Origin of the sequence: Streptomyces sp. NPDC091292 (genome assembly GCF_044757265.1) — a bacterium.
Classification (GTDB): Bacteria; Actinomycetota; Actinomycetes; order Streptomycetales; family Streptomycetaceae; genus Streptomyces.
Genome location: NZ_JBIVUQ010000016.1, coordinates 1 through 57671 on the forward strand (window position 1 = coordinate 1; position 57671 = coordinate 57671).

General features: G+C 70.4%; 36 protein-coding genes and 2 pseudogenes (1 of these 38 running past the window's edge). 15 read left to right on the forward strand and 23 right to left on the reverse strand.

Annotated elements, in window-relative coordinates; all coding sequences use genetic code 11:
* Positions 1-106 (forward strand): annotated as a pseudogene (locus ACIQNU_RS32280) (IS5/IS1182 family transposase); the annotation flags it as partial.
* Positions 107-204: 98 nt separating this feature from the next.
* Here the strand turns inward: ACIQNU_RS32280 and ACIQNU_RS32285 are convergent.
* The 4 genes from ACIQNU_RS32285 to ACIQNU_RS32300 all read right to left on the reverse strand — a co-directional run bounded on the left by ACIQNU_RS32285 (position 205) and on the right by ACIQNU_RS32300 (position 4542).
* Positions 205-1182, reverse strand: coding sequence for an endonuclease/exonuclease/phosphatase family protein (locus ACIQNU_RS32285; RefSeq protein ID WP_401373419.1), 978 nt, complete (start codon positions 1180-1182; stop codon positions 205-207).
* A gap of 275 nt (positions 1183-1457) precedes the next feature.
* Positions 1458-1970, reverse strand: a complete 513-nt coding sequence (locus tag ACIQNU_RS32290; protein ID WP_401373171.1) for a GNAT family N-acetyltransferase — start codon at positions 1968-1970, stop codon at positions 1458-1460.
* Positions 1971-2410: 440 nt separating this feature from the next.
* Complete coding sequence (locus tag ACIQNU_RS32295; RefSeq protein ID WP_401373173.1) at positions 2411-3937, reverse strand: MFS transporter; 1527 nt, start codon at positions 3935-3937, stop codon at positions 2411-2413.
* Positions 3934-4542, reverse strand: coding sequence for an ArsR/SmtB family transcription factor (locus ACIQNU_RS32300; protein WP_401373175.1), 609 nt, complete (start codon positions 4540-4542; stop codon positions 3934-3936). Before ACIQNU_RS32300 ends, ACIQNU_RS32295 begins: the two co-directional genes overlap by 4 nt.
* A 229-nt stretch (positions 4543-4771) precedes the next feature.
* Between ACIQNU_RS32300 and ACIQNU_RS32305 the strand changes: the two genes are divergently transcribed.
* The 7 genes from ACIQNU_RS32305 to ACIQNU_RS32335 all read left to right on the forward strand — a co-directional run bounded on the left by ACIQNU_RS32305 (position 4772) and on the right by ACIQNU_RS32335 (position 10024).
* Positions 4772-5008: a hypothetical protein gene (locus ACIQNU_RS32305; RefSeq protein WP_401373177.1), complete on the forward strand. Its 237-nt coding sequence runs from the start codon at positions 4772-4774 to the stop codon at positions 5006-5008.
* A gap of 300 nt (positions 5009-5308) precedes the next feature.
* Positions 5309-6025 (forward strand): GntR family transcriptional regulator, encoded by a 717-nt coding sequence (locus ACIQNU_RS32310; RefSeq protein WP_401373179.1) that lies wholly within the window; start codon positions 5309-5311, stop codon positions 6023-6025.
* A gap of 91 nt (positions 6026-6116) precedes the next feature.
* Positions 6117-7124 carry an ADP-ribosylglycohydrolase family protein gene (locus tag ACIQNU_RS32315; protein WP_401373181.1) on the forward strand — a complete coding sequence of 336 codons (1008 nt, stop codon included), beginning with the start codon at positions 6117-6119 and terminating at the stop codon, positions 7122-7124.
* Between the two features lie 74 nt (positions 7125-7198).
* A complete protein-coding gene (locus ACIQNU_RS32320; protein WP_401373183.1) occupies positions 7199-8692 on the forward strand; it encodes a purine-cytosine permease family protein in 1494 nt (497 codons plus the stop codon).
* Complete coding sequence (locus ACIQNU_RS32325; protein ID WP_401373185.1) at positions 8689-9690, forward strand: PfkB family carbohydrate kinase; 1002 nt, start codon at positions 8689-8691, stop codon at positions 9688-9690. Before ACIQNU_RS32320 ends, ACIQNU_RS32325 begins: the two co-directional genes overlap by 4 nt.
* Before the next feature lie 5 nt (positions 9691-9695).
* Positions 9696-9890 carry a hypothetical protein gene (locus ACIQNU_RS32330; protein ID WP_401373186.1) on the forward strand — a complete coding sequence of 65 codons (195 nt, stop codon included), beginning with the start codon at positions 9696-9698 and terminating at the stop codon, positions 9888-9890.
* Entirely contained in the window at positions 9887-10024 is a 138-nt protein-coding gene (locus ACIQNU_RS32335; protein ID WP_401373188.1) for a hypothetical protein, read from the forward strand. Before ACIQNU_RS32330 ends, ACIQNU_RS32335 begins: the two co-directional genes overlap by 4 nt.
* Positions 10025-10717: 693 nt before the next feature.
* On the opposite strand, the gene ACIQNU_RS32340 is transcribed toward ACIQNU_RS32335, so the two are convergent.
* Together ACIQNU_RS32340 and ACIQNU_RS32345 are read right to left on the reverse strand one after the other, a co-directional pair.
* A complete protein-coding gene (locus tag ACIQNU_RS32340) occupies positions 10718-11026 on the reverse strand; it encodes a CbrC family protein (RefSeq protein WP_401373421.1) in 309 nt (102 codons plus the stop codon).
* 19 nt (positions 11027-11045) lie between these two features.
* Positions 11046-11522, reverse strand: a complete 477-nt coding sequence (locus ACIQNU_RS32345; RefSeq protein ID WP_401373429.1) for a hypothetical protein — start codon at positions 11520-11522, stop codon at positions 11046-11048.
* A gap of 331 nt (positions 11523-11853) precedes the next feature.
* On the opposite strand from ACIQNU_RS32345, the gene ACIQNU_RS32350 reads away from it, so the two are divergent.
* The gene (locus ACIQNU_RS32350) at positions 11854-12654 is read left to right on the forward strand and encodes an endonuclease I family protein (RefSeq protein WP_401373189.1); all 801 of its coding nucleotides are present in this window, start codon (positions 11854-11856) and stop codon (positions 12652-12654) included.
* 138 nt (positions 12655-12792) lie between these two features.
* On the opposite strand, the gene ACIQNU_RS32355 is transcribed toward ACIQNU_RS32350, so the two are convergent.
* The 6 genes from ACIQNU_RS32355 to ACIQNU_RS32380 all read right to left on the reverse strand — a co-directional run bounded on the left by ACIQNU_RS32355 (position 12793) and on the right by ACIQNU_RS32380 (position 33747).
* Positions 12793-14460 (reverse strand): hypothetical protein, encoded by a 1668-nt coding sequence (locus ACIQNU_RS32355; protein ID WP_401373190.1) that lies wholly within the window; start codon positions 14458-14460, stop codon positions 12793-12795.
* A 5-nt stretch (positions 14461-14465) separates the two neighbouring features.
* Positions 14466-19070 carry a hypothetical protein gene (locus ACIQNU_RS32360; protein ID WP_401373191.1) on the reverse strand — a complete coding sequence of 1535 codons (4605 nt, stop codon included), beginning with the start codon at positions 19068-19070 and terminating at the stop codon, positions 14466-14468.
* Positions 19071-19241: 171 nt separating this feature from the next.
* A complete protein-coding gene (locus tag ACIQNU_RS32365) occupies positions 19242-24458 on the reverse strand; it encodes a hypothetical protein (RefSeq protein WP_401373193.1) in 5217 nt (1738 codons plus the stop codon).
* The gene (locus ACIQNU_RS32370) at positions 24455-28162 is read right to left on the reverse strand and encodes a DUF6603 domain-containing protein (RefSeq protein WP_401373194.1); all 3708 of its coding nucleotides are present in this window, start codon (positions 28160-28162) and stop codon (positions 24455-24457) included. The genes ACIQNU_RS32365 and ACIQNU_RS32370 overlap by 4 nt, the downstream gene beginning before the upstream one ends.
* Entirely contained in the window at positions 28159-32748 is a 4590-nt protein-coding gene (locus tag ACIQNU_RS32375; protein WP_401373196.1) for a hypothetical protein, read from the reverse strand. The genes ACIQNU_RS32370 and ACIQNU_RS32375 overlap by 4 nt, the downstream gene beginning before the upstream one ends.
* A gap of 138 nt (positions 32749-32886) precedes the next feature.
* Positions 32887-33747 carry an N-acetylmuramoyl-L-alanine amidase gene (locus tag ACIQNU_RS32380; RefSeq protein ID WP_401373198.1) on the reverse strand — a complete coding sequence of 287 codons (861 nt, stop codon included), beginning with the start codon at positions 33745-33747 and terminating at the stop codon, positions 32887-32889.
* A gap of 410 nt (positions 33748-34157) precedes the next feature.
* Here ACIQNU_RS32380 and ACIQNU_RS32385 point away from each other — a divergent pair, with 410 nt between their 5' ends.
* Positions 34158-35330, forward strand: coding sequence for a helix-turn-helix transcriptional regulator (locus tag ACIQNU_RS32385; protein WP_401373200.1), 1173 nt, complete (start codon positions 34158-34160; stop codon positions 35328-35330).
* Positions 35331-36039: 709 nt separating this feature from the next.
* Positions 36040-36162: pseudogene (locus ACIQNU_RS32390) on the forward strand (type I restriction endonuclease subunit M); the annotation flags it as partial.
* Between the two features lie 613 nt (positions 36163-36775).
* On the opposite strand, the gene ACIQNU_RS32395 reads toward ACIQNU_RS32390, so the two are convergent.
* Positions 36776-37135 (reverse strand): hypothetical protein, encoded by a 360-nt coding sequence (locus ACIQNU_RS32395; RefSeq protein WP_401373202.1) that lies wholly within the window; start codon positions 37133-37135, stop codon positions 36776-36778.
* A 647-nt stretch (positions 37136-37782) separates the two neighbouring features.
* On the opposite strand from ACIQNU_RS32395, the gene ACIQNU_RS32400 reads away from it, so the two are divergent.
* Positions 37783-46305, forward strand: a complete 8523-nt coding sequence (locus ACIQNU_RS32400; protein WP_401373204.1) for a DNRLRE domain-containing protein — start codon at positions 37783-37785, stop codon at positions 46303-46305.
* Positions 46302-46829 (forward strand): hypothetical protein, encoded by a 528-nt coding sequence (locus tag ACIQNU_RS32405; RefSeq protein ID WP_401373206.1) that lies wholly within the window; start codon positions 46302-46304, stop codon positions 46827-46829. Before ACIQNU_RS32400 ends, ACIQNU_RS32405 begins: the two co-directional genes overlap by 4 nt.
* A gap of 278 nt (positions 46830-47107) precedes the next feature.
* Here the strand turns inward: ACIQNU_RS32405 and ACIQNU_RS32410 are convergent, their stop codons facing one another.
* Positions 47108-47254, reverse strand: a complete 147-nt coding sequence (locus tag ACIQNU_RS32410; RefSeq protein ID WP_401373208.1) for a hypothetical protein — start codon at positions 47252-47254, stop codon at positions 47108-47110.
* Positions 47255-47543: 289 nt separating this feature from the next.
* Between ACIQNU_RS32410 and ACIQNU_RS32415 the strand changes: the two genes are divergently transcribed.
* On the forward strand, positions 47544-48107 hold the full coding sequence (locus ACIQNU_RS32415) for an SMI1/KNR4 family protein (protein ID WP_401373210.1): 564 nt from the start codon (positions 47544-47546) through the stop codon (positions 48105-48107).
* A 79-nt stretch (positions 48108-48186) separates the two neighbouring features.
* Here the strand turns inward: ACIQNU_RS32415 and ACIQNU_RS32420 are convergent, their stop codons facing one another.
* Together ACIQNU_RS32420 and ACIQNU_RS32425 are read right to left on the reverse strand one after the other, a co-directional pair.
* Entirely contained in the window at positions 48187-49074 is an 888-nt protein-coding gene (locus ACIQNU_RS32420) for an LLM class F420-dependent oxidoreductase (protein WP_401373212.1), read from the reverse strand.
* A gap of 126 nt (positions 49075-49200) precedes the next feature.
* Positions 49201-49800, reverse strand: coding sequence for a hypothetical protein (locus ACIQNU_RS32425; RefSeq protein ID WP_401373214.1), 600 nt, complete (start codon positions 49798-49800; stop codon positions 49201-49203).
* 112 nt (positions 49801-49912) lie between these two features.
* Between ACIQNU_RS32425 and ACIQNU_RS32430 the strand changes: the two genes are divergently transcribed.
* Complete coding sequence (locus tag ACIQNU_RS32430; RefSeq protein ID WP_401373215.1) at positions 49913-50356, forward strand: Lrp/AsnC family transcriptional regulator; 444 nt, start codon at positions 49913-49915, stop codon at positions 50354-50356.
* Between the two features lie 43 nt (positions 50357-50399).
* Here ACIQNU_RS32430 and ACIQNU_RS32435 read toward each other — a convergent pair whose 3' ends face one another.
* The 7 genes from ACIQNU_RS32435 to ACIQNU_RS32465 form a co-directional block, all read right to left on the reverse strand.
* Positions 50400-51221, reverse strand: coding sequence for a PhzF family phenazine biosynthesis protein (locus tag ACIQNU_RS32435; protein WP_401373217.1), 822 nt, complete (start codon positions 51219-51221; stop codon positions 50400-50402).
* Between the two features lie 337 nt (positions 51222-51558).
* Positions 51559-52647 carry a hypothetical protein gene (locus ACIQNU_RS32440; RefSeq protein WP_401373219.1) on the reverse strand — a complete coding sequence of 363 codons (1089 nt, stop codon included), beginning with the start codon at positions 52645-52647 and terminating at the stop codon, positions 51559-51561.
* A gap of 118 nt (positions 52648-52765) precedes the next feature.
* Positions 52766-53608 carry a carbohydrate ABC transporter permease gene (locus ACIQNU_RS32445; protein WP_401373221.1) on the reverse strand — a complete coding sequence of 281 codons (843 nt, stop codon included), beginning with the start codon at positions 53606-53608 and terminating at the stop codon, positions 52766-52768.
* On the reverse strand, positions 53598-54551 hold the full coding sequence (locus tag ACIQNU_RS32450) for a carbohydrate ABC transporter permease (protein ID WP_401373423.1): 954 nt from the start codon (positions 54549-54551) through the stop codon (positions 53598-53600). Before ACIQNU_RS32450 ends, ACIQNU_RS32445 begins: the two co-directional genes overlap by 11 nt.
* A gap of 2 nt (positions 54552-54553) precedes the next feature.
* A complete protein-coding gene (locus ACIQNU_RS32455; RefSeq protein ID WP_401373223.1) occupies positions 54554-55825 on the reverse strand; it encodes an ABC transporter substrate-binding protein in 1272 nt (423 codons plus the stop codon).
* Positions 55826-55869: 44 nt separating this feature from the next.
* A complete protein-coding gene (locus ACIQNU_RS32460) occupies positions 55870-57468 on the reverse strand; it encodes an FAD-dependent oxidoreductase (protein WP_401373225.1) in 1599 nt (532 codons plus the stop codon).
* Positions 57465-57671 carry the 3' portion of a LacI family DNA-binding transcriptional regulator gene (locus ACIQNU_RS32465; RefSeq protein ID WP_401373227.1) on the reverse strand. The gene runs 843 nt beyond the window's last position, so only the last 207 of its 1050 coding nucleotides appear in the window; its start codon lies beyond the right edge, outside the window; it ends in the stop codon at positions 57465-57467. The genes ACIQNU_RS32460 and ACIQNU_RS32465 overlap by 4 nt, the downstream gene beginning before the upstream one ends.

The window sequence follows — 57671 nt, forward strand, 5'->3', positions numbered from 1 at the left end:
CATGAAGACCTGGAAGATCCTCCGCGACTGCCGCCTCAGAGGCAACGGCGTCCACCACGCCATGCTCGGCATCGCACGGATGCACAACCTCGCCCTCGCCGGATAGGCCGGTAGCCCCGTACAACGGCCGACCTCACCCGAAACCGATTGAAGATCATTTACGGGACAGCCCTTAGGCAGACTCGTTGTCGCCAGGACCTTCCTTCAGCGCAGTGTGACCCGGGCGGCGACCGGTAGATGGTCGCTGCCGGTGGCGGGCAAGGTGCGGATGTCGTCGACGGTTGCCGAGCGGGCCATGATCTGGTCGATGCGGGCCACGGGGAAGGCTTCAGGGAAGCTGAAGGCGAAGCCCCGCTCCGCCACGTTCATCCGTGAGGTCAGCGGGGCCAGACCACGGTCGTCGACCGTGCCGTTGAGGTCGCCCAGAAGGATCACCGTTCTCAGCTTCTCGGCGGCGACGGCCTTGCCCAGCAGGTCAGCGCTTTCGTCGCGCCAGGAGGATTCGAGACCGTGGGCCCGGACACGGATCGAAGGCAGGTGCGCGACGTACGCCGCCATGTCGCCGTGCGGTGTGTGGACCACTGCCCGCAGACCGCGACTCCAAGTCTCTGTGATCACAAGGGGTTTGATGTCGACCGGGCGAGCACCCGTCAGCGGATGCCTCGACCAGAGTCCGACGGTGCCCTGGACCGTGTGGTACAGGTAGTCCGGGGCGAGAGCCTTCTGGTAGACCGACAATGCCGGGGGCACCAGTTCCTGGAGCGCGATGAGATCCGGCTCGACCTCGGCCAGGGCGCGGGCCGTACCCGCCGGGTCTCTGTTCTCGTCGCTGACATTGTGCTGCACCACGACCATGGTGTGCGGGCCGGAATCCGCCCTGGGCAGGAACAGTCCACCGAAGAGGCACACCCATGCCGCCGTCGGCAACACCACAGCTACCAGAGCAATGGCTGAACGCCGCAGCAGAGCCAGGCCGAACAGCGCCACCACCACCAGGCCCAACCAGGGCAGGAACAACTCCAGCAAACTACCCAGCCGCGCAATGGAGTTGGGCAGTTCCCGATGGAACGCCAGAAGCCCGGCCACCAACACCGCCAACACAGCGAGCACCCGCCCCCGCGCCCAGACCGACCTTCCCCTCTCCTCCCCCTTCCCACCTCTGCGCGCAACCCACTGCCCCATCCCGCTCTGGTCCCACCAACGCACCGCCGCCCTCACCCTCGGCCTCAAACCGCCGTCCGCCTTCTCCACCCGACATCGCACGCACTTGACTCTCGCTCCTCAAGACGAGTGACCAGGCGAATCAGTTTCCGCTTCCGAGACGAACGGAGCTACTGAGCCTGCGAGGCGCGCGTCAGCGACGGGGTGTCCCATCACCGACGCGCACACGTGATCCGGGCTGTCGTAGAACTGCCGCAGTGGGTCGGGGCAGCGGCCAAGCGGTGCGCCCACGGCAGTCATACGCCCCCGGGCCGCGCAGGGGTACTGAACGAGATCCAAACGTCAGGAGACAGGTCCGGCCGACCTGGTACCCGTCTACGCTCCTCCGTCCACGCGTCGCCGGAGACCTCCGTGCCAACACGACGCCAGAACTGCACCGCGGCCATGTTGGCGTCCTGAAACGCGACCTCCCACGAACCCGGGTGCAACGCCACAACCGCCTGAACGGCACGCAGCCCCACGCCCGTCCGGCGTGCACCGCGCACCACGAAGAAGCTGTTCAGCACGCGCGTCGGGCCGGTCAAACCGCGGACAAAGGCGAGACCCGCGGGGCTGCTGCCGCTCGTCAGGAAATAGGGCGCCCAGTCGGGATCGGAGAAAGCCATCTGGAGCCGATCACTGCGGAATGTTCCGTCAGCGCTGGGCAACAGACCGTGGTACTCCGACATGTCATGACGGAACATCAACCACAGCCGCTCCACTACAGGACGATCGGCAACGCCCGCCAGGCGAACGGATACGTCTGACACGAGACTCCTTCACAGAGGTGATTCAGGGGCGAGATCCGCATTCCCGGATCGGGAGGTACCGGGCCCGGCCCGCACGATCAGTGCCGGACCCCGGCAAACGACCCCCGAACACGAAAAAGCCTCCCTGGTGGATGCTGTGTCCGGGCCAGGAAGGCTCACTGCTGACGGGAACCTTAGCAGGTGGGTACGTGGACTGGCCGTCCGACATGCTCAATCACGTCGCTCGGCGCTTGGGCCGAGGTCGCGTCCGTCCGGAACTTCGATGTCGGTGATGGTGGTGTGGGTGCTATCCAAGCTCAGCCAGATGACGGCCAGCGCACGCAGCACCAGACGGACAACGGATCGACCGGCCGGTCCAGCAGCCGACACTCGTACTCATCGGCCCGGACCAGGTAACCACAGGCCGCCGGACCGACAGATCACTGGGGTAACGCGGCCGTTCAGGCACGGTCGTCATCGGACGGTGCATGGACGGCTCCGGCCACGTCAGCGCATCGGCAACTGGTGCAGAGGCGTCCCCACTCCCCGCACCGCGCCACCCCGCCTCGGGCCTGTCTCCGTGGTCGTACCTTCTGGGGCATGGACGCGAGACACCACAAGGCCCCGACAGCCAACGGCAGTTCACCGCGACGCCGGCCCGCGCCAGCAGCCGCAGCCGCACCCGCACCCGCACCCGCACCCGCACCCGCACCCGCACCCGCAGCACTGTACGAAGTCAGAGATCGGATGCCGGGTATCGGGGACGGAAGTAGCCACAGCAGCGACAGGGCTCCGCCGACAGCGGCGATGAGGAGGGTTGCCCTCAGAGAAATGAGGGTGGCCAGGAGCCCTCCGACGACGGCGCCGACGGGGCGTATGCCGTAGTTGATCGTGCTGTACGCACCGGCCACGCGGCTGCGCATGCCGTCGGGGATCACAGCGGCCTGGAGGGAGTTGAGGTTGACGTCGAACAGCATGACGCCGAAGCCGGAAAGGAACTCGGCTGCGGACAGGGCTCCGGCACGGACCCAGAGCGGGCCGTCCGCGGCAGCGGCGATGGCGATCGGCGCCGGGAAGAGCACCGCGCCCACGACGATGCTGCGTCCCACACCGAACCGTCGCGAGATCCTGGGCGCGATGACCGCACCGAGGAGGGAACCGGTCGCGCCGACCCCGAACGCCAAGCCGATCGCAGCCGCCGACAGTCCGAGGGCGCGGTTGGCGAACAGCACGATCAGCCCGCTGCCGGCGACGAAGGTGAAGAAGTTGACGGTCGCCGCGCATCCTAGGGTCGCGCGCAGCACCGGGTGACGGACGACGAACGACAGTCCCTCCCGGGCGCGTTGGAGCAGGGAGGGCGCCGCCGCGTTGCCGGCAGCGGCAGGCGCTTCGTCAACCGCGACCCGCCCGATCAGGATCGCTGACATCAGGAAGGTCAGGGCATCCAGGAGGACGGTGACAGGTGCCGTGAGCACCTGGACTAGGGCGCCGCCGATGGCCGGGCCGGCGACGTGCGATGCCGACCGGCTGGCGCTGAGCTTGCTGTTCGCGTCGACGTAGGACGCGCGCGGCACGAGGCGCACGAAGAAGGGCGGGTAGGCGGTGTTGAACAGCACTCCGGCAGCGCCCATCAGTAACGCCACCGCGTACAACTGTCCGAGCGTCACCGCCCCTGCCAGCCAGGCCACCGGGACAGTGAGCAGCACGGCGGCGCGGGCGAGGTCGGCGAGGATCATCAGACGGCGCTTGTGGGCCCGCTGGTCAACCCATGCCCCGAGAAGGATCGCGAGCAGGTTCGGGGTCCAGATCAGCGCGGTCAGCCACGCCATTTGGTTGGCCGATGCGTTCAGGGCGCCGATGGCGATCAGTGGCAGCACCAGTTCGGTGATCCGGTCGCCGAACTGTGAGACCGACTGACCGGCCCAGAAGCGGCGGAACCGCCGATCCCGCCACAGCGACCGTGGGGCGGTCCGATCCGGGCCGGTCACTGCGTCTGCCCGGTCTGTGCCTCGGCATCTTCCGGGAGGGTGTAGCGCATCAGCGTGACACCACGGCCGTCGGCGGGCCGCTCGGCCGGGTCACGGGTCACGTACGGCGCGAGGACGCGCTCGATCCCCTCCTCGATGGCGGCGAGTTCCTCGGGAGAGACGACCAGGCGGGTGTGGGCCAGCCCGGCCGCTCTGCGCCACACCGGGTCGAGTTCGGGCTCGACCTCGGCAATCCATTGGCCGGGGAGGTCCGCATAGCGCATGAACATGTGCTGCGACAGCACCCGTGCGGCCGACTGCCCCTCCTCGTCGGCCGGGTCCTGCGGTGCCTTGAACCGGAAGCCGCGTGCCACCGCCTCCCACCGTCGCTGACGTCGGTCCGGGCCGGGCTCGCTGTCCCGGACCAGTCCGAAGCCGGCCAAGTGGCGCAGATGCCAACTGGTCACCGACGGCGTCGCTCCCACGTCGGGCGCGAGCTGCGTCGCGGTCGCCGGCCCGTGCCGCCGGAGGCGGTCAAGGATCGCCAGCCGGACCGGATGCGCCAGCGCCCGCATGGCCTGCGGGTCAGTGATCTCGATGTCACCCAGGCGATTGTTGGAGTCCATGACGTGAGAGATTCCTCTCATAATGTGTGAGAGTCAACTCTCACGCCCATGCGCGACGGCCGGCGGAGGTTGAGAAGCGCAGCCCACTCCCCCACGCTGGAGTCCAACCACCACATCGGCAGTGATGGACGTCTGGCTGCGTGATCCGGGCAGTACCTCGGCCGGCCCGCCGCTGGGACGGCGTCCCCGCTGCACTCTGCGGCGCCTCGACACCGAGGTGATTGATTCGTTGAGACCGACCCGCGCGACTCTCGCCTTGGCCGCCGGCGCCCTCACCCCGGCCCTGCTGCTCTCCACCCTGCCCCTCGCCGCCGCGCCGGCGGCTGCCGCGGCGTCGGCCGCGAACTCCCCCTACGACGACATGGATCCGGATGACCTGCGCATCCCGATCCTCCGCATCCTGGCCGACCCCGACCCCGGCCCCGGCCCTGGCCCTGGCCCCGACCCGACAGCGGAAGTCGTGTGACTCGCGAGGCCGGCCAGCTTCTCGACAACGGCACCATCGACGAGATGCGCGCCTGGCTCGAAAGCGGAGACCGCCTCGCCCAGGCCGAGGACGACCACGTCGCGATCGTTCGCATCCTGGCCGACCCCGGCATCAGCGACGCCCTGCGTGCGCGTGTGCCGGATGCGGTGGGCGACGCGATGCGCCTCGGGGAGGCCGAGCCGGCCCGGAGGTCGGAGATCAAGGTGACGCCCGGCAGCTCGTCATCCGGATTCGCACACGGGGCTAGACAGGACTGGACATGTATGGCAGCGTCCAGCCATGTCCAAACAGGTCCTCAAGCATCAGCGCATCGCCCGTGTACTGGCCCGCGAGATCCGCAGTGGCGCACTGGAACCGGGCAGCAGGCTGCCCGGCGAACACGCGCTCACCCAGCGCTTCGAGGTCAGCCGGACCACCGTCCGCCAGGCGCTGGACGAGCTCAGCAGACAAGGGCTGATCTCCACACACGCGGGTGTCGGCTCGTTCGTCGCGTTCGACGGCGGGCTGTTGGACAACCGTCTCGGGTGGACCAGGGCCCTGGCCGATCAAGGTGCCCGGATCACCACGGAGATTCTCCGGCTTGAGGCGGTGCGCGATGCCCGGCTGGCCACTGAACTCGGCGTGGAGAAAGCCGAGTTCATGGTGCTCGACCGGTTGCGTGTACTGCCGGAGGGAACCCCCGTAGCGCTGGAGCGCAGCCGGGTTCCGCTGGTTTCGGCCCTGGCCGACGTCCCGCTGGGCGGGTTGCTGGACGGCTCGCTGACCAAGACCCTGTCGGCGGCCGGGCTGCGCGCCACCCACGGCGACGAGTGGGCGTCCGTTCATCCCCTGGCCCCCGACGACGCGGCATTGCTCCGTCGCCCCGAGGGCGACGTCTGGCTCCATACCCGCCGGGTCAGCCGCGGAGCGGACGGCCGGGTCGTCGAGCAGGTGAACAGCCTGCTGGACCCGGCACGGTTCCAGCTGCACCTCGGCTTCGGCGAGTCACCGCGATGAGTCGGCTCACACCCCCTGTACCTCAGCACATCCAGCGCAACCAGCACACCTCGCATGCCTCGCATATCTCGCACATCTACAGGAAGCCCGAATGAACCACCAGAATGACCGTGCGCTCGGCGCTCTCTACGGCCTGGCCATGGGAGACGCCCTGGGAATGCCCACCCAGATCATGTCCCGACGGTCGATCGTCGCCCGGTTCGGCGCCGTCACGGACTTCGAGCCCGGGCCGTCGGACAACCCGGTGAGTGCCGGAATGCCCGCCGGGTCGGTCACGGACGACACCGACCAGGCCGTCATCGTGGGCCGGCTGCTCGCGGAGTCCGGCGGACACATCGACCCGCTGCGGCTCGCGCACGAACTCCTGGAGTGGGAGCGGGACATGAAGGCCAAGGGCTCCTTCGACCTGCTCGGCCCCTCCACCAAGGTGGCCCTGGAGGCCGTCTCGCGCGGCGTCCCACCGGAGGAGGCGGGCAAGTCCGGTGCCACCAACGGCGCCGCCATGCGCATCACCCCCGTCGGCGTCGCCTTCTCCCTCACACCACTGGACCGCTTCGTCGACCAGGTCGCGGCGGCCTGCCAGGTCACCCATGACACCACCATCGGCATCGCCTCCGCCGCCGCCGTGGCCGCGGCGGTGAGCTGCGGCATCGACGGCGGCGACCTGGAGGATGCCTTCGCCGCGGCGATCACCGCGGCCGGTGCCGGCGCGGAGCGCGGCCACTGGGTCGCCGGCGCGGATATCGCCGCCCGTATCGGCTGGGCCGTGGACCTGGTCCGTGATCTGCCGGAGCAGCAGGCCCTGGACCGCGTGTGCGATCTGGTCGGTACCAGCGTCGCGAGCCAGGAATCGGTTCCCGCGGCGTTCGCCGTACTCGCTCTCGCCGACGGCGACCCGTGGCGGGCCTGCCTGCTGGCGGCGAATCTCGGCGGTGACTGCGACACCATCGGCGCCATAGCGGGCGCCATCGCGGGCGCCGTCACCGGCGTCTCGGGTCTGCCCCCGCAGGCCCTGAACGTCCTGCGCTCGGTCAACGGTCTCCACCTGGAACCGCTGGCCACCGCCCTGCTCGCACTGCGTGCCGATCCGGCCGAGTGACCGTACGCCTACACACCCACCCGCACCCGGACGTCCCCCGGACGAGGCGCCCGGTGAGAAAGACAGGTACCACCATGGCGGTTACGGAGAACGACCGCGTCGGCACCGTGGAGACCAGAGGCATCGAGCCGGTCCCGAACGCCGAGCGCCACGGCCACGCCGGGCAGATGTTCTGGACATGGTTCGCCGCGAACATCAGCATCCTCGGCCTGCCGCTCGGTGCGGCGCTGGTGAGCTTCCGCGGGCTGAACTTCTGGCAGGCGGCCGTCGTGGCCGTCCTCGGGTCCTTCGGGTCCTTCGCCCTGGTCGGCGCGCTCAGCATCGCGGGCAAACGGGGCGGAGCGCCCGCGCTGACCCTCTCCCGGGCGGTGTTCGGGGTACGCGGCAACGCGGGCCCCACACTGGTCACCTGGCTGAGCCGGCTCGGCTGGGAGACCATCAACACCACCACGGCGGCCTTCGCGTTGCTGGCGCTGCTCGATGTCGCCTTCGGGATCCGGCGCAACACCGTGCTCACCGTGGTGTGTCTCCTGGTCTTCATCGGCTGCACCCTGCTGATCAGCGGCCTCGGACATGCCACCATCATGTGGATCAACAAGTGGGCCACCTACCTCTTCGGCCTGCTCAACCTGGTCGTGATCGTGTTCCTGGCAGCCACGGTGGACTGGGGCAAGGTCGTCCACGCGCCGGTCGGGCCCATCAGTTCCATGGTCGTGGGCGTCGGCATGATCGCCGCGGGCACCGGTATCGGCTGGGCCAACGCGGGCGCCGACTACGCCCGCTACCTGCCCCGCCGGATCCCGGGCGGCCGACTGGTCGCCGCCTCCGCCTTCGGCGCCGGTATTCCGCTGGTCGTGCTGATCTCCCTGGGCTCGCTGCTCGCCGCGGGTGAGCCGAATCTCGCCTCCGCGTCCGACCCGGTCTCGGCGATCAACGCGATGCTGCCGTCGTGGATGTCCATCCCCTACCTCATCGCCGCCTTCGGAGGGCTGCTGCTCTCCAACCACCTCTCGGTCTACTCGGCCGGCCTCACCATGATCACTCTGGGCATACGGGTGCGGCGCACGATCGCCGTGGGTCTGGACGTCGTCGTCACCTTCGCCGGCGGGATCTACTTCATCCTGATCGCGAAGGACTTCTACGGCCCGTTCATCACCTTCCTCACCCTCCTCGCCGTACCCATCAACGCCTGGGTCGGTGTCTTCGCCGTGGACTTCATGAGCCGCCACTCGTACGACAGCGGCGCCCTGATGAACGTCGGACGCTCCAGCCGCTACTGGTTCCGCGGCGGAGTGGCATGGGCGGCGATGGTGTCCTGGGCGACGGCCATCATCGTGGGCCTGCTGTTCACCGAGGCAAGCACCAGCGCGACCGACGTGTGGTTCTCCGGGCCACTCGCCCATAGCTGGATCGGATCCAACGGACTGGGGTGGGTCGTGACCCTGGCGCTCGCGGCCGGCGTCTACACCCTGCTGCGCAGGCTGGACGGGTCCGTCCGTCAGGAGGCGTCCCGACGACGCCACGAGCAGCAGGCCGTTCCCGCTCCGGCCGTACAGGAGACCTCGTGAGCAGCCACAACGGTACCGGTGACGACGCCGGGGGCGGCCGGCTGGTCCTGGCCGGGAACGCCATCGTCGACCTCGTGATGCGGGTCCCCGCACTGCCCGAACGCGGCGGCGACATCATCTCCAGCGACACCGCCCTCACCACCGGCGGCGGTTTCAACGTCCTCACCGCAGCCCGCCGCCTGGGCCTGCCGGCCCTGTACGCGGGCGCCCATGGCACCGGACCCTTCGGCGACCGGGTACGGACAGACCTCGCCCGGGAGGGCGTCGAACTGGTGCTCCCACCCGTCGCGGAGACCGACACCGGATTCTGCGTCGCCTTCGTCGACAGCGGTGGCGAACGCACCTTCGCCACCAGCCTCGGCGCGGAGGCCCGGCTGACCGAGGCCGACACCGCGTCCGTGCGCGCCGCACTGCGCCCCGGGGACATGGTGCAGATCTCCGGGTACGGGCTCGCCTATCCCGTCAACGGCCCGGTACTGGCCTCATTCGTGTCCGCACTGCCCGACCACACCCGGGTCTTCCTCGACCCCGGGCCCCTCGTCGCCGAGATCCCCCGCGACGTGCTGGAAAGCGTCCTCGCGCGCTGCGACTGGATCAGTTGCAACCAGCGCGAGGGACGCCTGCTGACCGGACTGCGCGACGCCGGCGAAGCGGCGGTGGCGCTCGCCGCCCGGCTGGGCCCCCGCACCGGGGTGCTCCTGCGCGCCGATGCCGACGGCTGCCGGCTGATCCCGCCCGGCGGCGAGGCCCGGCACATCCCCGGCCGCCGGGTGACCGCCGTCGACAGCAACGGCGCGGGCGACGCCCATACGGGAGCCTTCCTCGCACTCCTCGGCCACGGCCTGGATCCCGTAACCGCCGCTCAGGGCGCCAACGCAGCGGCTGCCTTCGCGGTCACCCGTCACGGCCCTGCCACCGGACCCACGGTCGCCGAGCTGCTCGACTTCCTCCACGGGGACCCCCTCGCGGCGCGGCTCGCTCCCGTACTCGAACGGTAGGAACGATGCGAGGGTGCCTGCATCGGCTCGGAACTCGCCGACCAGCTGGGCGGTCCGGGATCCACCTGGTCCTGGTCGCCCGCAAACCGGGACCGTTGCGGGAGACCGCCGACCGGGTCGAGAAGGCGCACGACGTCGCAGCCGATGTCGAGGTCGGTACCCAGCACTTCGCGCGCCGTCTCAAGCGGCGGGGCAAGTGAGTTGTCAGGAGGGCACCTCCCTGGACACCGTGGAGGACGAGCGCGCCGTGGCCCGGCTGGTCGCCTCCTACGGTCCGCTCGTGGACAGCGGAAGCGCCGGGCAGGTCGCGGCGCTGCTACTTGGACCGAGGTGACCGATGTAGTACCGGCCCCGGTGAAGTTCTGCGAGGACATCCACGAAGTGATCGCTGCCAGGCCGACGGCCCAAGAAGGCGCGGCGGAATTCCGCCAGAGTGCCCTCGAAGTTCCTGTACTCGGCGTTCCGCACTTCCACCATCCACCGACGGTGTTCGTCCTCTCCCTGGAGACCGGCGACTTCCAGAGCACTGCGATGGCTCTCCGCCGCGAGTTCCAAGGCCCTCCACAGCCTTCCGGTGGTTCGCGTCAACGACCTCCAGTGCGGCCCGATGGCCAGCCTCCGCCACCGCCAACGCGGCCCGGTAGGTCGCCTCGGACTGCGCCAGTGCAGTGCGCATCTGCCAGCGGGCGATCAGCACGCTCGCGGGGATGCTGAGAAGAGCGAGAACCGCGGCAACACCGGAAAGGCTCATGACACTTCATGATGCCCGGTGACCGCGTCACCGCGCCGAAAGACAGCAGTTCGCCGCCGCCTCAGCACGTGGTACATGACCCCGGGATCTACGCCGTGTGTCTTCCCGAAAGTGTCGCGGCGGGCCCTCTGCCGACCCGACCCACAACGCACCACCACCGGAGAAGCACTGCAACCACCTCACGAACAGGCACACCCCAGCCGCCCCACCCCCCCCTCGCCGCCATCTCGATGGGGTACAGCTCCGTTGAAGGGAAAGGACTGTGCCGGACCGTCGCTATGACGCGTCGGCGTAGGCGAGGTGGGTGCCGCAGACGGTGCAGCGGAAGAGCATCGCGCTTGCGCAGTTCCCGAGGTGGGTCAGGAAGTTCTCAAGCTGGGGTGCGTCGTGCCACCCACTGATCCGTAGGTCGGTCCGAAGTTGGTCGAGTGCCTCGGGGTGGGCGACGAGTTCGGTGTATCCGACCTCGCCGATGAAGGCAGCCGCGTCGTTGCAGTGGACGAGCCAGCGCGGGTCCTGCCAGGCGTGGAAGCCCGGGGTGCGGCGGGTGACCCGCTCCAGGGCCTCATCGCTGACGCCGTCCAGACCGTATGAGTCGGTGAAGTCACCTTTGAATGGCTCCGGATCCCGGTACGAACGACGCGCCGACCTCCATCAGGGCCTGCTCGAACTGGACTTCAGCATCACCTGCCTCCGTCGCCTGCGTACGGTGAAACAGGCGGACAAACGCTGAGTCCTTCGCCGTTACGTCCGCGTCCGCCGACACGGCGTTCCGGCTGCGGCCGGCACGGATTCCGGCCAGGACCGCCTCGGTGCTCAGCTCCTCGGCGAAGACCACGGTGTGAGGGATGCCGATCTGCCCCTCCAAGTGAGTGTCGCTGTTACCATCGCCGACCGCCACGAGCCCGTGTGCCATGTCCACTGCGAGGCTCTGCCCCGACTCCGCCAGGGCGGCCTCGCTGTCCGCGTTCCAGGGCCGGTCCGAAGTCCACAGTCCATTCCAGACCTCCATCACGTCGAAGGCGCGTGAGGGGAACATGAAGTCGCCCGACGGATAGAGCGCATGCGAGTGCGCGGCCATGCACAGGCCCCGATTCGATGGGCCTGATGCAGTCATTGCTCGATCCACCCGTCCCAACCGGGTGGTTCCAGTCGACCGAGCGCGAGCCAGTGCCCGGCCTTCGCGGTCGCTTCCTCACCGAGAACGGTCCAGAGGTCGTCGGCAGCCAGATGCCTGCATGCAGCGGGTTCCGCAGGCTGCGGTACCAGGCCGGTCCGCGTCCGACCGCCCGCGCCGGAAGCCTTCACCTACACGCAACCCCCGCGTTCCACAAGACCCTTGCCCCATATTCAATGTCCATGTCAAACTCAACTGCCCTGCGAGTCAACCCGCGTAGAACGGACACCCCCACATGCCCGCCACGCACACCCGTCGCTGGAAGACGGTGGCGCTGACCGCCTCCGCCGTCCTTGTCGGCCTCAGCCTTCCGGCGCTCACCCCCTCGCCCGCCGCCGCGTCGACCGCGTACGACAGCACGTACTACAAGAACGCGATCGGCAAGACCGGAAGCAGCCTCAAGTCCTCGCTGCACACCATCATCAGCAGCCAGACGAAGATCTCGTACTCCGCCGTTTGGGACGGGCTCAAGGCCGCCGACCAGGACCCGAACAACAGCAACAACGTACGTCTGCTGTACAGCGGCACCTCGCGCAGCAAGTCGCTCAACGGTGGCAACGTGGGCGATTGGAACCGTGAGCACGTGTGGGCCAAGTCCCACGGCGACTTCGGCACCTCAACGGGTCCGGGTACCGACCTGCACCACCTGCGCGCTGCCGACGTCCAGGTCAACAGCGTCCGCGACAACAAGGACTTCGACGAGGGCGGCAGCTCGGTCGGCGGCGCCCCTGGCAGTTACACCGACTCCGACTCCTTCGAGCCGCGCGACGCCGACAAGGGCGATGTGGCCCGCATGATCCTCTACATGGCGGTCCGTTACGAGGGCGGGGACGGCTTCGCCGACCTGGAGCCCAATGACAAGGTCAACAACGGCAGCAACCCCTACATGGGCCGCCTTTCGGTACTGAAGAAGTGGAACGACGAGGACCCGCCCGACGCGTTCGAGGAGCGTCGCAACCAGGTCATATACGACAGCTTCCAGCACAACCGCAACCCGTTCATCGACCACCCGGAATGGGTGGAAGCCATCTGGTAGCCCCCCTCCCCCGGCCCTGCCCTTGTGGCCCCGCGCTGTCGGCTCCATGCCTGGGTCTTCGGCCTCACCCCCGAGGAGGCGAAGGGCGGCGTCGGCGGACCCGGCCCGCTCCGTCGTGGGCCGGGTCCAGGGGCCGGGTCAGCCTTCGATCTGGTCGAAGCGCAGTCCGGAGGACGAGCCGCCGCGGCCGGGGCGGGCGCGGCGGGAGGTCCAGGTGACGGTGCGGCCGTCGGACGTACGGGCGTACTGGACGGTGCGGGTCAGGGTGACACCCTCGCGGGGCACCTCCTCGGCGAACAGGTCGTAGGGCAGGGGCGGTCCCGGGTTGAGGAAGCGGCCCAGGGGCAGTACGGGGGTGCCGTCAGGGGTGTCCAGATGGGCCAGACGCAGCCGGTGGGCTCCCGGGCGGATCTCGACGGGCAGGAGCGGCAGCCAGTTCTCGGGGACTTCCGTCATCAGCCGGTAAGTGGGGGTGGCGGGGACGGGGCGCGGGGCGGGCGCGGTACGGGTGCGGTCGAGGGCCGTGCCGATCGGGGTGGGGACGCGGCGTTCGATGGCCCATGCCTGGTTGGCGTCCTCGTCCCGGGCGAGCAGTACCTCTTCGATGGGTTCGCTCTCCAGGGTGCCGACGGTGGCGGGCGGGACGAACAGGCCGGTTCGCCGTCCGCCGTCGGCGGTGCTCAGCTGGTGCACCGACCAGTGGGCGTCGCCGGTTCCGGCGCCGGTGGCCGGAAGCAGGGTGGGGCCGCCGAGTTCGGAGCTGAAGGTATCTGCGACGACGACCGAGGTGAGGGTGGTGAGCGAGCCCACCGGGACGTCCAGGGGCACGAGGTACCAGTCGTTGCCGTAGACCGTGGCGAACTCGGCGACCAGCATGCGGGCCAAGTCGGAGGGCTCCGCCTCGACCCCGCCGAGGGCGACCCGGGCGTCCTCGAACTCCCAGAAGCGCCGGGCGGGCATACCGGGGAAGCTCACCGGTGCGGGGAAGGTGGTGCTCAGCAGTTCCTCGCGGTCCGGCCGGGGGCCGAGACCGGTGGGGCCGGTGGCGGTGAAGTCGGTCCAGTCCAGGGTGCCGCCCTGGTAGGCGGGGGCGGTGAGGGTGGTCTCGCTTCCGTTCACGCTGACGCCGACTGAGAAGCGGTGCTCCAGCCGCTGCGGGTCCCAGGTCTGCGGGCCCTCGGGGGCGGTGAGGTGGCGGGCGTCGTACCAGGCGAGCCATGCCTCCAGGACCGGTCCGGCCTCGGTGGGCAGGCCCCACCCGGGCTCGGCAGGGACAGCGGGTGAGGCGTGCAGGGTGTACGCGATGGCGTGGCCGTCGGGGACCTTGCCGCGCAGCACGGCCAGGTAGCGGTGGGTGGCCGGGTTCCCGGTGGCCTCGTCGGGCAGGCCGAGCGGGTAGTCGTCCAGCAGCAGGGGCAGGGCCTGGGCGACGAGGTCGGCGGGGACGGCGGATGCCTTCAGCAGCCGCAGCAGGTGCTGTCCGGCCTCCGCGCCGGCGCGGAGGCCGGCGGTGGTGGAGCGGGGCCCGCCGGGCTCGGCCTCCACCAGCGCCTCCAGCGGAGTCGAACCGTCGTAGCCGGCGCCGGGGCCGGAGGCGGGCCCTGGGCGGTACTCGGTGATGCGGTCGGCGTGGCCGCGCACGCGGACCCATACGGGGCTGCCGGCGTCGTCGCCGAGGAACTCGCCGAGCTGCCACTGGCGGGCCAGCATCCAGGCGGGGTCGTGGATCTGGCCCTCCAGGGAGGGCCGCAGGTCGCCGGTGCGGGCGCGGGGTTCGAGCCGGGTCCAGCTGGTGATCGAAGACATGATGGCTACCTCGGGAGGCCGCGGGTGAAGTCGGTGGCGACCGCGTCCTCGAAGACGGTGTTCATGGCGAGGAGGGCGGCGGGGGCGAGTTGGCCGATGTCGGCCACGGCGGTGGGGTTGTCGGGATGCAGGGCCTCGTAGTCGACGGCGCGCAGCCGGGCGAGGTCCAGGGCGGCCTCGACGGTGGCGCCGAGCAGGTCGGGCGTCCAGGTCGGCGAGGCGTCGGGCGGGACGGCGAGCAGGACGGCCTGCGGGGGCGCGGCGTCGGGGGCGTCGACATGCAGGGCGACGCCGGTGGTCTGCCGGGACCGGGGGATCACCTCGGTCCACTCGTCGACGACGAGTCCGCGCAGTGTGCCGTCGAGCAGGGCGGCCGGGTCGGCGGGGGCGCCGCCGGGGTGGTGCAGGACCAGGGAGAGCCGTGGTCCCGGGCTGCCGCCGTCGGCGAACTGGAGCGCGGCCCACCGTTCGGTCCTGTCGGATGCGGAGGGGACGGTGTAGGGGGTCTGGGCGACCACCGCGGTCAGTGCGTCGCCGGTCTCCAGGGCCTCGGCGTAGCCGAGGGTGGTGACCAGTCGTTCCACTCCGCGCCGTACCCGGCCCACGCGGGTGAGCCAGCCGGCCGGTGCCTGCGGGTCGCCGTCCAGCAGGGTGTCGGCGTGGGCGAGGGAGTCGGTCAGCGGGCCCGGTCCGGGGGCGGGGAAGGCCGGGAGCAGGACCAGGTCGGTGCCGAGGAGGGCGGTAAGGGACTGCCGGGCCCACTCCTGGTCGCTGAGGCCGCCGGCCGAGCGGGCGGCGTCGAGAGCGTCCGCCGTGTCGAGACGGCGGGTCAGTTCGGGGGCGACGGCGTCGGCGAGGTCGGCGAGCCGTCGGGCGTGCGCCTCGGTCTCGGCGGCGGGGGCACCGGGGCGGGGTGGCAGCGGAGGCGCGGCGGCGGGGACGCCGAGCAGGTTCGCGGCGAGCAGGGCGTGGTGGCGTTGGGGCACGGTGTCCGAGGCCAGGTCCGCGGCGATCCCCTGGACCCGGTGGCGCACGGCGGCGGTGCGCGCGGGCAGTGCGGGGTCGGCCGGTTCGGCGGCCTCGGGGTCGACGCTCTCCGGGAGGGCCAGGTCCTGGGCGCGCAGCGGCCTTGCCGAGCGCAGGAGTTCACGGGCGGCGCGGACCGTTTCGAGGAGGAGGGCGAGGTTCTCGTCGCCGGTGTCGACGGCGGTGGGCCGGGGGCCGGCGGGGCCGAGAACGGTGTCGGCGTGCAGCAGCAGATGGCGTTCGAGGTCGGAGCCGGGCAGCGCCTCGGGGTCGAGTGCCAGGGCGAGCCAGTCCAGGGGCGAGAGGGGGAGGCCGGCGAGCGGGACGGAGCGGGTCGTTCCGTCGTCGGCGCTCACCCGGCAGGTGAGGGTGGCCGGGTCGGGGAGCAGGGCGGTGAGCCAGGCGTCGAGGGCGGGTTCGGCGAGTGCGCGGGCCCCGGTGGGCGGGTCGGCCTCTTCGGTGGTGGGGCCGGTGGGTCCGGTGGGCGGGTCGCCGGTGCCGTCGTCGGCCGGCGGTGTCACGACGATCGGCGGGGTGTCACCGGGTGCGCCGGGCACGGCAAAGGCGGCGGGCCGCGCCGCGCCTGCGGCCGACGGGACGGGCGCGGGCAGCAGTACCACGATCCGGTGGGTGACGGCGTCTCCGCCGCGAGGGGTGCGCAGGGACTCCAGCTCCGGCGGCGGCGCCTCGCCGTTGCCCATGGCGTCGATGGTGGCCCCGGCGCGCAGCGGGTTGCCCTGGGCCGCCTGGTGCACCCCTTCGACCAGCAGGGTGTCGGCCAACGCGTCCACGGTGTCGTCCAGTTCGTCCAGCACGCTCTTCAGGGCGGCGAGTTCACCGGCGGCGGTGGCGGGGACGCCGACGTCCCGCACCAGGTCCAGTCGGCCCGCGGCACGGAGACGCTGCACGCGCAGGCCATCGGTGACCTCGTGGGATACGTCGCTCTCGCTGACCGCGCCGTCGTGGTCGACCTGGGTCGCGGTGGTCGGGGCGAGTTCGCGGAAGCGGTCGGTCCAGGAGGCGAGAGTGCGGATCGGATGGTCCTGGAGGGCTCGTTCGAAGCGGTAGCCGAGGAGCGCGCCGAGCGGCTGGCCCTGGCGGACGCCGTCGAGCAGCCAGGCGGCGCCGCGGGCGCGGGCGGAGTGCAGGTCGACGGCGGTCGGCCCATCGGGCGTATCGCCGTGGGCGCGCTGGGCGGCGCGCAGCACGGCGGCGGTGGTGGCCTGGGCGAGGGAGGGGGCGTGGACGGGTCCCGCGGTGTCGGCGGCGGCGTACAGCTTCCAGGGTTTGGTGCTGTCGGGCGGGGCCAGCGGGTCGGTGCGCTCCCCCTGGGGCCGCCGCTGCGGCGGTACCTCTGCCGGCGCGCTCTGGCGGGGGGTCACGTCCAGGAGCCAGCCGTAGCCGCCGAGGTGGCAGCCCTGCGCGGTGCCGGGGCGGCGCAGCCAGGCCAGCCGCCGGGTGGCCAGTGAGGTGATCCAGGCGTCGAGGCGGTGGGATGTGGCGTCCAGGTGCTGTGCCAGCAGCCGTTCCAGGTCCTCGGCGGGCAGCGGGGACAGTGCCTGGAGGGCGGCCACCGTCTGGTGCAGCGGGCCGGTTTCGGGTCTGGTCCGGGCCTCCGGGCTCCAGATGTACGTGTCCGCACTGACGGTGGTGCCGGGGCGGGGTCGCTTGGCGCGGCGCCACAGGGTTGCCGTGGCTTCCTGGCTGTCGGTGTCGATGACCTCCGCCTCGCGCCGCTCGGCCGGCGCGGTGCCGAGGACCAGATCGATGGCGCGGGCGTACTCGGCGAGCAGGGAGTGGCGGGCGAGGCGGTAGAGCAGCGGGGTGGTGCGGGCGTCGGAGCCGAGGTCGTGCCACCAGCGGGCCCAGGGCAGGTTCTGCCGGACGGCCGGGTCGGGTACGTGGGCCCAGGCGGGCGGGTCCAGTGGGCCGGCGAGGGCGCTGAGGTACTCGGCGGGGGTGCCGCCGGGGGTGTTCTCGGGGGCGTTGACCCAGGGGTGCTCCAGGGGCCACGCCTTCTTGGCGTACAGCACCCGGCCGGGTCCGAACTCCCAGGCGGGCAGGGAGAGCCGGCCGGCCAGTGCGCGTATCTCCGCGGCCAGTCCGGTGCGCCACTCGTCGTTGAGTTCCAGCGGGCCGAAGCGCCACAGGGCGGCCACGTAGTCGGTGCCGAGGGCGCTGCGGGCGTGCAGGCGGCGGGCGGTGGGGGCCATGCCGAGGATCTCGGCGACGGTGCCCTGGGCGGCGGCGCCCCGGGTGATCCGGGGTACCGCCCGGGGGTCGGCGGCGGAGGGCGCCCAGATGCGGGCGCGCAGGGTGCGCAGGAAGCCGGGGACGGCCGGGTCGAGCCGCAGGGTGCCCAGCGTGGTGCCTTCGACGTCGTTCCAGCGGGCCAGGTCCAGCACCGGCAGCAGTCCGTAGGGCTGACTGCCGATCCGCAGCGCGGGCAGCGGGCCGCCGGGGCGCAGGTACTGGCGGGCGTGTTCGCGGGCGCCGCGTACGGCCGTCTCGGTGAAGCGGTCCTCACCGAACTGGTTCAGGAAGTAGCCCCAGGTGGCGCCCCACAGCGCGGTGGTCATGTCGCGGACGGCCGCCTGGTCGCGGCGGTGTCCGTCACGGGCGCGGGCCAGCGGGGCGGGGCGTCCGGCTGCTGTCAGCGGCAGGCCGAGCGCCCTGGTCAGGGTGGCGGCGTTGGTGTCGGCGTCGGTGGGCCGGGCGTCGCTGTGCCGTACCCGGTAGGTGTCGCTGGTGGCGGGGTCGCTGCGGCTGTAGCGGGAGGTCGCGGTGGAGGTGTTGTTGGAGGGGGCGCCTGCGGGGACGTATCCCAGGCCCCGGGTGTGGTACTGGGCCTCGATCAGCGTGTTCAGTTCGGCGGTGGCGTCCTTCGGGTCGTTCTCCTGGACGCCGTAGACCAGGAGTTGGGAGTAGCCACCGCCGCGCGGCAGCCGGGCGGCCATGCCCACGGCTTCGGCGGCGGCGAAGTCGATCAGCCAGCGGGTGGCGTCGTCGGTGGGCGGTGCGGCCGGGGCGAGGTCGTCCAGGTCGGCGGTGGGCGCGGGGCCGACCGGCAGCGGGCCGCCGGCCTGGCCGCCGACCCTGCCGGTGATCCGGGTGACGACCGGGGCCGCCGCGTCCTTGGGCCGGCCGACCACGTACCAGCGGGTGGGCAGCGCGCGGGCCACCGGGCGCCGGGTCCAGCTCGCGGCGCGCGGTGCGCCGGACGGCGGGAACTCCGGGTCGGCGGGCGGCCGGCCGGGGGCGGGCTGTTCGGCCGGGTTGACCGGTTCCAGTACGCGGGCGATCCACCCGGCCCGCTCGTGGCCGAAGCGTCCGGCCAGTTCGGCCCAGGCGGCGTCCTCGGCGGGGCCGTCGCCGCGCGCGTTCCACATGCCCTGCCAGTAGCGGCGGCCGTAGAGGTCCTCGTCGGCGGTGAGCGCGGGCTCGTGGGTGTCGATGTGGATCTCGTCGGGGTAGATCCGCACGAGCAGTTCGGTGGCGGTGAAGCGGGTCTCCAGCCGGACGGGCAGCAGTACCACGGGCAGTGTGGTGGCGAGTGTCCAGGCGGGCGGTGGCGGTGTGTTCATCAGGTCCGTCCAGAAGGCTTGCGGAAAGGAGGCGGTGGGGCGGCACACCGGACGGGTGCCGCGCGGCCCGGCCGCGGGCGGCGCCCCCGGCGCGTCGCCCGGTCACCGGGTGGTGGCACGGGGACGCGGCCGGGGTGCCGCGGGGCCGGTGGGGAGGTGGCGGTCACGGGCTCAGCGGACGGCGGGTGGGGCGGGTGCGGCCTGGTACGCCGCGCCGGGGATCTCCGGCAGGCTGAGCAGGTTGTCGGCGGTGTCCGCGTCGGCGGCGGCCCGCAGGTACCGTCCACCGTGTCCGTCGGCGACGGCGGCGACGGCCACCCGGTGGCCGGGCTCGCCCTCCACATACAGGGCCTGGCGGCCGTCGAGGGCGGCCAGCGCCTCCGCCCGGGACATCCGCCACCAGCGGCCGTCCGGGTGCCGGCCGGCGATCTCCCGTACGAAGACCCGGTCGCTGCCGGGAACCCGTTTGCGGATGTGGCTGATCCGCAGTCCGGGGCCGTGCGCCGACAGCAGCGCGGAGGCGTGGTGGGCGACCCGGACCGGCTGCTGGAGCGTGATGTGGGCGACGACGGCGGCGTTGTGGCCCCAGGACACCTCGGGCCGGCCGGAGCCGGGGTACAGCGGGCGGGCACCGGTTCCGAAGGGAACGGCGGTGCTCAGGTGGACGAGGGAGTCCAGTTGCTCGGCGCTGCGGGTGACCGAGGCCCAGCTGACGTCCTGCCAGGTGCTGGGCGCCTGGCCGTACCGGGCGTCGGCGGGCGGGTTGTCCAGGCCGAAGGAGGGCGCGGTGGGGTGCTCCTCGAAGACGAAGAACCATCCGGGGTCGGTGTCCGAGCCCAGTGCCTGGGCAGGCGTGAGCGGGAAGCCGAGGAAGAGGATGTCGCCGCCGATCTCCCCGCAGAACACCGGGTCGAGCCGCTGCTCCCCGAGTCTTCGGGGTCCGCCGGAGAAGACCGGGGGCAGCGCGCGGCGGGCGTGCAGGCCCAGGGAGGGGAAGCGCCGTACGACTTCGCCGCGCACCAGCAGCACCACGGCGTCGTCCCCGCCGGGCGGGCGGCGCAGGGTCTCGCCGAGGCGGCTGTGGCGTCCCCAGGCGCGCATCGGCGGGACGTCCGGCGGCTCCTCGCCGGGCTCGGCGGTGCCCCGCGCGTCCCAGAAGTGGCGGAAGGCGGTGGAGCGCCGGTCGGTGGGGAACTCCCGCCACAGCAGTTCACGGCCCAGTTCGTGGTTGGCGCCGGCCAGGAAGGACTCGATGAAGGGTCCGTTGGCGCGCAGCAGGGTGACGGTGTCCGGCGGGATGTTCTGTACGCCGGGCAGCAGGTGGTCGGTGCCCAGCGATGTGAGGAGTTCGGCCATCGGCTGGGCGAACGACGGCGGGACGAGCAGCGGGCCGAGCGGGTCGGGCAGCCCGGTGCCGGCCAGGTCGGCGCCGTCGATGCGGGCTGTCACCCGGGAGGTGACGGCCCGTTCGGGTTCGGTGCCCTTCCGTACCGCGCCGGCGAGCTGCCGCAGCGGCACTTCGGGTTCGCGTTCCTGCTCGGCGCGGGACTGGGCGGCGAGCAGGGCCTTCTGGTGGCGTTTGGCGGCGTCCCGGAAGGTTCTGGTGATGTCGTTGCGGCGGTCGGCGACGGTGCCCGGCAGATCGGCCAGGGCCAGCCCGGCGCCCTGGTTCTCCCAGCCGTACCAGGACCCGGCGTCGGCGGGTATCGGCGCCGACCAGGAACGCGCGGTGCCGGAGCCGTCGATGTCCCAGCCCACCCGGTAGCCGGCCGAGTTGTCGGTGGGACCGTCCTCCAGGACGAGCACGGCGAGGTCGGGTCTCTCGGTGCCGCTGAAGTCGGCGACGGCGATGCCCGCCCCGGCGACGTCGGCGTAGGTACCGGGGATCGTCCGGGTGTTGCCCCAGCCGCCGGTGATCCGGCCGCGGGCGTTGATGTTCCAGCCGATCCGGTAGGAGCCGCGGACCCCCTCGGGGGTCTGTTCCATGAGCATCACCACCAGTTCGGGACGCAGGTCCTGGTTGAGGTCGGCGACGGCGATGTCCATGGCGGCGACCGCGGGGGCGCTGTCGGACGGTCTGCCGGGCCAGGGCAGTTCCACGGAGTCGGCCCAGCCGCCGCGCGCCACGCCGGTGTCGGGATCGATGTTCCAGCCGATCCGCAGGAACAGCCGGCGGTTGCCCTTGATGCCGCCGAGGTAGGCGACGAGCAGCTCCTGGTTGCCGTCTCCGTCGAGGTCGGCCAGGGTGCAGCTGCCGGCCTGCACCTGCACGGTCTCGGCGAGGCCGCCGCTGGAGGTGGCGGCGGTGGACATCGGGGAGGGCATGGTGACCGGGCCGATCCACGCGGCCGGGTCGGCGTTCGCGTCGAGGTCGCGGGCGATCAGGTAGCGGCCGAAGTTGCCGAAGTGGCCGTTGTTGGCGAACTCCTCGATCCAGAAGATCACGGCGTCGGGGCGGCCCGAGCGGTTCAGGTCGGCGGTGGCGATCCCGAATCCCTGGGTGGTCTCGGCCGTCATCCGGCCGGTCAGCGCGGGCTTGGTCTGCCAGCCGCCCCGGACCGTCGCATCGAAGTCGGTGGACCGGCCGAGCCGCAGATACGGCAGGTTGGGGCCGGCCGGGGCGTCCACGTGGCCGATCAGCAGATGGGAGAGGAAGCCCAGTCGCGGGCGCCAGCGGATGTCACGCGGGGGGTCGGCCGCCGGGTCACCGACGCCACCGAACTGGGGCTGGCCGAACGGGTGCCAGGCGTTGTCCCCGGCCCGGTCGACGGCCAGCAACTGGCCGTCGCCCACGGCGTGGACGAGGGAGCCGGACACCGCGACGGGCATGCTCTGGTAGGACCTGACCGGGGCGTAGCCGCCTCCGAGCACGCTGCTCGGCTCGGGCCAGGTGATCACCCGTGAGTCGGTGGTGGACAGCAGAAGCTGACCGTCGTGGCCGCGGCCCACCAGCCGGGAGATCCGCGGAGCGCCGCTGACGGGCAGCCAGATGATCTGGTTGAGCGGCGGCATGCTGAAGGCGAGGTGCAGGGCGCCGTTGGCGTCGACACCGTACTCGTTGGTGCCCGTGCGGCTGGGCACGCCCCGGTCGGGGGTGAACCCGGCCGCGGGGCCACCGAGGACCGTGGCGGCCCAGGCGGTGCCGGTGTGGGTCAGCCGGACCAGTTTGCCGGCCCGGTTGACCAGGTGGAGCTTCCAGTCCGACTCGACGCGCACACCGGTGATCCAGAAGTCGCCCGGCATGCCCAGGTCGCGCCAGTACCAGGTGGTGCCCTTGCCTGACAGCTCCCACAGGTGGCCCGCGTCGTCGGCGGCGTAGGCGGCCTGGTTGAGGTAGTTGCTGCTGCCGGTGGAGGAGTTGGGTGGCAGACGCCGCACAGCGGTGTCCAGTCGCCCCTCTCCGGTGAGCAGCGCGCGACCGCCCGGCGCCAGGCCGTGGGTCAGCCAGGTCCACTGGTCGCCGGCCCAGTGCAGCTGGTGGAGCTGCCGGTCGGCGCCCACCACGAAGACATGCAGGTCCTGCACGGCCGCGGGCGGTGAGGCGCAGGTGGTGCCGGGCGGGCTGCCGTGGTCGACCCAGCCGGGTACGTTCGCCTGGGTGACCCGGGACATCAGCCGTCCGTCGGTGGTGACCACGAACACCCGGTTGGGCATCGCGGCGCCCACCCAGCGGATCGCCGGCACGGCGGGGGGCACGGTCTCGCGGGGTCCGGCGGGGTCGGTCTCCCACGAGCGGGTGGTGAGCCGGTCGGGCGTCAGCCCCTCGAAGTTCTCCTCGCCCGCCACGTCCTCCACGCCGGCCGCCCCGGCGGGGGCGGGCAGGTCGGGTACGGCCTGCACGGTGCGCCGGGCCAGAGAGGCGGCCAGTGCGGTCGCCGCGGTGTCCGCCGGCGCGGGGGCCGATCCGGGGGCCGCCGCGCGGCGGGCGACCGGTCCGCCCGGCCGCAGCAGCCGGCGCAGGGCCGGCTCCATCGCGGCGGCGGCCTCCTTGTTACGGGCCAGCTCCCTCGCGGCGGTGCCCTCGCCGTATCCGACGGCGGCGCGCACGGCCGTGGTCATCTGGAGCATCCGGGCGTCCAGCCGGTCGTCGCCGGCCGGGGTGCCGCTCGTGGTGCTGCCGGGCAGGCGGCGGTGCAGGCTGTCGGCGACGGTCCGGGCCAACTGGCCCTGGCGCAGGATCTCGTTGACGCGGCGCACCTCCGCCGCCTGGTCCCAGGCGGCGGCGACCAGTTCCTCCTGGTGGTGGCGCACCACTTCGGCGCCCAGCGCCGCCGCGACACGGTGCCGGGGGTCGAGGTTGAGCTGGCGCAGCCAGGTGGGCCCGGCCTGCGGTGAGGGCAGGCCGCGGGTGCCGGCCTGCGCGGAGCCGTAGACGGGCGGCGTCAGTTCGGTGCCGTCGCGGCCCGCGTCCAGCACGGTGGTGTAGGCGGCGCGGAAGGCGGCGGCGGTCTCGCCGTGCCAGGGCCGTGGGTCGGTCCCCGCGGAGCGCAGCGCGCCCTCCAGGTCGAGGGTGCGGCCGGGGTGTCCGGGCGGCAGGGCGGGCAGCCCGTGCCCGGCGTCGGCGACGTCCATCGGGCGGGTGCCGACGTCTCCGGGCAGGGCCCGTGGGACGAGCTTGCGCACCAGGGACTCGAAGTCGCCGTCCAGGCCGGTGGTGAACGACCAGTGGTGGTACACCGGCAGCGTCCACGTGGTCTCGGTGGGGCGTTCGTCCTTGGCGGGCCAGGCGGGCAGCAGGTCGCCGTCGGGGACGGGCAGACCAAGGCCGGCGAGCCGTCCGGCCTCGAACGCCGGGACGACGGCGGCGAGGTACCGCGTACGCGGGCGCAGTCTGCGCGGGCACAGCAGCCGGGACAGGGTGCGGTCGGGTTCCTCGGCCAGCAGCCGGTCCACGTCGGCTTCCTGGGCGCCGTCGTCGGTGGTGACCTGTGCGTGCGCCCAGGCCCAGGAGTGGGCGAGGTCGGGCAGTTCCGCGCGTGCGCAGACCAGTCGGGGCAGTCCTCCGCCGCCGGGCAGCAGTCCGGCCCGCTCGGCCTCCAGCACCAGCAGCACCAGCCAGGGCCGCAGCCTCCCCTGGGGGGTGGCGGAGGCCGGGGTGAACATCCAGGGCAGGTCGGGGCGGTCGAACTCGACGGCCGGGAAGAGATGCGGTTCGGCGTCGGCGGTGTCCGGCGCGGGGAAGCTGCGCAGCACCTGGGCCGGGTCGAGGCCGGTGACGTCGCCGGGTCCCAGCAGTCGGGCGGTGACCTGGACCGGTTCGCGGCCGGTCAGGCGGGGGCGCAGGGTGACGGTGGTACGGGCGGTCATCGGGCCCGCCGTGGGATCGACGGCCCCTCCGGCAGCCGCCAGGCCCTCGCGGGTCCAGGAGAGGAAGGTCAGGCCGCTCAACGGATGCCTCCGGTGCTGGTCTCGGTGGTGATACGCAGGCCGGGGGCGGCGCTGCTGCGGCGCAGTTCCGCCGCCTCGGTCCAGGTGGTGCCGCGCGGGGCGGCGGCGCGCGAGGTGCCGGAGGTCGCGGCGCGGGCGGTGCGTGCGGGGTGCGCGTGCGAGGTGTCCGGCTCGTCGGGTGTCGGTCCGCCGACGGTCCAGCGGGTGTCGCGCAGGCCGAGGCCGCGCGGGGTGGCGGAGAAGCGGCGGTGTCCGGTGCGGCGGGTGGCGGCGCGGGCGGCCGGGGCGGCGGCGACGCGCAGCCCGGCGGCATCGACCGGCGCGGCGGCCGGGGCGGTGCCACGGTGGGGGCCGTCCTCGAAGACCTCCTCGTAGCGGATCGGCGAGGCGAACACCCCTGTCCGCTCCCGGGCAGCGGCGAGCGCGCCGTCGGCGGTGGCGCCGGCGACGAGGCTCTCGAAGGAGGGTGCCGCGATCTTCTCGTCGTCGGACAGGTCGAGGAACTGGGCGGGGGCGAAGTACTCCCGGGTCGGGGCGAGCCGTACGGTCACCGGCGCGGTCCGGGCGTCGGCGTCGTCGATCGTCAGTTCCGGCTCCAGGTCGAGCCTGCGCGGGCCCTTGACGGGCGCGTTGCCGAAGCGGTCCAGGGTGATGCCGAGCGGGGCGAACCGCTGGGTGAAGGACAGCCCGCCGAGCGGATGGACGATCAACTGGCCTTCGGTGGCGGGCAGTTCTCGCAGGGTGACCACGGTCCGTCCGACGCCGGTCAGCTGTGCGGTCCAGTTGCGCGGGTCGGCGAGTGCCCGTTCCACGCCGCCGGCCACGTCCACGGGTTCCGGCAGGGCGGCCGGGGCGGCCCTGCTGCCGAAGGTACGGTCGAAGCTGATCTCGGCGCTGAGGAAGACGATCTCGAAGCGGGCCTTGCCGCGCACGTGCCAGGGCGTCGGCCCGGACAGGGCGACGGCGACGCCGACGCCCATCAGGGTGCGGCTTCCCCGCTTGAGGGCGAGACGGCCGACGATATCCACCTGGAAGCCGAACGGTTCGAACTGGACCAGGGCGTCGAAGGCCAGTTGGCCGTCGATGCTGAATCCCGCAGCCGCCGCGTACAGCTCCACTCTGGCGCCGAACTGCACGGTGTTGGAGGTGAGCGCGAAGTAGGACTCCAGCCGCAGCCGTGGGTTGTCGCCGCTGAGCAGCGAGAGGCTGAGCCGGCGCAGCGCGGGGAAGCCCTCGGGCGGCTGGAAGCGGGGGTGGAAGCCGCCGGCCGAGAGGGCGAAGGCGGTTGTGCCCTTCCAGCGGGCGCGCATGGCCATGTCCCCGGTGAGCGCGAAGGCGGCGAGCCGGGAGTCGTAGAGGGTGGCGTCGACGGACGCCTCGCCCCGCTCGAAGTCGATGACGCCGAGAACGTCCATGTTGATCGCCACCACGGCGTTCGCCTCGGTGGGCAGTGCCATCCGCAGCCTGCCGAGCAGCATCAGCCTTACCGGGGTGGGCAGTTCGAGAAGCAGCCCCAGGTCGATGGTGAGCAGTGTCGGGGTGCCCCAGCCTATGCGGGCCATGGGACCGACGACGTGCCGCCCGGGGGTGGGCGGGAAGACGGCGCCCAGGGTGGCGATGATCTCGGGGGCGCGGGCCAGCGGGTCGCGAGGGAAGAGGAGGGAGTCCAGTGCCCGGCTGCGGATGCCGGCCCGCAGGGTGTCCACGGAGACGGAGCGGTTGATGCCGATCAGTCCGCCGACGCCCATCAGCGTGAAGCCGAACCCCAGTTGGATCGGGGTGAACTCGGCCGAGACCAGGATCAGCAGCGAGAACCCCTCCGCACCGCCGGGCATCCGGGTGGTGAGCAGGCCGACGGCCTTGAGCGCGACGCTCTCCAACTGGAGGGCGAGCACGCCCGCGTACTCCTCCTTGTCGCGGTCGAAGAACAGGTAGCCGCCGCCGGTGACCGGGCCCGCGCCGACCGCGAGGGCCGCTCCCTTGGGCGGCGCGAAGCCGGCGCCCAGCCCGACCGGGCCGAGGTTGCCGTCCTGGGTGGACAGACCGGCTTCCAGGCCGAGCCGCTCCACGGTGGCGAGCACCGGGCCGAGGGCCAGCCGGGCGGTCGCCGAGACGGTGGCGTCGAGCTTCTTCTCGCTGTCCGCGCTCAACCGCAGGTGTACGGCGAGCAGTTCGAACGGTCCCAGGCGGGCGTTGAGGGGCAGGGTCGTGTCCACTCCTGCGGAGCCGGTGAAGCTCAGCCCCTTGCGCCGGGACCACTGGAGTCCGAGCGCGAACTCGACGCGCAGCCCGTCGGCGGGCAGCACCGTGTTGAGGAAGCCGTCGCCCTCGCCGCCCGCGATCACCACGGCGGCCCGGTCCGCGGCGACCCCGACCTCGAAGTCGTCCGTGCCCTCGGCGCCCGGGGACGCGGCCTCCAGTACGGCCCTGGCCCAGGCGCGGAGGGCACCGATCTCCAGCCGGGTGCCGTGGGCGCTGCCCAGCAGCAGCGCGGGGGCGTCCGCTTCCCCCGCCTTGCGCAGCTCCAGACCCAGTTGGACCCGGCCGGGGGTGTCGGCGGCGAAGGTGACCCCGTGCGGGCCGAGCGCCACGGCCGGGCCCGCGCCGGAGATGTCCGCCCGCAACGCCCATCCGTCGCCGAGGAGTTGGTCCACGGTGGCCTCGCCGCGCGGGACGAGCACCATGCCGAGGCCGCCGGCCTCCGGAGAGGAGACGCCGAGAGTGGCGCCGATCTCGCCGAGCGTCCCGGGAGCGGCGAGTACGGGGATGCCGAGGGTGAGCATCCGCCGTCCAAGCGCGACCGACGCCTCGTCCAGACCGGTGTCCGCGGTCTCCCCGAGGCCCATGAGCACCGTGACGCCCAGGGAGTTGAGCAGCGCGCCGAGCCTGGGCAGCAGCCTGTCGGCCAGCGCGTCGGCGGCCTGATCGTCCGCGAGCCCGCCGGGCAGGTAGTCGGCGCGCAGCACGCCGCCCGGGTCGCGGACCAGCTCGGCCAAGCGCTGCGGGCGGAGCCTGGCGCGTGCCGCGCCGGTGCGCACGGTCTCGCCTTCCCGGTTGACGATCGCGCTCTGCGGCCCGGCGTCGTCCGGCAGCACCAGCACACCGAGCAGTACCAGGACGTGGAAGAGCACCTGGTGGTGGCGGGCCAGCCAGTCGGTGACGAGGTGGTGCACCACGTCCTCGGCGAAGGCGGACGGGTCGAACGCGCCCAGCGCGGGCGGGGCCTGGCGCACCAGGTCCAGCACCGAGCCGATCACGTCCAGCAGCCGGTGGAGCCCTTCGAGGTCCTGCGGCGGGTGGGCGACCAGCTCCTCCAGGCCGCCGACGGCGCCCGCGACGGTCTCCAGCCACGCGGTCACCTCGGCGGCGCCCTGCTCCCCCGCGGCGGCCGGGTTCCAGCCGATCCGGGCGAGCAGCCGGGCGAGTCGCATGGGGTTGGCGGCGGCCTCGGTGAGCGGGCCGATGAGCCGGAGGATCTCGCCGGCCAGCGCGCTCTGGCCGTCGGTGGAGGGGGTGGGAGCCCCGGGGCCGCCGGGCGGGGGTTCGGCGGCGGCAAGGGCCGTGGTTTCCGCGGCCGTGGCGTGCGCCACCGTGGTGTCCGGGGCCGTGGCGTTCGGGACCGTGGAGGTGTACGCGGTGGGCCGCCCGCCCGGAGCCGGTGCCTCCGCGGCCCCTGCGGTGTCCTGCGCGGGGGTCTGGGTCATGTCGGCAGTCCTTCGGTGTCGAGCACGAAGTCGCGGGCGGTGCGGAGGGTGCGTTGGTCGGCGGGCAGGTCGGTCAGCGGCAGGGTGTAGTGGCGGGGGTTGCTGCCGCCGAACCAGTCGGGCCAGGCGTTGACCACCCGCAGGGTGTGGCCGGGGTCCCGGTAGCCGGTGTGGTTGTTGTGGCCGGCCGGGTGGGGCTCGTAGCCGGCCACCGCAGTGTTGGGGCAGGGGTTGTTGGCCAGGATTGCGGCGGCCAGGGCGACCTCGTGCTGCCCGGTCCAGGTGGCGGGGTTCTGGCCGAAGGCGAGCCCGGAACTGACCGCGGCCGTGGCCACCACGTTCTGCAGGGCGACCGAGGCGCGGCCCGGGGTGCCGCGCAGCAGCACCGCCGGGGAGAAGACATGCCAGCGGTGCAGCAGCGCGACGGTCCTCTCGGAGCGGAAGACATCGCCGATGGTGGTGCCGGCCTGGAGCGGGAAGGGATTGGCGCCGGTGGGGCTGTTCCAGTCGGCCTCCCGCAGGTCGCGCAGGCGCATCCGGGCCATGTCCCACATGGCGTGGCGGAATCCCTCGTCGGTGCGGCCCGCCATGACGAAGCGGTAGTACCAGTGCCACAGCCGGAAGTACTCGTGGTCGCCGTACTGGCCGTAGTCCTGGGTGGATCCGGGGCCGGGGGCGGGGTGGCCGTGCAGCGGTGCGGTGCTGCCGTCCTGGCGGGTGAGGGCGCCGCGGGCGGCGTACTTGCGCTGGCCTGCGGTCCACGGGGCCGGGGTGCCGGCGCGGCCGTTGCCGGTCCACACCCGGTCGGGCTGGACTCCGAAGGTGCCGAGGACCTTCTGGAAGGAAGCCTCGTCGCGGCTGCGCAGATAGGCGAAGAAGGCCCACAGCTCGCCGTCGGCCACGGCCCACAGGGCACGCGCGGGGCGTCCGGGTTGGTCAGCCGCGTGCCATTCCCTGGTGCCCAGCGTCCAGTGGCACAGCCCCAGGGAGGCGAAGGCGTGGTCGTAGCAGTTGACGGAGTCGAAGTAGCCCAGCGCCTCCACCTCCGCGACGGCACGGATCACCTTGAAGGTGGCGAGGGTGTCCGCGTCGAGGTCACGCAGCCGGGTTCCGGTGAGTGCCTCGGGGGTGATCTCGGCCTCGGGCGACCACGATTCCCGTGCTTCGGGCATTCCGACCGGGCCCTCCATCTGCTCCGACAGGTCGGTCGCGTTGTCCCGGGGGTAGCGGTAGGGGACGCGGTGTCCGATCGGGGTGCGGTCGGACACCGCCCAGCCGTCGGGGGTCCGGGTGGCCGGGCGGGTCCAGTGGGTGGAGAAGTCCCGCGCGTACATCCTGGGCGAGAAGGCGGTGTCGTTGGTGTGCTCGTCCCAGCGCCAGATGTTGTCGGCGAGCCGGGCCGGGCGGGTGCCATCAGCGGGGATGACCGGGATGCTGACGGGGGCCGAATTCTTGAGCGTCCACGCCTCCATCACCACCGGGCAGCGCCAGCCGTTGGCCTTCCAGTGGGCGATGATCTGGCGGGTGGCGGTGTCGACGACCCCGCTGACGTTGCCGTTGAAGCGCAGTTCGGCAGGGACCGGGACGCTCTCCAGAGCGGAGGCCCAGCGGTGGTCGCGCAGTACGGTGACCGCGTCGCCGGCCGGGTGGGCGGCCTCGCCGGTGGCGTCGGCGGCGCGGGTGACCGTCCAGGAGGTGCCGGTGACGGCCGTGACGGTCAGGTTCTCGTCGCCGACACGGGCCTTGAAGGGCAGCGGCGGCAGCGTGCCCGTGGCAGTGACAGTGACAGCGGCCTGGAGGCTCAGAGTGGTCGTGCCGGCCGGCAGCGGCTGGGCCAGGCGCACCACGGCGGTGGCCACCCGGGCCACCTGTGCCATCCGGGCGTACCCCTGCAACTCCCGCACCGCCCAGCGCACTTCACGCCCGAAGCCGCCGTCGCGGATGCCGACCACACCGAAGCCCAGCTCCAGCAGATCGCGCTGGAGATCGCTGACATGGGTGACGGTCGCGGTGCCCCCGTTGGTGGAGGCGTCGGTGTCCCCCTCCCGCAGCGCCCTGCCGCCGTACAGGTCAGGCAGTGCCACGGGCGGGGGTCCGGTGGTCTGACCGACGTCCAGGGGAACGGCGAGCCGGGTCAGCGGCGCGGCCCGGAGGGTGCCGGGCAGGCGCCACCACAGAGTCTGGACGACGGACTTGGCGTCCTGGCCGTCCCAGCCGAACTGGATCTCGCCGATGTTGTTCCGGCCGACGATCTCCTTGCCGCTGCCCCAGGCGCCGCGATAGCCGTCGTGGTTGGCGGCTGCCTGCACATACTGGGCCAGGGCGGCACGGCGGTCGCCGGTGGCGGGGTACGAGACGGGGGCGGGCATCCCGGGACGCGGGGCCACTCCGTCGGGGTCGGTATGGCGGTAGTACTCCAGCTCGTACTCCCACTCGGGGACCGGGCTGAGCAGGGTTTCGACGTCGGATAGCTCGTACACCGCCGGGGTCTCGCGAAGCACCGAGCCGCCGTAGCCGCCGTCGGGGCCGCGCGTCACCACGGGCACGGCCCGTCCGGCGGCGTTGGCCCATCCGGCCCGCCGGGAGTGCGGGAGCCCGAGGGTGGGGTTGTAGCCGTGGTCGTGCAGCACCCCGGTCATGGACGTCTGGTTCTTGAGCGAGCTGGCGGTCAACTGGGCGAGGACGCCACGGACCTCACCGGGTGTTCCGGTGTACGGGGCGGTGGCGCGGTAGGACATCCGGGCGGCGAAGGCGTAGTGGACGTCGCCGCCCAGGGCGATCACCCGGCGACGGCGCACCCCGTCCGGCCCCGGTGCGGCATGGCCGAGCATCCGGGCGATGAGCTTCTCGAAGGCCCGCGGATCGTGGCCCCATGCCTCGTAGTCCCGTTCGAGCTGGCCCGCGTACCCCTGGAAGAAGCGGACCTTCGGCTGGAAGAACTCCTCGATCAGCGGGCAACCCAGCACCGGGCAGGGCGAGACCAGCAGGGTGACCTTGTCCAGGCCGAGGTCGGCGGGCGCCTCCACCACCGCCGCGTAGGAGGCGTCGGAGAAGAGGAGCGCGGGCGGGTCGGTGGGGCCGCCGCGGAACACCCGCTGGGTGCGGGTGTCCACCACCACGATCTGGTGGGCGGGCCAGTTGACCGAGTAGTGCCAGAGCAGCGAGCCGCCCTGGCGGATCATCCGCCCGGAGGAATCGGCTCCGGTGGGCACACCGGTACGGCGGGCGAGGGCGGCGGCGGGTCCGGCGGCGGTGTGATCGGGTGCGGCGAGGGCGGCCAGCACCTCGCGGCCCGCTTCTCCCTGTGGGCCCTCGGCGAACTGTTCGGGGGTGTTGCCCCAGCCCTGGCACACCGCATACGAGGCCATGGCGTTCCCGAGGAACTGCCGTCCGTGGACGGTGCCGCAGACCTCGTTGACCCAGCGGCTGGAGATGAACCAGTCGTCGGTGACCTCGTGGTCGTCGAACATCGTGTAGGTGGCGGTGTTGGCCAGCGCCCGGCGGACCATCCCCAGGGTGCCGCGGAAGGCGTCCAGCCTGTCGCATTCCGTGACGTAGCCGGACAGCGTCTCATGGGCCTTCTTGTAGGCGGGCTTGGTACGCAGGCCGAAGAACTCGGAGGGATCGGGGTCGCCCAGGGTCTTGGAATCCTCGGGGAACAGTTCGGAGAAGTAGCGCACGGGGGGCACCGCGGGCCACAGCGTCGGCGACCAGACCAGCAGGTACATCGCCAGGAACTCCGACAGGCGCAGCAGATGGCTGCGGCCCTCGGTGGTGGTCAGCCGGAAGTCGTCCGCGATCATCTCCTGGCGCCGGCCCGGACGGAAGAGCCACTGCTGACTGGCCGGAGGAAGGGTGGCGAACTGCTCGTCCCGGCCGAGCAGGGTACGGCCGTAGGTGGAGCAGATGTGCAGGAGCGCGTCGGCGACGTCGTCGGCGTATATCTGGTCGCCCGTCAGAAACAGTTGCTGCGGGCGGCGTTCGGGGGCGCCCGCGTCGGCGGCGAGCACCTCGTCCAGGATCGACAGGGCGTCGGTGCCCTCTCCGTGGGGCTTGCGGCAGGAGGCGTGGAACAGCCGCAGCCCGGCCGGGTGGCCTGGGGGTGTGATGAAGCTGGGCAGGTCGGGGGCGCCCGAAGTGCTCTGGTAGAGCAGGGCCTTGCGGGCCTCCCCCTCGGTGGCGGCGATCACGCCGGGCGTGAAGAGTCCCGGCGCCCCGCCGGGCACCGGGGCGGAGGGCGCGGAGACGTCCTCGCCGAAACGCAACACGTAGCGGTGGATGGTGCCCGGCTTGAGAGCGCCACCGGCGGGCACCTCGGCGGTCACCGCCACGATGTGCAGGTGCTCACCCATCCGGGCGGTGACCCGGGTGCCCGTGAGGACAGGTGTCGCGGGCAGGTGGCCGGAGGCCCCCTCGTACACGTCCAGCGTGACTTTCCGCCGCGCCTTCAGGGCCAGCCACACGGTGACTCCGGTGCTGTCCACGCGCCGGACGACCGGTCCGGCGAGCACCAGCGGCAGCGCCGCCACATCCAACGCCGGCAGCACGGGCGTACCCATGCCGCCGCTTCCCCCCACAGTCCCCATGGGACCTCCACGCTCTGACGCGGCGCACGCCGCGGAGTGCCCGCCGTCACTTCCGCAGCGGCTCTACGCGCGTTGCGGACGGACGGTGTGAACACTCGGCCATTACTGGACACACATCGCACGAAACACCAGGTGCGCTTACGTGACGGTGAAGCCGTGTTTCGCGCCGAGCTTCTGGAGCGACGCGCGGCCGGGGATGCCGTCGGCCGCGGCACCCGTGTACCCGAGGCGGCGCTGCCACTGCGCGTACGCCCTGACGGTGACGGATCCGAAGGAGCCGTCGGTGGCGTACGAGCCGGCCAGCAGGCCCTCCGCCCTGAGCGCGGCCTCCACCGGGCGTACGTCCGCCGGATATGTGCTCGCGCCCTGCTTCAGCCCGGGGTCGCGCCTGGCCGCGGTTGCCAGACGGGCAAGGCTGACGGATGTCTTCGTACCGGCGGACGGCGTACCGGCGGACGGCTTCGTACCGCCGCCCGCCGGGGCAGGCGCGGTGGCGTTCGGGCGGGGTGCGCCCTTCCTCACCCACGCGTAGAGCGCTTCGCCCGGACAACTCGTGGCGTACCCGTCACGGTGGCCCTTGATCTCGTCACCGGCGCCGTTGCGCCGCAACAGCTCGATGCCGTCGCGTACGGCCGACAGCATCGCGTCGGTCGGCTGGGTCAGCCCTGCCGATCCGACCAGCGCGCAGATGGCGTAGTGCCCCCGGTTGAGCGCCTGGTCGCCGTTGGCGCCGGTGCGTCTGCCGGTGCCGCGGCCCTCGAAGAGGTAACCGTGCGGACAGGCCAGGTAGTTGTAGGCGATGTCCGAGTAGTTCTCCTTCTTGTTCGCGAGGTGCGCGGCACGGATGGCCTTGACCTCGGCCACACAGGCGTCATGGTCCTTGAGCAACTCGGTGCTGACCGGGCTGCCCTCGTAGTGGACCTTGACACCCTTGGTACCGGCCTGCGCCGGCGCCTGTGACGCGGGCCAGCCCAGTTGGGCACGGGTGACCAGTTTCATGGTCCCTTCCTTTCCTTTCGGTTCGATGGGTTCGCGCCCAGCGCACGGAGAGCGGCACCGGCACGGTTCAAGGCGTGGTGGAAGGCGTGGTGGACGACGTGGTGGACGACCGCTGCGACCCCGTCGGCTCCGGTCGTGGCCCCGGTCGTGGCCCCGGTCGCGGCCCCGGTCCTCCGGCGCGGGCGGCCCCCACCGCCCGTGCGCCCGCTCGTCCCGTCGGCCCCGAATCGCGCCACCACATGGCGGCAGCAGGTCGTTCTCCCGTCGCGTCACAGCGTGCTCCGGCGGGGCGGGCCGTTCCCATCCCAGAAAAGTGGGGAGTTGTAGGCGAAGGACACGCCGGAGCCGCGACACTCCGCGCCACCGACACCCTTTCTTCACAACCGGGGTCCGCCGTTACCATGGCCGGCATGGGGCGTATCGGGGGGACGCCGCGGTCTGACGTGGTTCAGGACGCGGCGGTACGTGCGGCACTGTCGGCGCAGAGTGTCGACGAGTTCTTCGACGAGGTGGCACGGGTGATCGTCCCGGCGCTGCGCATCGACATCTGGGCCGGAGTCACGGTCGATCCAAGGACGTTGATGAACACCGGCGGCAACTACAGCAATGCCGTGCCCGCCGCGCTGATGCCACGGATGCTGGACATCGAGTACCGCGAAGGGGATGTCAACTCACTGCCCGACCTGGCCCGCAGGCCCGTACCCGTCGCCCTGCTCAGTGAGGAGGTCGGCGGTCGCCTCGAACTCAGCCCCCGCTACCGGGACATAGCCGGTCCGCTCGGTATGCGGGACGAACTCCGGATGGCCCTCCGGGACCGGCAGGGCTCCTGGGGCGCCTTCGTGCTCGGTCGCTCCGTGGACACCCCCGCGTTCGCGCCCGCGGATCTGGCGCTGGCCGAGGCGCTCGCGCAGCCGCTGGGGAGCGCGTTGCGCCGGCTGCATCTCACGGAGCGCGCGCAGCGCGAACCGGCACCGACGGCACCGGGCCTGGTGCTGCTCGACGAGGAATACAACGTCGTGCAGATGTCCCCTGCCTTTCCGCTCTGGATCGACGGGGTCTCACTTCCCTCCACCCCGCCCACCACACGGGCCGGTTCACACCCCGCCGGCTCGGCCGGGGCGTCCCTGCCCCCGGCGGTGTACGGCGTCGCGGCGGCGGTCCGCACGCCGGGAGCCGCGAGTTCCTTCACCTCCTGGGCGCACAGCGGCTCCCAGGGTTCCGTGCGGTTGCACGCCTGGCGGCTCGACGACCTGACCGAGGCGCGGGTCGCCGTCGTGGTCGAACCTTCGGGGCCCGGGGAGCGCCTCGGTCTGATCGTCGCGGCGTACGGGCTGACCGCCCGGGAGCAGCACATCACGGAGCTGGTGCTGCACGGCCATTCCACCGCGGAGATCGCTCACCGCGCCGGTCTGTCCCCGCACACCGTCCAGGACCACCTCAAGTCGGTGTTCGACAAGACGGGTGTCAGGAGCCGCCGCGATCTGGTGGCCGCGCTGTTCACCCGCCACCACGCACCGGCCCTGGCGCCGAGCCCGGCCCCGGTCCGTCCAGATCCCCGTGCCGTGCCGTCCGGGCACCCCTGACCGGGTGTGCGTGGCGTTCCAACAGCGAGCCGGGCCACCTGGCGGCCCCCGCGATCACGACCGGCGAGAGCCCCGGGGCGCGGAGCGGCGGCGGGAGCTGATGGCCGATGCGGTGCAGGCGGAGTACGGGCCTTGACCCGGATTCTTGGACACCGGGGCTGTGCAGCCGGGGCCAGGGTCGTTGATGTTGCACCGCGTGCCGTCCCGTAGGCGAGGGGACTGCGGTGGTCCGAGGCGGGAGTGGCGGCGTCGGGTGTGGTAGCGGCTGAGCCGATCACGCGCTCATGGACTGACGGACGCCGGTCCTGCGGCAGGCATCGGCGAAGGCTCGGGTGGTGTATTGGGCGCCGAGGACGGGCCGTCCATGGACATGGACACGGACGCATTGGCGGCTAGCACTCCAGCAGGATTTCGCTGTCTGACCTGGTCTTTTCGCCGGGTGGCGGGAGTATAGCGGGACTTCGGCCGTGTGGGGGCGGTGTCATGGAGACCGCCCCTCGATCGTGCGACAACGCCGCAGGTAGTGACAGCGGCGGGCGACTGCTTGGCGTCGGCGGCGCCAGTTCGACCAGCTCAGCGCGAGGTGTAGTCCTCGGTGTCCCCGCAAGTGCGAGGGCTGGGGACAACAAGCTGCCAGGAGTCGCCGAACTTCCGCCACTGTGATTCTCGACTGCCCCGTCCGTCCCACTCGCTGTGCCCCTTTTTCCCTGGCCTCAACGGCCGGACCGGGTTGCGTGCCGAACACGAGAAGCAGATCGACGAGGAAGCCCGCGCAGCCCACTGCGCGAAGATCGAGGAGGCCGCCAGGTCGGCTGCACCCATCAAGGCGTAGGGCTTTGTCTCACGTGACTTGATGTCCGTGCGGCAGGTTGCCGGTTGTTGCTGGTCGGCGGCCTCTGGCGTTGGGTGTACCGGGCGGTGCAGGATGATCTCGGGGCCCGGAGCGAGGTGGACTGGGCCTCGGCGATCATCGACGCCGTCTCCGTTCACGCCACAGAGAGGCATCGCTGACCGGGCCGAACCCGGTCGATCGCGGCCAGAAGGGCAGCACACTGCACGTGCTGTCCGATGCCCAGGGCATTCCGCTCGCTCGCCGCCGTGTCCGGCGCGGACATACATGACAGCCTGAGCGCGGGCTCGTCGCGCGCATCGCGCCCCGGCACCGAGTCCGGCGAACGCCTCCGTCGGCACCCCTGGAAGATCGAACGGTCGACGTCCTGGGCCCGCCATCGCACGCGGACGATGACACCAACACCCCCGCAGATGACGTCGCCGTCCAGGACACACCCCCGACCCCGAAGCACCTCCGCCACAATCCCGGGCGGTTCGACGACCCACCTCGCGCCGGACTCCGCCTCGCGCCGCACCGTGTTCCGCAGGAACTCCTCTGACACCGTGGTCACCAGGCACCTACGCACCGACCAACGCAGCCACTCCCGCCCCCGTCAGCCCTCGGTCACGTCCGGTGACGGCAGGGCGCCGGAGCAGGCGGCGCGGCCGAACTCGCCGCTGGCGGTGGCGCTCTGGACGTGCCGGCCGTCGATGGCGAGGGTGCAGCGGGCCTCGCCGCCCTGGTCGTCGAGGACGATGTCGACGATCGGTTCCCGGCCGAGCGGGACGTCCACGGTCTTGCGCCACGGCAGGGTGGCCCGTGTGACGACGGTGGCGTTACCGGAGTCGCTACGCGCCTGGTAGCTGATGTCGGCCGTGCCCGTACCGGTGATCTCGTACGTCACCGAGGCGGTGGGCGTGCGGCGGTCCGGCTTGGTGTCGTCCTCGCCGCCGGTGAGAACCCCGTACAGCACGAACCCTGTGCAGGCCGCCAGTACCACGCCGCACGCGATCAGGCCGGCGCGGTCGGGTCGCGGTAGGCGTGACGGCCGGCGGTCCGTCGACCCGATGGGCTTTTCCAGATCGGTTCGGTCGCCTGTTTCTTCGGAATCCCGCCAGGACACTACGGGTTCCCCAGATTCTCCGCCCATGAATTATCCCCTCGACCCCTCGGCAGTATCGGTACTCGGTTTCAGCGTGCACGGATTGGAACTCGGCGGTTATACACGATGCCGCGACCCGTACGCCAGCGAGCGGATAAATCGGACACTCGATGCCCCGTTCGACCTCAAATGCCTTACATATCCAGTCGCTTGACTTCAGGTCAGCTCAGTGCGTAGAAACTCGGCGCCGCTGCTTGTGATCTTTGTCCGTGCAGGCGGGACGGGGTGACGGCGGCGGAATCTGATTCCGGACGCATGAGGAAAGGTTTCACGTGAAGCCCAGATGGGGCAGGCTTATCGCGTGCCTGGTGGTATCAGCGGTGGTGAGTACCGCGCTGCCACAGGTCGCATTTGCGGCACCCGCTTCCGGCGATGGAGGCGAAGGAATCGTCGACACCGTCGCAGGCTGGTTCTCGGATGACAGCACGGGAAAGGAAAAGCCACCTTCCCACGACGAGTTGGGTATTGCCGAGCGGCAGAAGTTGCCCCGGGGCAAGAATGCGCCGAAGGCGGAGCGGGTCAGGGAGCTGACAGGGAAGCGGACGCCGAACGCGCGCTTCTGGCAGTTGTCGGACGGCCGTGTCCAGGCGGAGGTGTCCGCGACTCCGACCTCGTACCGCGATGGTGCGTCGAAGGTGTGGAAGGCCATCGACACCGCCGTGCGAAGGACGTCGGCGAAGGGCTTCGATCTCGCCAACACCACCAATTCCGGGCGAAGTTACTTCGGTTCCGATCCGGAGCGAATGGTCTCGTTCGCGGCGCCGGGCGGCGGGCAGTCGGTCACGTTCGGCCTGGAGGGTGCCGGCAAGGGGCTGCTGAAGCCCGAGGCCAAGGGCGACACGGTCACCTACCGGGACGCGATCGCGGGCGCGGATCTGTCCTACGAGGTGGGTCCGGGCCGGGTGAAGGAGAACATCGTCCTGGCTGAGCGGCCGGACGGGCCGGTGTCGTTCACGTTCCGGCTGGATGTGAAGGGGCTGGTGCCGAAGGCGGGCAAGGACGGTTCGATCGCCTTCTACGGTGAGGCGGCGGACCCGGTGGTGGTGATCCCGCCTGCGTTCATGACGGACACGAAGAAGTCGGCGTCCTCGCCGTACGGGCTGGCGTACAGCTCAAAGGTGGCCCAGAGGCTGTCGCGGGACGGCGAGGGCTGGCGGCTGACCGTCACACCGGACGCGAAGTGGCTGGCCTCGAAGCAGCGGCAGTACCCGGTCACCATCGACCCGACGCTGATCCTGGCGCCGACGCCGTCGCAGTCGCAGGACACGATGGTGCTCGCCTCGTCCCCGGCATCGACGTTCGACGGGAGCTGGCGGCTGTCGGCGGGCCTGGACTCCACCGGCAGCGCGGCCCGCGCGCTGGTCAGGTTCGGGCTGTCCAACGTGCCCGCCGGAACGCAGCTGGACGACGCGCGGCTGCAGCTGTACTACGACCAGACCCACACCGGGGTGGCCAACGGCGCCCCGGTGACGCTGGGCGCCTACCGGGCCACCGGATCGTGGACCGCCGCCGGGGCGACCTGGAACAACACCAGCAGCCTGGTCGGCGAGCTGTCCGGCTCGACCACGGTGGTCGACAACGGCGAGGCCGGGAAGACGGCGGCGGTAGGTTCGTGGCCCGCCTCCTCGAACACGGCGTACACGCAGTACGCGGTCAACAAGGACTACGTCTACAACAAGGACACGGTGGCGGGTGACACGTACACCTGGCAGCCGGCGATCCCCGAGGACGGCACCTACCAGGTCGACGCACACTCGATCCCGGCCTCGGACCGCTCCGTGGCCACCCCGTACACGGTGACGTACAACGGGGGCACCAAGGCGTACACGGTGGACCAGCAGTCCGGGACGGGCGGGGTGTGGAAGCCGCTGGGCGCGCTGCCGTTCAAGGCGGGCACCTCGGGCAAGGTCGTTCTCGGTGACGGTCCGGCCTCCGCTTCGACGGCGGTGATCGCGGACGCGGTGCGGTTCTCCAAGCCGGGCACGGTCCAGATGCCGTACTCCACCTACAACAAGTGGCACTCGTTCTCGGTGAAAGACACCGTCCAGTCCTGGCTGGACGGCACGAACACCAACAACGGCTTCATCGTCAAGGCGACCGACGAGAGCGGCACCGCCGCGCGCGGCGGCCCCCGCTACGAGGCATCGGAGTTCGGATACGGCGGGGAGACCGTCAACTATCCGAAGCTGGTGCTGACGTACGGCCGTGCGGGTGTGGAGCTGGATCCTCCGGCGACGATCCACGACACCGGCGCGGAGCTGCACTGGTCCGGGTACACGAACACCTCCGGCAGCACCGGCCAGGACATTGCCGAGTACCAGGTGCACCGCAGTGTGTTCCAGACGTTCACACCGTCGGCGTCCACGCTGGTGGCGCCGGTCGACAAGGCCGCCACGAGCTACACGGACACCTCGGCGGTACCGACCGAGGCGGACAGCGCGGACCCGTTCGGGCGGGCCTACTACTACATGGTCGCGGTCAAGACCCGGGACGGGAAGGTCACATCGGCGCCGACGCAGCTGGTGCGGCTGCCCAAGGCCGGACGCACCGCACAGGTCGTCGACGCCGTCCAGGACACCACCCTGTCATCGCTGGAGCCGGCCACACCGCACGACACCATCACCGACGGCACGCCGCAGAACTGGCTCACGGTCGGCAACAACTCCGCCGCCTACGGCAAGACCCGCGCCCTGCTGAAGTTCCCCAACCTCGGCATACCCGCGACGGCACGGGTCCTGGACGCGCAGGTGCGCCTGTGGGGCAGCCAGAGCACCACCAGCAACAGCGGCGCGGTCTACGAAATGCGGCCACTGACAAAGGACTTCGACGAGGCCACCGCCACCTGGACCAAGGCCAACGCCACCACCAACTGGGCCACGGCGGGCGGTGACTTCGGCGCGACGGTCGCGGACACCGCTCCCGCGATCAGCAACGACCCGGCACGCCACGACTGGAACGTCACCTCCCTCGCGCAGGACTGGGTCAGCACACCAGGCTCTCAGCAGGCCGTGCTGATCAAGACACAGGACGAATCCGCGTCCCAGGAGCGGACGGTGTTCCTGTCGTCCGAGGCAGGCGAGAAGCGGCTGCGCCCGAGGATGATCGTCACCTACATCGACTCCACCACCGAGTCGACGTACTACGCACCGGCCACCCCGGCCCGCATGACACCGAACTCGACGTACACGGTCGATGTCACCCTCACCAACACCACCGGCACCGAGTGGGCGGCGGGTGAGCGTGAGCTGTCGTACACGTGGAAGCTGCCGGACGGCACCGACGTCACGAACGGCGGCAACCAGCTCGCCACCGCGGTACCGAACCTCAAACCCGGTCAGTCCGCCGCTGTGAAGGCGCAGGTCAAGACACCGATCAACTCGGCCTCCGGTAACAAGCGCACGGACTATGTGCTGGGCTGGGACGTCCGGAAGATCTCCGACGGCTCCTGGCTGTCGGCGGGTAGCGGCGGCATCGCGGCGCTGAAGCAGAACGTGGCGGTGGAGGACCCGACGTCCAACACCCTGGGTCTGGAGAAGTTCTACGCCTACACCGGCAAGAACACCGGCGCCGGCTCCACGGTGATGAACAACCTGGCCTCCGGCAACACCGTGTGGTCCTACAACGCGTTCACCAACCCCGGGCGCGGCCTGAACACCTTCGCCCGCTTCGCCTACAACTCCCTCGATACCTCCGACACCGTCCTCGGCGCCGGCTGGTCCGCGCAGGCCGCCGGGCCCATCCGCCTCGGCGCACCCCTGGACTTCCACCCCAACCCGAACCCGACCGAGATACGTCTGCCCGACGGCGACGGCACCACCCATGTGTTCCGCAAGCAGGACGACGGCTCCTGGAACGCCCCGGCGGGTGTCCACTACAAGGTCACGGCGAAGGCGGGCCTGGACTGCACCCCGGCCAAGGACCCGATCCCGGACGCCTGGACGCTGATGCGCCCGGACGGCACCCGCTTCCTCTTCGGCTGCGACGGCTACATGACGTCCGCAGTCGACAAGAACGGCAACACACAGACGTACACGTACGAGGAACGCAAGTCCAACAACAAACCGACCAAGTTCCTCAAGTACATCACCGACCCCGCCGGCCGGCAGTCCCTGACGCTGGACTACTGGGAGAAGGGCCAGTCCGGCTACCAGTACGTCAATGACGCGGGCGTCCTGACCACGGACACCGGCAAGCTGAACAACTCCAAGATCTACGACCACGTGAAGTCCATGACGGACATCTCCGGGGACAAGCCCGGGAGCATCTCCGTCCGCAAAATCTCCTTCCACTACACCGACAAGGGGCTGCTCGGGCAGTTCACCGACGGCGACGGCTCGGCGCAGCCGAAGGTCTTCAAGTTCACCTACGACGCCACCCAGGGCAACAAGAACGTCAAACTGGTCGACGCCACCGACCCACGCGGCAACGGCACCAAGCTCGACTACAACGCGCCGAAGGACGGGGACGACCCGAAGTACCACTGGTGGACCAAGGCCATCACCGACCGCCTGCAGGGAACCACCCGGTTCACGTATGCCGTGAACGCCACCAACCCCAAGTTCACCGACGCCAGGGTCACCGACTCCGAGTCGCACGCATCGGACTACGTGACGGACGACTTCGGCCGACCGGTGCAGACGACGAACGCCAAGTCCCAGACCGCGAAGATGGCTTGGGACGCAGACAACAACGTCACCTACATTGAAGAGGACAACGGCGCCAAGAGCGCGTACTGCTACGACCAGAAGACGGGCTATCCGCTCTGGCAGCGCGACGCCGAGAACAACAAGGCAGGTGTCCCGCCCTCGTCGGACTGCGCCCCGGGCACGTATCCGGCGAACAGCCAGAGGTACGAGTACCAGACCCGCGCCGACGGTTTCGCGGCCGACCTGTTCCGCAAGACATCTCCGGAGGGACGTGCCTGGCAGTTCGGCTACGACACCTTCGGCAACCTGAAGACGGTCACCGACCCCAAGGGCGTCGCCACGCCGACAGCCGGTGACTACACCACGTCGTACGAGTACGACACCTATGGCCAGTTGACCAAGACCACCGATGCCAACGGAAACGTCTCCGCCAACGAGGAGTTCGGGCCGACCGGCTACCCGTCGAAGATGCGCGACGCGCTGGACAACGTGGTGAGCTACGTCTACGACGAGCGCGGCCAGGTCACCCAGGTCACTGACGCACTGGGCAAGGAGGTCACGCAGGCGTACGACACGTTCGGCCGCCCCCTGGTCTCCTCCGTGCCGAAGGATCAGGCCTCGGGTGACCAGATCACCACGCCCGCGCCCGTCTACGACGCGAACGACAACGTCACTGAGTCGACGGCGCCCAACAGTGCGGTCTCCACAGCGGTGTACGACGCGACCGACCAGCTCACCTCGACAACCGCACCGAAGGACAGCGGCACCGGTCCCGAACGCACGACGACGTTCACCTACGACAAGGTCGGCAATCTCAAGACGACGACGGAGCCGAAGGGCGTACTGACCGCGTCGGACGCCACCGACTATGTCACCACCAATAACTACGACGCGGTCTACCAGCTCACATCGGTGGTCAACGCGGCTGGTGACACGATCAGTTACGAGTACGACAACGTCGGCAACGTCGTCACCGTCATCGATCCGAAGAAGAACGCGACCGCGGATACGACCGACTACACGACCAGGACCGCCTATGACCTGAACCACCGGGTCACCGCCATCACGGACGCGGCCGGCAAGTCCACCTCGCGCACCTACGACAAGGACTCCCTGGTCATCCAAGTCAAAGACGCCGAGAACAACATCACTTACACCGACTACGATGAGCGCGGCCTGCGAGAGGAGACCCGGGTCCCGTACTCCGGCACCACCTTCCGCACCACTCGCTACGAGTACGACCAGGCCGGCAACACCACCAAGGTGATCACGCCCCGGGGTGTGGCCACGGCGGCCGACGACGACTTCACCTCGCGCACGGAGTACGACGCGCTGAACCGTCCGGTCAAGCAGTTCCAGCCGTACGACCCGGCGGATGTCCGCTACAACAACCCGAACGTCTACACGCAGACCATCTACGACGAGGTCGGTCGGGTGAAGAAGACCTCGGCGCCCCCGTCGGAGGGCCAGACGGTCCGCAACGACACGGTCTTCGAGTACTACGACAACGGCTGGGTGAAGAACTCCACCGACCCCTGGTCCATCACCACCAGCTACGACTACACGGAACTCGGACTGCAGAAGGCCCGCACGCTCACGTCCGCCGGTGGCTCCTCGGACCGCACCATGACGTGGTCCTACTACCCGGACGGCAAGCTCAAGTCCAAGGCGGACGACGGCGTTCCCGTGGGCAAGTCGGTCGTACTCGTCGACAACTCCGACACCCAACACACCTCACACACCGGTACCTGGGCCACGGGTGACATCTCCGGGCAGCAAGGCTACGACCACCGTACCCACGCGGCCGGTTCGGGCACCGATGCCTTCACCTGGACACTGAACATCCCCAAGGACGGTACCTACACCGCGTATGTGAAGTACCCGAAGGTGACCGGGGCGGCGACCACCGCGAAGTACACGCTGTCCCAGGGCACCACCACGCACCCGTCGGTGACCAAGGACCAGAACGCCGGCACCGGCACCTGGGTCAGCCTCGGTTCCTACGGCTTCAAGCAGGGCAGCGACGCCAAGCTGAAGCTGGACCAGAACAGCAGCGGCGCCGTGGTGGCCGACGGCGTGAAGCTGGTACGCGACACCACGGGCGACACAGACACGGAAAGGAAGTCTTTCGCGTACGCCTACGACCCCAATGGCAATTTGACCTCGATCGACGACACGTCCTCCGGCGCCAGGATCGACGCCTACACGATCGCTTACACCGGCCTCAATCAGGTGGACAAGGTCACCGAGGCGCTCTCGGGCCAAGAGAAGAAGGCCACGGCGTACACCTACACCGCCAACGGCCAGCCAGACACGGTCACACATCCGGACCAGTTCTCCGAGTACGCCTACGACCTGCGCGAACTGGTCAAGACCGTCTCGGTCGGCAAGTCCGCCACAGACGCCAGTCCGAAGGTCACCGAGTACACGTACACCGACCGCGGCCAGACGCTGAAGGAGACCAAGAACAACAAGAACACCGTCGACTACACCTACTACCTGAACGGCACGGTCAAGTCGACGACCGAGAAGAAGCCCAACGGCACCCTCGTCTCAAGCCACACCTACGGCTACGACGCCAACGGCAACAAGGCGCAGGACGTGGCCAGGAAGATGAGCGCGGACAACACCGCCACCTATCTCGATTCGACCACGGACTACACCTACGACCCGGTCAGCCGGCTCACCAAGTCAGTCAAGACAGGTAACGGGGCCGGTACTGAGACATACGTCCACGACGACAACGCCAACGTCATCAGCCAGACCGTCAAGAACGTGACCACCACGTTCACCTACGACCGCAACCGGTTGCTGTCGTCGACGGCGTCGGGCACCACCTTCTCCTACAACTACGACCCCTTCGGGCGGCAGGAGTCCGTGACAGCGGGCGACGAAGTCGTCTCGCGCAACGTGTACGACGGCTTCGATCACGTGGTCGAGTCCCAGGCGAAGGACGACAAAGGCACACTGAAGTCCACCACGTTCACCTTCGATCCGCTCGACCGCACCGCCTCCAAGACAGCGGACGACAAGACGATCGACTTCAGCTACCTCGGGCTGTCCGGCGAGGTTCTCAGTGAAGAAGTCGCCGGCGAGCTGACCAAGTCGTACCAGTACAGCCCGTGGGGCGAGCGGCTGTCACAGGTCAAGCACAACACCGACGGCACTGGCGAGGACGGCTACTACGGCTACAACTCGCACACCGACGTCGAGACCCTGACCGACAAGGACGGCAATACCAAGGCGACCTACGGTTACACCGCCTACGGATCCGACGACGAGTCGGAGTTCACCGGCATCGACAAACCCGACGCTGCCGATCCCGGCAAGGAGGCGTACAACCCCTACCGCTACAACGCCAAGCGCTGGGACGCCCAGTCCAGCACGTACGACATGGGCTTCCGCGACTACGACCCGGGCCTGAACCGCTTCCTGACCCGGGACATGTACAACGGCGCCCTGGCAGACATGGGTCTCGGTACCGACCCGTTCACCGGCAACCGCTACGCCTTCACCGGCGGCAACCCCATCAGTTTCGTCGAGTTCGACGGTCACTTCTTCGGATGCGATGTCTGCGAGCAGGTGCTCGACAAGGCCGTCGACACCGTAAAGGGAGAGGTTGACCAAGCCACGAGCGGCGGCTGGAAGGGCTTCTTCAAGTGGGGCTTCAAGACTGCGGGCAAGCGGAACCTCGCCAGCATCGGCGTCAGCGCCGTGTCCGCCCTGGCCGGCATCGAGAGCCCCACGGACAGGGCCATCGACTGGGCCGCAAACCAGCTCTTCGGCGAGGACAAGCCCCTGATCGAGATCGACCGGGGGGCGGACCGTCCGCCGCTTATGCCTGACACCGGTTCCGGAGGCGCCTGTGACACGACTCCGAGGGAACAGAGGTTCAACTATCAGCCGATGGTCGACGGCACTGCCTCGGGTGCCACGGCGCTGATCTGTCCGTCGGACCTCAAGGCCGGCAACAGCCGGACGCCGCGTCCGCGTGACATGGCGGATCCTCCCGGCTGGCTGAGCGAGCGGGACGGCCGGGCATGGAAGTACCACCGCACACACATCATCGGTGACCGCTTCAGCGGCCAATGGCGCCCTGAGAACGTCTTCACCGGCTTCCGGGAGATGAATGACCCCGGTATGAAGCGCTGTGAGAACAGGATGGCCAGCGCTCTCGCGAACCAATTGCCCGTGCTGTACTCTGCGCAGCTGCAGTACGGGAATGGGAGGGGCAACATCCCGACCAGCATCACCATGACCGCGACAACACCGAATGGCGTACTGTTCCAGGGCATTGTCGTACAGAATCGAGCGGGAACACAGGTGACCTGTTGAGTCTGTCACTTCTGGAGCGAACACTGTCCGGACTCCTTGAGCACCGGGCGCCCGTTCGCCGGCACATTGACTGGGCGCGGATCGAGCGTGGCCTCGGCACCAGACTGCCCAGCGACTTCGTCGAACTCTCCGAGGTCTACGCGCCGTTGATCATCGACGACTTCCTCGCCCTGCACATGCCGGTGCCTGGTGAGGAGGATGAGTTCGTCGAGGGAGCGAAGGGAATCATCGACAACCTCGCGAGTCTCCGAGACTCGGACATGTCCCATGGACACGTCCCGTTTCCGGAAAAGGGCGGACTCATTCCCTGGGGTGATTCCGACGAGGGCGACATGTTCTACTGGCGCACCGTCGGGGACAGCCCTGATGAATGGACCGTCGTGGTGAGCGGATCGTGGGACGACTGGCCGCAGTTTTCGGTGTCCCTGACCGGGTATCTCGCCGGGCTCATCTCCGGCACCGTTCCCGCAGAGGGGCTGCCGCAAGGCTGGCCTGGCCCTGACCCGAAAATCACGACCGATTGATCAGTAGGTCCCGAGTGTTCCGCCGGGCACCCCATGGGTGCCCGGCGGTTCCCCTTTCTCGACCATGCACCTCGTGGCGGCATGTCTCGATGGCATCGGTTGGTCTCGTCGGTCCAGGGCCATCGGGTGGTAAGGCGGAGCCGTCGGCGGCAATGTCACCCTCAGCGGGCACACCTACCCGGTCGTCGGAACCGCGATCAGCACGTCCACCCCGGTGTATCCGTGGAGCAACTGGGCCCAAGGACCCGGTCCGTCCCACCACGGCGGCTGGATCTGGCTCAGCACCGCCGACACCTGCGCGGCGGCCGGCGAGCCGGATCGACCAGGGCGTGGACGGTGCTGGTGCGCGCGGCGCGCACGACGGGGCCGAGCGCACCGGCCACGGCGACCAGGAGGGCGACCTCCGCCGGCACGGCCGCCACCATGCTCCCTGACCCTCTCGTCGAAACGCAGCGCCACAGCGATCCACGATTCCACTCGTGAAACGCACATGGCAACGGAGCCACTGCCTTTCTCGCCGCGGCGCAGCCGAGCAGGAACAGGTACCGGGCCCGCTCCAGGTCGCGATCCGTACGCATCTGTGCCTCCAGGTCGCCGGTGAGCTGACCAAGTCGTTCCAGTACAGCCCCTCGGGCGAGCATCTGTCGCAGAGCAAGCACAACTCCGACGGTTCGACCGAGGACGGCTACTCTCAACCGCTCCACCGCCCGGGACATGTACAACGGCGCGCTCTCCGACATGAGCCTGGGCGCGGTCCCGTACGCCAGTAACCGTTACGCCTTCACGCACGTTCTCGTGTACTGCCATCAACTCCCCCACCGGAATCGGCTCGAAGTGCTAGAACTCGAAGTGCCTAGAAGGGGCATAGTGGTGGCAACGCTCTCAGAGATACGAGCCCTGTTGGGCGAACCCCGGTTCAATTGGTCGGACCCCGCGCCGTGGATCGAACTGGAGCAGGAACTCGGTCTCGAATTCCCTGCGGATTTCCGTGAGATCGTCGACGCCTACGGCTCGATCGAGATCAACGGGCAGTTGTATCTGAAGCACCCTGCCGGCCATCTTCTGCACAGCCTGGGAAAGATGATCAGGGAGGACCTGGAACTCTGGCGCGACGAGGACATGACGGAATTCCTGCCGCACTCCGTGGGTGCGAACCCCGGTGAATTGATGCCTGTGGCGTTCAGCGAGTGGTTGCTGGCGTATCTTCAGGGCAGAGACGTGACGCTGTGTTCTCGCAACACCGCGCCCGACGGACCGTTCTACGCGTTCCTTCCCTGAGTAATGAGCGCGGTGGTACCCGCTGTCCTGGCGGCAGGGGGTACCACCGCGTGCGTCTCGTCCCGGTACGCGGCCGGCTTCACTGGAGGAACGACTGGCCTTCGTGCGGGTCGATCCACGTGCGCGCGAGCTGGGCGACCCAGTCCGCCGCCGCGTCCGGGGCGGAGGGAGGAACGCCGACGACTACGAGTTCGGTGACGCCCGCTGCCGCCAGGGCGGGGAGACTGTCCGGAGTGCCGTCGCTCAGCGCGACGGCGATGGTGAGTTCGCCGAAAGCCCTGCCTTGACGTGAGCACTCGTCCGCGAGGACCGCGACGTGCGACGGGACGTCTGCCGCCGGGATGTTGAAGCCGTACCAGCCGTCGGCAAGGGCGACGCACCGCCGCAGAGCGGCCTCGCTGTTGCCGCCGAACACAACCGGGAGCCGGCCACCACGAAGCGGCTTCGGGTTCACCCGGACCGCGTCGAAACGGGTGAACTCCCCCGCGAAGGAAGCCGGATCCTGGGTCCACAGAGCGCGCATCGCAGCGAGATACTCCTCGGTACGCCGTGCGCGGCCGGCAAAGGGAACACCGAGCGCGGCGAACTCCTCGGCGGACCAGCCGACGCCGACACCGAGAGTGAAGCGTCCCGCGGAAAGCACGTCGAGTGTGGCAGCCTGCTTGGCGACCACGACCGGATTGTGCTCCGGTAACAGGAGAACCCCGGTGGCCAGCTCGATCCGGCTGGTGACCGCCGCCGCGAAGCTCAGGGCGAGCAGGGGGTCCAGCCAGTCCGCATCCGCCGGCACCGGAACCCGACCATCCGCGGAGTACGGGTAGCGGGAGGCCGGCGAGTCCACGAGGACCACATGTTCTCCGCACCACAGCCTGGCGAAGCCGCACGCGTCGGCGGCGCCGGCCACTGCCCGGATCACGTCCGGATGAGCACCGTCACCGATACCGATCGCATGCAGACCCACCCGCATCCGCCACCTCCTGGCGGCACCGTACGCACGACCTGCGGCCGAGCCCGGCACGGTGAGGGCGCGCCACGCACGCGCGCGGCGCAACGTCAACCGGACGGGTGCCCCACCACCCGGACACGCCTCCCCCTAGCTTTCGATGATCTCTGTGATGCCGCGGCCCTCCAGATGTGCGGGATCGTCGCGGTGGGCAGCGAGGACGATGGCGGGGTGTGTGCCTTGGTCGATGAGGGAGAAGAAGCGGTCGGCGAAGGACCAGTCGGGGGCGTGGGTGCCGTCGAGGAGGAGGGCGGTGGTGCGGGGTGCGGGTGTGGGCGGGTGGTCGCGGAGGTGGTCGATGACGCGGGCGAGGTGCTGTCCGGTGGGCTTGGGTTCGTTGGCGGTGGTGAGCAGTCCGAGTTCGTACTCCAGGTCGGCGAATCCGGTGAGGCCACGGTCGATGTCGTGCGAGGCCCACCAGGTGATGCCCCACAGCCGGCCGCAGGTCAGGGCCGCGGCGATGGATGCCTCGGCGAACTCCGGGATGGCCGCCGCGGGTATCCATTGCGGGGCCGCGCCGAATTCCTGGAGCCAGACCTGCCGGTCGGGTTGCGAGTGGTGTGATAGATGGGCGGTGCCACGGCACGGCTGGGATGGACCTCGCGATCGGCGTGGACGGTAACGGTGCTCCTGCCCGGCATGGCTACCCTTCCGTGGACCATTGGGGTGTGGGGTGACGCCATCAAGCATCGGCGGACGACGCCCGCAACCGGACCGATCACGGCAACTTTGGCAGCACATTGCGCTCACTGCGGCCGTGTGATTGTGGTATTGGAGAGCAGAGCGCAATAAAATGCCACTCATGGATGAGGTGGACCGGTCGATTCTGGCCGTACTCGAACAGAACGGTCGGATCAACAACAACGAACTCGCCGCCCGGGTCGGGCTGTCGCCGTCACCTTGCCTGCGGCGCGTGCGCCAGTTGGAGGAAGCCGGCGTCATCCGCGGCTACCGGGCACTGATCGATCCCGCCGCGGTCGGCCGTAGCCTGCGCGTGTTCGCCGGGGTGCGGTTGGTGCGGCACACCCGCCCGGACGTGGTCGCGTTCGAGCGCGGCATCACCCAACTGTCGGAAGTGGTCGCCTGCCACCACATCACCGGCAACTTCGACTACCTGCTCCAGGTCGAGGTCGCCGACCTGCCCGCCTACGAGGACTTCCACGCCAACCAACTGGCCGCCCTGCCCGGCGTTGCCACGGTGACCAGCTACGTCACCATGAAGACGCTCTCTCCCGACACCACCTGACGGCCCGGTCCCGGCACTGGTGCTCCGGCGCGGGGACCGCCGGTCAGAGGGTGATGCTGCCGCGGACGCAGACGGTGGTGGCACCGCTGACCCAGACGGTGCCGTCAGGGTCGGCGTCGATCTCAATGCCGGCGGCCCGCCCCAGACGCGCGCCCTGGGACACTCGGTAGGAGGAAGGTGCCGCGCCGGTGGAAGTAAGCCACTGTCCGACGCCCGCGTTCATGCTGCCGCACGCGGGGTCCTCGGACACACCGGCGCCGGGGGCGAAGGTGCGCATCTCGAAGTGGTACTCGGATCCCTCGGGGTGGGCCCCGATGGCCCCGACCATCGCGGTCGGGATGAGGGACAGATCGGGTTCGAGGGCGAGGACCTCCTCGGCGGTGGCCAACTGGATCACGGCCCAGCCGGGACCGTTGTCCACCCACTGGTGGGCCAGGACCCGCTCCCGCGCAATGCCGAACGCGGCGACGATCCGCTCCAGGTACACGTCGTCGAGGGCGCCGTCGCGGATCCGCGGCGGCGCGGCGAAGGACAGCTTGCCCTCGCCGCTGCGCACGGTGACCAGGCCGGCGGCGCACTCCTGCACGACGTGGTCGGAGTGCCGCGGCTTGCCGCCGCCGTCCAACCAGGCGCGGGCGGAACCGAGGGTGGGATGCCCGGCGAACGGCAACTCCCCCTGGGGCGTGAAGATCCGCAGCCGGTAGTCGGCCTCCGGCATCGTCGGTGGCAGGACGAACGTGGTCTCCGACAGGTTCGTCCAGCGCGCCAGGCGCTGCATGTCCTCGTCGGTCAGATCCGTCCCGTCCAGGACGACCGCGACAGGGTTGCCGCGGTAGGGGGCCGTGGAGAACACATCGACCTGCATGAATGAGCGAGTACGCGGCATGGTCATTCGCGGGCCTTTCGGTAGCGGCGGATGCGGATCTCCATCCCAGCGGGGGCCGCACGGCCAGGACAGGGCCAGTCACCAAAGAGTGGACCGATCGGCCGGACTGGGGCGCGGCGTCTTCCTGAGCCGGACCGGGATCGCTTTGTCCCTGCCGGCGACCAGCCCCGCAACGGGGTGGTCCGCCACGCAGCGGCGGGTATGTCGGCGGCGAACGCGGCCTGGCCGTCCTTGCTCAGGTACAGGTCGGTTCCCGTGGTGCCGTCAGGCTTCGTGTAAGGGACCGCCACGTGAGAGTCGGCCGTCGCGGCGTCCGTCAGTGCGCCGGGGTGCGTCGCACCACCGTGCCCTGCCCGTCCGCCTCCAGCCAGGCCGCTCCCCCGGCACCCGTCACATCGACCCTGATGGTGACGGAGCCGCTGAGTGGTTCGACGGTGAGCCGCCAGGTCTGCGGGGAACCGGCGCCCAGGCTGCTCGTCGCCTCCTCGACCAGGGTGGGGAAGCGGTCGTACGGCGGCGAGTCCGGGTCGAATGCCGGGGCCTGCGTACCGGTGGGCGCGTACACGACCGACAGTTGCCGTTCCTGTACGACGACGGTGAGCGCCGCGCGTGCGTCCGTGCCCTTGGCGAGTGAGCCGACGGCCTTGCGCAGCTCGCCCTTGTCGAGGAACGACTGGTTCGGGCCGAGGGTGACCGTGGCGGAGGCCGACGACTCCATCGTGGACGACGAAGAGGAAGAGGGGGTGACCGGCGGGGTGGAGGAGGCGGCCTCGTCGAACAGGTCGGCGCGATACAACAGAACCACGCCTGCTGCGGCGAGCAGCAGGGCGAGCAGCGTGACGAAGCCGACGGCACAACTGGCGGAGGGCTCGCTCAGGACCGGCCCCCGCGCCGAGTCGATGCGAGCGCCGGCCACCCGCTCCTCCCACTCCGGCGCCGGCCGCTTCACGATCCTCACCCGCCACGGCCGGTCCGGCGGGTACTGGACCACCACCACGCCGCCCCGCCGGTAGCCGGGCAGGTCCGCGAGGTTGATGTCCTGCGTGAACGCGACGCGGTACGCCCGTGCACCGTCCGGCGCGACCGTCACATCGAACCGCACCGCCACGTCGCTCGTCGCATCACTGCCGACGGCTTCCAGACTCTCCACCACCGCGAGCGCCGTGCACGGCACGACCCCCGCCTCCCGAAAACGCCTGGGCACACTGGCGAGGAAGGCGATCAGGCCGTATGCCAGGAGCAGTCCGACACCCCCGACACACAGGGGCACGCTCTCGATGAGAGTGCCAACGACGAAAGCAGCGAGAGACGCCCCGATCACGCCGCCTGTGAGGAAGCCCCGGGCGAGGGCGACGGGGGTGTTGCGCGTGGGCGGCGTGGGGGGCGTGTCCGCCGTGATTGTCATACGGGTCATTGTGGCGGGCTCAAGTGACGTCCGGGAGTTGTCCAGGTGTCTGCCTCCGGGGCGGCCAGGGACCCAAGGGCGCCGATGGTGTCGCGCCCGAACGCCCTTGATTCCGGGCTCATTTGAGGCCCGAGTGGGCCAGGCCCTCGACGAACTGGCGCTGGGCGATGACGAAGACGATCAGCACCGGCAGGACCGTCATGGTGGCGGCAGCCAGTTGGGTGTTCCACATGTCACCCCCGTAGGCGTCGGTGAACCGGGTGAGCGCCTGCGGCAGCGTGAACAGCTCCGGCGAGGTGAGGTAGACGGTGGGTTCCAGGTAGAGGTTCCACGAGGTGAGGAAGGTCAGGATCGCGACCGCGGACAACGCCGGCCTGGCCAGTGGCAGGGCTATCCGCCACCAGATCGCGGGGCGGCCGAGACCGTCCAGTCGGCCCGCCTCCTCCAACTCGGCCGGCAGGGCGATGAAGAACTGCCGCATGATGAAGGTGGCCAGGACGCATGGTGCGGCCAGCGCGGTGACCAGGATCAGTGGCCAGTGCGTGTTGATCATCCCGGCCCGTTTGAACATCTGGAACAAGGGCACGATCGTCACCTCGCTGGGCACCAGGAGGCCGGCCAGGACCACCAGGAAGAGGGCGTTCGCGCCGGGAAAGGGGATCCGGGCGAAGGCGTACCCGGCAAGGCTGGAGACCAGCAGGGTGATGAGGGTGACCAGGACGGCGATGTACACGCTGTTCACGTACTGCCGGGCGAACGGCTGGAAGCTGAACGCCTCGGTGTACGCGGACAGTGTGGGATCGGCGGTCCACAGTGACGGCGGGGCCTTGAAGATCTCGGGAAGCGGCTTCACCGAGGATGCCACCATCCAGATGGTCGGCACCACGAAGGGGATCGCCAGCACACCCAGCGCCGTCACCAGAAGCACCCGCCGCAGGACGGATGTCGACCTACTGCTCATGGAACACCCACTTTCGGCGCAGCTGCCATTGCAGCAGGGTCAGCAGCATGACGAAGGACAGCAGCATCAGGGCCAGCGTCGAGCCGTAACCGATGTCGTTGAACTCGAAGGCCTGCTGGAAGACGTAGTACACGAGCACCGTGGTGCTCAACTCCGGGCCGCCACTGGTCAGTACGGCGATCTGCGCGAACGACTGCAATGCCCCGACGACGGTGATGATCGCGGTCAGCAGCACCGTGGGTGAGATGAGCGGCAGGGTGATCCGGGTGAAGATCACCCGGCTTCCCGCGCCGTCGATCCGAGCGGCTTCGTACAGGTGGGACGGCACGCCCTGCAAGGCGGCCAGGAAGAGCACCATGTTGACGCCGACGCTGCGGATCACCTGGGTGATGATCACGGACAGCATCGCGGTGTCGCCGCGCTGCAGCCAGTTCGGCCCCGTGATGCCGACCGCGCCGAGAACACCGTTGACACCCCCGTTGTCCTGGAGCAGAAAGCCCCAGACCAGGGTCCACGCCACCACGGAGACGACGACCGGTGAGAAGAACAGCGTGCGGAAGAACGTCGCTCCACGGAACCGCCGTTTCAGCAGTACGGCGAGCATCAGCCCCAGGCTGATGTTGAGGATCACGACTCCGCCGCAGAAGAGGGCGGTCGCCCCCAGCACCGAGGGGAGTTGCGGGTCGGCAGCCAAGGCGGCGTAGTTGTCGACTCCGACGTACGTCTGCTTGCCGGTGAAGACGTTCCAGTCGTTGAGGCTGTACCAGATCGCGAGCCCGACCGGGATCAGCACGAACAGCACGACCCCGGCGAGCTGCGGCGCGATGAACACATAGCCGGCGAGTACATCTCTGCGCCGGTTCGTCCAGAACGGTGGTCCGGAGGTGTCCCGGGCCCGTACCGGCGCCCGGGAAGCCTGCGGTGTCCTCGTGAGACCGGCCATGTTCACTTGGCCAGGATCGGTTCGATGGCTGTACACACCGATTCCAGGACGGCGGGGATGTCGGCGTCGGGCTTCCACATCGCGTCCAGTGCGGTCTTGCCCTTCTGGGCGATCTCGGCCGGGCTGGTGTGGTTGGGCAGGGTGACGGCGTTCGGCAGCTGGGCGACCACGGCCTCGTTCAGCTGCGCGGCGCTCAGCACCGTGTTGTTGGCGGCGAGCTTCTCACCGGTGAGCATCGACTTCCGCGGCGGCGGGAAGAACTCCGCCAGCTTCTCCGAGTTCGCCGGATTCGTCAGATAGGCGAGGAAGTCCGTGGCCTCGTCCCGGTGCTTTCCTGCGGTCAGGACGCCCACACCGGCCTGGCCGATGACGGCCTGCCGGCCGGCCGGGCCCGCCGGCAGAGGATGCAGCGCGAACTTGAACGTGTCGGTGAGCAGCGAAGCGCGGGAGACCTGGGCCACGGTGAAGGCGGCGTCACCGGCGAAGAAGTCGGCCGTCGTACCTGGGCCGGGCATGGCCTTGGTCCGGAACGCGGCATCGTGCAGGAAGGTGAACGCCTGCCGCATCTCCGGGCTGGTGAAGGTGCAGGTCTTGCCGTCCGGGCTCCATGCGGCGGCGCCGAAGCCGGCCCATACCGTGGCCAGCATGTTCCACGACTTGTAGTCGAAGTCCCGGACCACGAAACCGGCTTTCCTGGTGGCCGAGTGGACTGCCGCGCCGGCGGTGGCGACCTGGTCCCAGGTCAGGGTCTTCGGGTCGATCTTCTGCCCGGCCTTCGCCAGCAGGTCGGTGTTCACGTACAGCGCGAACGGTGAGGTCGAGAAGGGGTAGGCGTACAGCGTGCCGTCCCGGGTGAACTCCTTGGTCGCGCTGTCCTGAAGGTCGTCGTACTGCCAGCCGTCGGTCGCCTTCAGCTTGTCGGTCAGGCCGACCAGCGCGTCGGAGGCGATCAGGTCCTTCGACAGGTCACCCATCCAGGCCAGGTCGGGCGCGTTGCCACCGGCGATCTGGGTGGTCAGGGTGGTGTTGTAGTCCTCGAAGGGCAGGCTCTCGAACGTGATCGAGGAGACCTCGGAGTGTTTCGCGCGGTACGCGTCGGCTATCGAGTTCAACAGCTTGAGCTGGTCCTCGTTCGAGGTCCAGACCGTCATCCGCAGCTTCACGTCCGTGGCGCCCGTCGCCCCGGACCCGTCGGTGGATGCGCCGCAGGCGGCTGTCAGCACCAGCGCCGTCGTCAGCGCAACGGCGCCGAACAGCTTTCTCGCTCTGTTCATGGTGTGGGTCCTTCGTGCTCTCGGCGCGCTGCGCCTCGGGTTGTCTAATAGCCGGCGATGTGCGGCCAGTGGAGTTCGATCCCAGCCGCGGTCAACCTGCCCTGAAGTCGGTCGACGAGGTGCTCGTCGGTCGCGACCTGCTGCGGGCTCAGGCCGAGGTCGAGGCAGTACGAGACCAGCTCGCCGGCCGATTCACCGACGTTCCACTCGACCGGATGCAGTCGGTAGGCGCCATTGGTGATGTGGGTGGTGCCGATGTTCTTGGCGGCCGGTACCAGGTTCTGGGTGGCCACCGGGACCAGCGCTCCGAGCGGTATCTCGAACGGCGCGCACTCGACGTCGATGTAGTTGTCGCCACCGGTCGAGGGATGCAGATCGATCCGGTACATCCCCACCCCGACCGAGCCGTCGAACCGGGCCGGTCCGGCGTCCCCGCGGGCCTTGACCGAGATGTCCTGCTCACGCACCGTGGTGAGTGCCTTGATCCGCCGGGATTCACGGATGTACGGGGCCTGTGCGAACCCGTCGTCGGTACCGACCAGGTCGCCTCGCAGGCGCAGTCCGGGCCAGCCGCGGCCACCGTCCGGGCGGGGCGCTTCGGTCTGGAGCCAGTGCACATAGGCGCGGGACTGTGCCTTCGCGGCGTTCAGGTGGCGCTGCCGGTCGTCGGTGTCGATGATCGAACCGCCGACGTAGTCCAGTTGCGGCCAGTTGGCCAGCACGATGTCACTGTCGTAGAAACCGTCGGCGAAGTTCTGGCGGGCGGCGATCCGCCGGAACTGCCACAGATCCTGATCGCCTGCGTCGAAGCGGGGGTCCCCGGTGGCATCGCCGCCCGGGTTGACGTTCATGGTGCGTTCCTCCGGCACGAGGGTCCGCGGGTTCGGCGCGATGAACGACAGCATCGGCCCGCCCCAGAAAGGCAGTTCGAACGAGCGCCAGAAGTCGTAGTCGTCCGGCCGGGCGATGGTGTGATCGCCGGCGACGTGGTCGAAGACGAAGCACCACGCGATCGACTGCACGTTGCCCGGATCGGCGGCTTCGGGAGCGCTCGGCTCCCCGGTGTCGGACCGTCCCTCGGCCCCGACGACGTACTCGGTATCGGTCAGTGGCAGCAGATCCCCGGTCTCCGTCCCGTCCAGGACGTACTCCGCGGTGATCACTGTCTCGGCCCCCGTACGCGGATCCGCGACCGTCACACTGCGGACCGTGGCGTCGCTCATCTCGGCGGCGACGGGCACGGCGGGTTGCAGGACGGTGAGCCGCCCGCTCGACCGGTACGGCGCGAGCAGGGCGGTGATCACCGCATTCGCCACCCTCGGTTCGTGGCAGAGTCTGCTCACGCGGCCACGGCCCGGGTTGAACTCCCGGTCGGCGCGGGCGTGCGCCGTCAGCGGGTAGTGATCGCGGTAGTAGCGGCGGATACCGTCCCGCAGTGCGCGGTAGCGCGCGGTGACGCCGAACTGTTCCACCCAGATGTGCTCGTCGGGTGGAACGGCCTGTGAGGTGAGTTGCCCACCGAGCCAGCCGTACTCCTCGGTCATCACCACACGGCGACCGCGCTCCAGCAACGCCAGCGCCGCGGCGACGGAGCCGAGCCCACCACCGATGATCGCCACCTCGGCGGTGATCCTGCCGGTCATGAGGGCGCGTCCGTCCGCGCGACGATCGTGTCCCCCGGCTCGACCTCGGCGACCAGCAGCCGCTCCCTGTCCAGCCCGGCCCACTCCTGCGGGTCCGTGGTGATCAGGAGTTGCAGAAGATCGAGTGCCTCGTCCGCCAGTTGTTGCCTGGGGACGTGGAAGCCGGCCAGTACCCTGCCCTCCACGCGATGACCGCGCACCTC

Bases quoted from the DNA above. Each gene is read 5' to 3' on its own strand.
- ACIQNU_RS32355 (WP_401373190.1), bottom strand. From the start codon at position 14,460: ATGTCTTCGATCACCAGCTGGACCCGGCTCGAACCCCGCGCCCGCACC.
- ACIQNU_RS32350 (WP_401373189.1), top strand. From the start codon at position 11,854: ATGCCCGCCACGCACACCCGTCGCTGGAAGACGGTGGCGCTGACCGCC.
- ACIQNU_RS32380 (WP_401373198.1), bottom strand. From the start codon at position 33,747: ATGAAACTGGTCACCCGTGCCCAACTGGGCTGGCCCGCGTCACAGGCG.
- ACIQNU_RS32450 (WP_401373423.1), bottom strand. From the start codon at position 54,551: ATGGCCGGTCTCACGAGGACACCGCAGGCTTCCCGGGCGCCGGTACGG.
- ACIQNU_RS32375 (WP_401373196.1), bottom strand. From the start codon at position 32,748: ATGGGGACTGTGGGGGGAAGCGGCGGCATGGGTACGCCCGTGCTGCCG.
- ACIQNU_RS32330 (WP_401373186.1), top strand. From the start codon at position 9,696: ATGCGAGGGTGCCTGCATCGGCTCGGAACTCGCCGACCAGCTGGGCGG.
- ACIQNU_RS32410 (WP_401373208.1), bottom strand. From the start codon at position 47,254: ATGGTGGCGGCCGTGCCGGCGGAGGTCGCCCTCCTGGTCGCCGTGGCC.
- ACIQNU_RS32360 (WP_401373191.1), bottom strand. From the start codon at position 19,070: ATGAACACACCGCCACCGCCCGCCTGGACACTCGCCACCACACTGCCC.
- ACIQNU_RS32455 (WP_401373223.1), bottom strand. From the start codon at position 55,825: ATGAACAGAGCGAGAAAGCTGTTCGGCGCCGTTGCGCTGACGACGGCG.
- ACIQNU_RS32385 (WP_401373200.1), top strand. From the start codon at position 34,158: ATGGGGCGTATCGGGGGGACGCCGCGGTCTGACGTGGTTCAGGACGCG.
- ACIQNU_RS32460 (WP_401373225.1), bottom strand. From the start codon at position 57,468: ATGACCGGCAGGATCACCGCCGAGGTGGCGATCATCGGTGGTGGGCTC.
- ACIQNU_RS32430 (WP_401373215.1), top strand. From the start codon at position 49,913: ATGGATGAGGTGGACCGGTCGATTCTGGCCGTACTCGAACAGAACGGT.
- ACIQNU_RS32440 (WP_401373219.1), bottom strand. From the start codon at position 52,647: ATGACAATCACGGCGGACACGCCCCCCACGCCGCCCACGCGCAACACC.
- ACIQNU_RS32345 (WP_401373429.1), bottom strand. From the start codon at position 11,522: ATGGCCGCGCACTCGCATGCGCTCTATCCGTCGGGCGACTTCATGTTC.
- ACIQNU_RS32425 (WP_401373214.1), bottom strand. From the start codon at position 49,800: ATGCTTGATGGCGTCACCCCACACCCCAATGGTCCACGGAAGGGTAGC.
- ACIQNU_RS32420 (WP_401373212.1), bottom strand. From the start codon at position 49,074: ATGCGGGTGGGTCTGCATGCGATCGGTATCGGTGACGGTGCTCATCCG.
- ACIQNU_RS32300 (WP_401373175.1), bottom strand. From the start codon at position 4,542: ATGGACTCCAACAATCGCCTGGGTGACATCGAGATCACTGACCCGCAG.
- ACIQNU_RS32310 (WP_401373179.1), top strand. From the start codon at position 5,309: ATGTCCAAACAGGTCCTCAAGCATCAGCGCATCGCCCGTGTACTGGCC.
- ACIQNU_RS32320 (WP_401373183.1), top strand. From the start codon at position 7,199: ATGGCGGTTACGGAGAACGACCGCGTCGGCACCGTGGAGACCAGAGGC.
- ACIQNU_RS32370 (WP_401373194.1), bottom strand. From the start codon at position 28,162: ATGACCCAGACCCCCGCGCAGGACACCGCAGGGGCCGCGGAGGCACCG.
- ACIQNU_RS32285 (WP_401373419.1), bottom strand. From the start codon at position 1,182: ATGGGGCAGTGGGTTGCGCGCAGAGGTGGGAAGGGGGAGGAGAGGGGA.
- ACIQNU_RS32415 (WP_401373210.1), top strand. From the start codon at position 47,544: ATGTACAACGGCGCGCTCTCCGACATGAGCCTGGGCGCGGTCCCGTAC.
- ACIQNU_RS32445 (WP_401373221.1), bottom strand. From the start codon at position 53,608: ATGAGCAGTAGGTCGACATCCGTCCTGCGGCGGGTGCTTCTGGTGACG.
- ACIQNU_RS32435 (WP_401373217.1), bottom strand. From the start codon at position 51,221: ATGCAGGTCGATGTGTTCTCCACGGCCCCCTACCGCGGCAACCCTGTC.
- ACIQNU_RS32315 (WP_401373181.1), top strand. From the start codon at position 6,117: ATGAACCACCAGAATGACCGTGCGCTCGGCGCTCTCTACGGCCTGGCC.